Annotated in this window: 55 protein-coding genes and 9 tRNA genes (1 of these 64 running past the window's edge); 9 read left to right on the top strand and 55 right to left on the bottom strand. The window is 44.7% G+C overall.

Features of this window, described 5'->3' with window-relative positions:
• Positions 1-685, top strand: the 3' portion of a protein-coding gene (locus JNG37_RS06645; protein ID WP_158456810.1) for an MATE family efflux transporter. Its footprint begins 653 nt before the window's first position; only the last 685 of its 1,338 coding nucleotides appear in the window; its start codon lies beyond the left edge, outside the window; its stop codon occupies positions 683-685.
• A 261-nt stretch (positions 686-946) separates the two neighbouring features.
• On the opposite strand, the gene JNG37_RS06640 is transcribed toward JNG37_RS06645, so the two are convergent.
• The 13 genes from JNG37_RS06640 to JNG37_RS06580 all read right to left on the bottom strand — a co-directional run bounded on the left by JNG37_RS06640 (position 947) and on the right by JNG37_RS06580 (position 13,820).
• Positions 947-1,330, bottom strand: coding sequence for a hypothetical protein (locus JNG37_RS06640; RefSeq protein ID WP_158456814.1), 384 nt, complete (start codon positions 1,328-1,330; stop codon positions 947-949).
• An 81-nt stretch (positions 1,331-1,411) separates the two neighbouring features.
• Entirely contained in the window at positions 1,412-2,488 is a 1,077-nt protein-coding gene (locus JNG37_RS06635) for a site-2 protease family protein (RefSeq protein WP_158456816.1), read from the bottom strand.
• A gap of 80 nt (positions 2,489-2,568) precedes the next feature.
• Entirely contained in the window at positions 2,569-2,826 is a 258-nt protein-coding gene (locus JNG37_RS06630; protein WP_002942632.1) for a DUF896 family protein, read from the bottom strand.
• A gap of 9 nt (positions 2,827-2,835) precedes the next feature.
• Positions 2,836-4,872, bottom strand: coding sequence for a glycine--tRNA ligase subunit beta (glyS, locus tag JNG37_RS06625; protein WP_158456818.1), 2,037 nt, complete (start codon positions 4,870-4,872; stop codon positions 2,836-2,838).
• A complete protein-coding gene (gene glyQ / locus JNG37_RS06620) occupies positions 4,872-5,789 on the bottom strand; it encodes a glycine--tRNA ligase subunit alpha (protein ID WP_002939388.1) in 918 nt (305 codons plus the stop codon). Before glyQ ends, glyS begins: the two co-directional genes overlap by 1 nt.
• Positions 5,790-5,994: 205 nt before the next feature.
• Positions 5,995-6,390, bottom strand: coding sequence for a DUF1398 domain-containing protein (locus tag JNG37_RS06615; RefSeq protein ID WP_158456820.1), 396 nt, complete (start codon positions 6,388-6,390; stop codon positions 5,995-5,997).
• Between the two features lie 316 nt (positions 6,391-6,706).
• Complete coding sequence (locus JNG37_RS06610) at positions 6,707-7,648, bottom strand: L-lactate dehydrogenase (protein ID WP_158456822.1); 942 nt, start codon at positions 7,646-7,648, stop codon at positions 6,707-6,709.
• Complete coding sequence (locus tag JNG37_RS06605) at positions 7,641-8,726, bottom strand: iron-containing alcohol dehydrogenase family protein (RefSeq protein WP_158456824.1); 1,086 nt, start codon at positions 8,724-8,726, stop codon at positions 7,641-7,643. The genes JNG37_RS06610 and JNG37_RS06605 overlap by 8 nt, the downstream gene beginning before the upstream one ends.
• Positions 8,727-8,811: 85 nt before the next feature.
• Positions 8,812-9,504 carry a methionine ABC transporter permease gene (locus JNG37_RS06600; RefSeq protein ID WP_158456826.1) on the bottom strand — a complete coding sequence of 231 codons (693 nt, stop codon included), beginning with the start codon at positions 9,502-9,504 and terminating at the stop codon, positions 8,812-8,814.
• Positions 9,498-10,568, bottom strand: a complete 1,071-nt coding sequence (locus tag JNG37_RS06595; RefSeq protein WP_158456828.1) for a methionine ABC transporter ATP-binding protein — start codon at positions 10,566-10,568, stop codon at positions 9,498-9,500. Before JNG37_RS06595 ends, JNG37_RS06600 begins: the two co-directional genes overlap by 7 nt.
• Positions 10,561-11,937 (bottom strand): M20/M25/M40 family metallo-hydrolase, encoded by a 1,377-nt coding sequence (locus JNG37_RS06590; RefSeq protein WP_158456829.1) that lies wholly within the window; start codon positions 11,935-11,937, stop codon positions 10,561-10,563. Before JNG37_RS06590 ends, JNG37_RS06595 begins: the two co-directional genes overlap by 8 nt.
• A 78-nt stretch (positions 11,938-12,015) precedes the next feature.
• Positions 12,016-12,900 carry a MetQ/NlpA family ABC transporter substrate-binding protein gene (locus JNG37_RS06585; RefSeq protein WP_158456830.1) on the bottom strand — a complete coding sequence of 295 codons (885 nt, stop codon included), beginning with the start codon at positions 12,898-12,900 and terminating at the stop codon, positions 12,016-12,018.
• 230 nt (positions 12,901-13,130) lie between these two features.
• Positions 13,131-13,820 (bottom strand): gamma-glutamyl-gamma-aminobutyrate hydrolase family protein, encoded by a 690-nt coding sequence (locus tag JNG37_RS06580; RefSeq protein WP_158456832.1) that lies wholly within the window; start codon positions 13,818-13,820, stop codon positions 13,131-13,133.
• Positions 13,821-14,347: 527 nt separating this feature from the next.
• On the opposite strand from JNG37_RS06580, the gene metE reads away from it, so the two are divergent.
• Positions 14,348-16,597 carry a 5-methyltetrahydropteroyltriglutamate--homocysteine S-methyltransferase gene (metE, locus tag JNG37_RS06575; RefSeq protein WP_158456834.1) on the top strand — a complete coding sequence of 750 codons (2,250 nt, stop codon included), beginning with the start codon at positions 14,348-14,350 and terminating at the stop codon, positions 16,595-16,597.
• A gap of 3 nt (positions 16,598-16,600) precedes the next feature.
• On the top strand, positions 16,601-17,461 hold the full coding sequence (metF, locus tag JNG37_RS06570) for a methylenetetrahydrofolate reductase [NAD(P)H] (protein ID WP_158456836.1): 861 nt from the start codon (positions 16,601-16,603) through the stop codon (positions 17,459-17,461).
• A gap of 232 nt (positions 17,462-17,693) precedes the next feature.
• Here the strand turns inward: metF and JNG37_RS06565 are convergent, their stop codons facing one another.
• On the bottom strand, positions 17,694-18,410 hold the full coding sequence (locus tag JNG37_RS06565; RefSeq protein ID WP_004194195.1) for a YebC/PmpR family DNA-binding transcriptional regulator: 717 nt from the start codon (positions 18,408-18,410) through the stop codon (positions 17,694-17,696).
• Between the two features lie 160 nt (positions 18,411-18,570).
• Here JNG37_RS06565 and JNG37_RS06560 point away from each other — a divergent pair, with 160 nt between their 5' ends.
• Positions 18,571-18,882 carry a PadR family transcriptional regulator gene (locus JNG37_RS06560; protein WP_158456838.1) on the top strand — a complete coding sequence of 104 codons (312 nt, stop codon included), beginning with the start codon at positions 18,571-18,573 and terminating at the stop codon, positions 18,880-18,882.
• Positions 18,883-18,892: 10 nt separating this feature from the next.
• A complete protein-coding gene (locus JNG37_RS06555) occupies positions 18,893-19,519 on the top strand; it encodes a DUF2812 domain-containing protein (RefSeq protein ID WP_158456840.1) in 627 nt (208 codons plus the stop codon).
• 69 nt (positions 19,520-19,588) lie between these two features.
• Here JNG37_RS06555 and JNG37_RS06550 read toward each other — a convergent pair whose 3' ends face one another.
• Positions 19,589-21,757, bottom strand: a complete 2,169-nt coding sequence (locus JNG37_RS06550; protein WP_158456842.1) for a PTS transporter subunit IIBC — start codon at positions 21,755-21,757, stop codon at positions 19,589-19,591.
• Positions 21,758-21,795: 38 nt separating this feature from the next.
• Positions 21,796-22,587 (bottom strand): endonuclease/exonuclease/phosphatase family protein, encoded by a 792-nt coding sequence (locus tag JNG37_RS06545; RefSeq protein ID WP_158456844.1) that lies wholly within the window; start codon positions 22,585-22,587, stop codon positions 21,796-21,798.
• Positions 22,588-22,783: 196 nt separating this feature from the next.
• Here JNG37_RS06545 and JNG37_RS06540 point away from each other — a divergent pair, with 196 nt between their 5' ends.
• Positions 22,784-23,491 carry a UTRA domain-containing protein gene (locus JNG37_RS06540; protein ID WP_158456846.1) on the top strand — a complete coding sequence of 236 codons (708 nt, stop codon included), beginning with the start codon at positions 22,784-22,786 and terminating at the stop codon, positions 23,489-23,491.
• A 69-nt stretch (positions 23,492-23,560) separates the two neighbouring features.
• Here the strand turns inward: JNG37_RS06540 and glgP are convergent, their stop codons facing one another.
• The 21 genes from glgP to JNG37_RS06435 form a co-directional block, all read right to left on the bottom strand.
• A complete protein-coding gene (glgP, locus tag JNG37_RS06535) occupies positions 23,561-25,825 on the bottom strand; it encodes a glycogen/starch/alpha-glucan family phosphorylase (protein WP_158456848.1) in 2,265 nt (754 codons plus the stop codon).
• Positions 25,818-27,326 carry a 4-alpha-glucanotransferase gene (gene malQ / locus JNG37_RS06530; RefSeq protein ID WP_158456911.1) on the bottom strand — a complete coding sequence of 503 codons (1,509 nt, stop codon included), beginning with the start codon at positions 27,324-27,326 and terminating at the stop codon, positions 25,818-25,820. Before malQ ends, glgP begins: the two co-directional genes overlap by 8 nt.
• Before the next feature lie 183 nt (positions 27,327-27,509).
• Positions 27,510-29,609 (bottom strand): AAA family ATPase, encoded by a 2,100-nt coding sequence (locus JNG37_RS06525; RefSeq protein WP_158456850.1) that lies wholly within the window; start codon positions 29,607-29,609, stop codon positions 27,510-27,512.
• A gap of 577 nt (positions 29,610-30,186) precedes the next feature.
• Positions 30,187-30,597, bottom strand: a complete 411-nt coding sequence (locus JNG37_RS06520) for a peptide deformylase (protein ID WP_158456852.1) — start codon at positions 30,595-30,597, stop codon at positions 30,187-30,189.
• Between the two features lie 72 nt (positions 30,598-30,669).
• Positions 30,670-31,398 (bottom strand): MerR family transcriptional regulator, encoded by a 729-nt coding sequence (locus tag JNG37_RS06515; RefSeq protein WP_158456854.1) that lies wholly within the window; start codon positions 31,396-31,398, stop codon positions 30,670-30,672.
• Between the two features lie 78 nt (positions 31,399-31,476).
• Entirely contained in the window at positions 31,477-32,565 is a 1,089-nt protein-coding gene (locus JNG37_RS06510; protein ID WP_158456913.1) for a nucleotidyltransferase, read from the bottom strand.
• Positions 32,562-33,308: a class I SAM-dependent DNA methyltransferase gene (locus JNG37_RS06505; RefSeq protein ID WP_158456856.1), complete on the bottom strand. Its 747-nt coding sequence runs from the start codon at positions 33,306-33,308 to the stop codon at positions 32,562-32,564. The genes JNG37_RS06510 and JNG37_RS06505 overlap by 4 nt, the downstream gene beginning before the upstream one ends.
• Before the next feature lie 301 nt (positions 33,309-33,609).
• Positions 33,610-33,969 carry a ribosome silencing factor gene (rsfS, locus tag JNG37_RS06500; RefSeq protein ID WP_158456857.1) on the bottom strand — a complete coding sequence of 120 codons (360 nt, stop codon included), beginning with the start codon at positions 33,967-33,969 and terminating at the stop codon, positions 33,610-33,612.
• A gap of 1 nt (position 33,970) precedes the next feature.
• Positions 33,971-34,480, bottom strand: coding sequence for a cysteine hydrolase family protein (locus JNG37_RS06495; protein WP_158456858.1), 510 nt, complete (start codon positions 34,478-34,480; stop codon positions 33,971-33,973).
• Positions 34,477-34,794: a GNAT family N-acetyltransferase gene (locus tag JNG37_RS06490; RefSeq protein ID WP_158456859.1), complete on the bottom strand. Its 318-nt coding sequence runs from the start codon at positions 34,792-34,794 to the stop codon at positions 34,477-34,479. Before JNG37_RS06490 ends, JNG37_RS06495 begins: the two co-directional genes overlap by 4 nt.
• A gap of 132 nt (positions 34,795-34,926) precedes the next feature.
• Positions 34,927-35,088 (bottom strand): hypothetical protein, encoded by a 162-nt coding sequence (locus tag JNG37_RS09905; RefSeq protein ID WP_449276439.1) that lies wholly within the window; start codon positions 35,086-35,088, stop codon positions 34,927-34,929.
• A 2-nt stretch (positions 35,089-35,090) separates the two neighbouring features.
• Positions 35,091-35,678 carry a bis(5'-nucleosyl)-tetraphosphatase (symmetrical) YqeK gene (yqeK, locus tag JNG37_RS06480; protein ID WP_158456860.1) on the bottom strand — a complete coding sequence of 196 codons (588 nt, stop codon included), beginning with the start codon at positions 35,676-35,678 and terminating at the stop codon, positions 35,091-35,093.
• Entirely contained in the window at positions 35,675-36,307 is a 633-nt protein-coding gene (locus JNG37_RS06475; protein ID WP_014637492.1) for a nicotinate-nucleotide adenylyltransferase, read from the bottom strand. The genes yqeK and JNG37_RS06475 overlap by 4 nt, the downstream gene beginning before the upstream one ends.
• A 12-nt stretch (positions 36,308-36,319) precedes the next feature.
• A complete protein-coding gene (gene yhbY / locus JNG37_RS06470; protein ID WP_004195298.1) occupies positions 36,320-36,631 on the bottom strand; it encodes a ribosome assembly RNA-binding protein YhbY in 312 nt (103 codons plus the stop codon).
• A 57-nt stretch (positions 36,632-36,688) separates the two neighbouring features.
• Positions 36,689-37,795, bottom strand: coding sequence for a ribosome biogenesis GTPase YqeH (yqeH, locus tag JNG37_RS06465; protein WP_158456862.1), 1,107 nt, complete (start codon positions 37,793-37,795; stop codon positions 36,689-36,691).
• Positions 37,796-38,323 (bottom strand): YqeG family HAD IIIA-type phosphatase, encoded by a 528-nt coding sequence (locus JNG37_RS06460; protein WP_158456864.1) that lies wholly within the window; start codon positions 38,321-38,323, stop codon positions 37,796-37,798. It abuts the gene before it with no gap.
• A 115-nt stretch (positions 38,324-38,438) separates the two neighbouring features.
• Positions 38,439-39,143 (bottom strand): SEC10/PgrA surface exclusion domain-containing protein, encoded by a 705-nt coding sequence (locus JNG37_RS06455; RefSeq protein ID WP_158456866.1) that lies wholly within the window; start codon positions 39,141-39,143, stop codon positions 38,439-38,441.
• Positions 39,144-39,278: 135 nt separating this feature from the next.
• Entirely contained in the window at positions 39,279-39,908 is a 630-nt protein-coding gene (locus JNG37_RS06450; protein WP_158456868.1) for a copper homeostasis protein CutC, read from the bottom strand.
• Between the two features lie 63 nt (positions 39,909-39,971).
• Entirely contained in the window at positions 39,972-40,877 is a 906-nt protein-coding gene (locus JNG37_RS06445; protein WP_158456870.1) for a DMT family transporter, read from the bottom strand.
• Positions 40,878-41,218: 341 nt separating this feature from the next.
• On the bottom strand, positions 41,219-42,700 hold the full coding sequence (gene galT / locus JNG37_RS06440; RefSeq protein WP_158456872.1) for a UDP-glucose--hexose-1-phosphate uridylyltransferase: 1,482 nt from the start codon (positions 42,698-42,700) through the stop codon (positions 41,219-41,221).
• Positions 42,701-42,821: 121 nt separating this feature from the next.
• The gene (locus JNG37_RS06435; RefSeq protein ID WP_158456874.1) at positions 42,822-43,985 is read right to left on the bottom strand and encodes a galactokinase; all 1,164 of its coding nucleotides are present in this window, start codon (positions 43,983-43,985) and stop codon (positions 42,822-42,824) included.
• A 136-nt stretch (positions 43,986-44,121) separates the two neighbouring features.
• Between JNG37_RS06435 and JNG37_RS06430 the strand changes: the two genes are divergently transcribed.
• On the top strand, positions 44,122-45,120 hold the full coding sequence (locus tag JNG37_RS06430) for a LacI family DNA-binding transcriptional regulator (RefSeq protein WP_158456876.1): 999 nt from the start codon (positions 44,122-44,124) through the stop codon (positions 45,118-45,120).
• Positions 45,121-45,176: 56 nt separating this feature from the next.
• Here JNG37_RS06430 and gatB read toward each other — a convergent pair whose 3' ends face one another.
• From gatB to JNG37_RS06400, 6 genes are all read right to left on the bottom strand, one after another.
• A complete protein-coding gene (gene gatB / locus JNG37_RS06425; RefSeq protein ID WP_158456878.1) occupies positions 45,177-46,616 on the bottom strand; it encodes an Asp-tRNA(Asn)/Glu-tRNA(Gln) amidotransferase subunit GatB in 1,440 nt (479 codons plus the stop codon).
• Positions 46,616-48,082 (bottom strand): Asp-tRNA(Asn)/Glu-tRNA(Gln) amidotransferase subunit GatA, encoded by a 1,467-nt coding sequence (gene gatA, locus JNG37_RS06420; protein ID WP_158456880.1) that lies wholly within the window; start codon positions 48,080-48,082, stop codon positions 46,616-46,618. Before gatA ends, gatB begins: the two co-directional genes overlap by 1 nt.
• Positions 48,082-48,384: an Asp-tRNA(Asn)/Glu-tRNA(Gln) amidotransferase subunit GatC gene (gene gatC / locus JNG37_RS06415; RefSeq protein ID WP_011921930.1), complete on the bottom strand. Its 303-nt coding sequence runs from the start codon at positions 48,382-48,384 to the stop codon at positions 48,082-48,084. The genes gatA and gatC overlap by 1 nt, the downstream gene beginning before the upstream one ends.
• Positions 48,385-48,513: 129 nt before the next feature.
• Positions 48,514-49,065: a cysteine hydrolase family protein gene (locus JNG37_RS06410; RefSeq protein ID WP_158456916.1), complete on the bottom strand. Its 552-nt coding sequence runs from the start codon at positions 49,063-49,065 to the stop codon at positions 48,514-48,516.
• Between the two features lies 1 nt (position 49,066).
• Positions 49,067-49,855 carry a GTP-sensing pleiotropic transcriptional regulator CodY gene (codY, locus tag JNG37_RS06405; RefSeq protein ID WP_158456882.1) on the bottom strand — a complete coding sequence of 263 codons (789 nt, stop codon included), beginning with the start codon at positions 49,853-49,855 and terminating at the stop codon, positions 49,067-49,069.
• Between the two features lie 146 nt (positions 49,856-50,001).
• Positions 50,002-51,216 (bottom strand): pyridoxal phosphate-dependent aminotransferase, encoded by a 1,215-nt coding sequence (locus JNG37_RS06400; protein WP_158456884.1) that lies wholly within the window; start codon positions 51,214-51,216, stop codon positions 50,002-50,004.
• Between the two features lie 140 nt (positions 51,217-51,356).
• Here JNG37_RS06400 and JNG37_RS06395 point away from each other — a divergent pair, with 140 nt between their 5' ends.
• Complete coding sequence (locus JNG37_RS06395; RefSeq protein WP_158456886.1) at positions 51,357-51,809, top strand: universal stress protein; 453 nt, start codon at positions 51,357-51,359, stop codon at positions 51,807-51,809.
• Between the two features lie 14 nt (positions 51,810-51,823).
• On the opposite strand, the gene JNG37_RS09900 is transcribed toward JNG37_RS06395, so the two are convergent.
• Together JNG37_RS09900 and JNG37_RS09895 are read right to left on the bottom strand one after the other, a co-directional pair.
• The gene (locus JNG37_RS09900; RefSeq protein WP_238336281.1) at positions 51,824-52,339 is read right to left on the bottom strand and encodes a pyrophosphohydrolase domain-containing protein; all 516 of its coding nucleotides are present in this window, start codon (positions 52,337-52,339) and stop codon (positions 51,824-51,826) included.
• A 1-nt stretch (position 52,340) separates the two neighbouring features.
• Positions 52,341-53,192, bottom strand: coding sequence for an HAD family hydrolase (locus tag JNG37_RS09895; protein ID WP_158456889.1), 852 nt, complete (start codon positions 53,190-53,192; stop codon positions 52,341-52,343).
• A 72-nt stretch (positions 53,193-53,264) separates the two neighbouring features.
• Here JNG37_RS09895 and JNG37_RS06385 point away from each other — a divergent pair, with 72 nt between their 5' ends.
• The gene (locus JNG37_RS06385) at positions 53,265-54,224 is read left to right on the top strand and encodes an asparaginase (RefSeq protein ID WP_158456891.1); all 960 of its coding nucleotides are present in this window, start codon (positions 53,265-53,267) and stop codon (positions 54,222-54,224) included.
• A 47-nt stretch (positions 54,225-54,271) separates the two neighbouring features.
• Here JNG37_RS06385 and recG read toward each other — a convergent pair whose 3' ends face one another.
• The 10 genes from recG to JNG37_RS06335 all read right to left on the bottom strand — a co-directional run bounded on the left by recG (position 54,272) and on the right by JNG37_RS06335 (position 57,230).
• Positions 54,272-56,287: an ATP-dependent DNA helicase RecG gene (gene recG, locus JNG37_RS06380; RefSeq protein ID WP_187321632.1), complete on the bottom strand. Its 2,016-nt coding sequence runs from the start codon at positions 56,285-56,287 to the stop codon at positions 54,272-54,274.
• A gap of 83 nt (positions 56,288-56,370) precedes the next feature.
• A tRNA-Pro gene (locus JNG37_RS06375) sits at positions 56,371-56,444 on the bottom strand.
• A 48-nt stretch (positions 56,445-56,492) separates the two neighbouring features.
• Positions 56,493-56,566, bottom strand: a tRNA-Arg gene (locus JNG37_RS06370).
• A 6-nt stretch (positions 56,567-56,572) separates the two neighbouring features.
• A tRNA-Leu gene (locus JNG37_RS06365) sits at positions 56,573-56,656 on the bottom strand.
• Between the two features lie 7 nt (positions 56,657-56,663).
• Positions 56,664-56,735 (bottom strand) — tRNA-Gly (locus JNG37_RS06360).
• Between the two features lie 13 nt (positions 56,736-56,748).
• Positions 56,749-56,821: transfer RNA gene (locus tag JNG37_RS06355), tRNA-Thr, on the bottom strand.
• 16 nt (positions 56,822-56,837) lie between these two features.
• A tRNA-Leu gene (locus JNG37_RS06350) sits at positions 56,838-56,919 on the bottom strand.
• A gap of 3 nt (positions 56,920-56,922) precedes the next feature.
• Positions 56,923-56,995: transfer RNA gene (locus JNG37_RS06345), tRNA-Lys, on the bottom strand.
• Between the two features lie 87 nt (positions 56,996-57,082).
• Positions 57,083-57,155 (bottom strand) — tRNA-Asp (locus JNG37_RS06340).
• Between the two features lie 2 nt (positions 57,156-57,157).
• Positions 57,158-57,230: transfer RNA gene (locus JNG37_RS06335), tRNA-Val, on the bottom strand.
• Positions 57,231-57,311 lie beyond the last annotated feature (81 nt).

Here is a 57,311-nt window from a genome sequence, read left to right as displayed (position 1 = left end):
TCATCTAAGCAAAAGCGACTGGACCTTAGATAGGGAGAACTTGGTACACCATGCCCAGCTTGGTTTTCCCATGGGCTTTCAAGCTAGCATCATTGCTATTGGAGCAATCACCCTGCAAATTATGGTCAACCAATTAGGAACAGATGCCATTGCTGCTCAGGCCATTGCCCTGCGCACCGACCAATTAGCCATGTTACCAATGGTCAATCTTGGCCTTGCCATTTCCACCTTTACAGCCCAGAACTATGGCGCCAAACTCTATGACAGGATTCGAGAAGGCGTCCGAAAAACGCTAGTCCTCAACATCGCCTGGTCCATCCTCTTTGCCCTCTTACTGATCCTAGGCAACCGCTTCTTCTCAGGCCTCTTTCTACCAAATGCCAGTCAAACTGTACTGGACTTGGCCCTGGTTTACTACATCATTAACGGATCTTGCTACTGGATTGTGGCTAGTCTCTTTATCCTTCGGAGTTTTATCCAAGGCCTGGGTAAAGGTTTGATTCCAACGCTGGCAGGTTTTGGGGAATTGATTTTCCGTGCTATCGTAGCCGTTCTGGGTATGCAGTATTTCGGCTTCTATGGAACCGCCGCCGCTAACCCCGCCGCCTGGATCGGAAGCATCATTGTTCTGATTCCAAGTTCCATCATCTTTATGAAAAAATTAAAAACTGGACAAAGTATATAAAGAAAACGCTGGGCTCAAGCCCAGCACACTTCTCAGAGTTCGTGTCAACATCTCAGCGCAGTGGTTGATTGGCAGATTTGTTCGTGTTTCACACTCCAAATCTGACCTTTACGACTGTTGCGAACAGAGTTCGCTTCATTTCCAACCTCCAACAGTCACTACTCTGACTGTTGGAGCTGTGCGGAGGTGGGAGTAAAATAGTCCAGTAGACTATTTTAGCCCGAACCTACTGTTTGGAAGTGAGGGGAACTCTTTTTTAGACTAGTCGAGTTCTTTCCCACTCCCAAAATAATATTTCCGTAAAAATTGGATATGAAGGAGATTCCAAAGCATAGCATAGCTGATCGCCACTACAAAAGCTATGCCATATTGCCAATTAAATTCCAGCACAAGGCTGACAAAAAGGATGATTCCAAGAAGGACCAATAACAAACTACTTGTCTTTTTCTTATCCCACTTAAAATAGGCTAACAAGGGTTGGTCAGGACAAGCTCGCACTTCCTTGAACTGTTTGAAACTAGCTCCAAGACCGGCTCCTGCCGCCCCCATAATTGCACCAGAATAATAGTGAGGAAGGACGTAGACCGACAAATAAGCAACTGTAACATAGGCAAGTACCAACAAGGTGTACATCAGTTTTTTCATGACCAACCTCCTAAAGCTTTATATATACATTTATTTATAATATATTTTAGCATATCATTGTTATCAGTCGCAAACATTTTACTATAATAGTTGACTTTCCAACTCAATCTCTGCTAAGAGTTTTCCATAATAATCCTGCTCATCAGCCAAGAGCGGGCTGTTAGGCAGCATTTTTTTAGCCTGAACCAGAGATTTTTTCAAAGCCTTGCTATCTTCCGTAATTCGCTGGTGGTAGAGAGCCGCGATGACCTGGTAATTCCCCATAGGGTACTTGAGCAGAGCCTTGACCTGCTTGTCCTGGCCTAATGTTCTAGCCTCTTCGTCTAAACCTTGCAAGAGATAGACTTCCAATAGTACAAGTTTTGCCAGCTTAACCATATAATCATTGTCCGATTTTGCTATCAACTTCTCCAATCGCTCTCGTGCTTCTTGATACTCCCCTTTGAAAATCAGCAACTCCGTCCAGTTTAGATAGTGGGTTTGTGGTAAATGCCCTGGCAAGATTGGCAGATCCAAGACAAAATCACTTAAATTCGCTGCAGTTGGGTCCACCATGACTTGAGAGGTATGTCTAAGTGCTTGATAGGCCAAGCGGCTATAGTCTGGATGAGTATACAACTCTTTTATTTTGGCACCATCCACCATTCCAGAAGGATTGGCGTTGAGGATAAACAAGGCTAGATTGAGGAGAATTTGCGATAGAGGCAGACTCCAATGCCCTGTTAAGAACCCAATCAAAACAGAAACAAGGATGAGACTGAGATGGACAATCAAGCCACCTGCAGACATCAGAATCGACCGAGGATCATCCTCATCTCTTTTGACTCCGATATACTGAGCAGCTGCCCCTTGCACAATCACGGTTTTCTTCCATTTCCAGCCTTGGTCAGTCTTGACCAACAAACGATTGCCCAAGCCAAGCGCCACCAAGTCAAAACCCGTCAGCCAACCAAAGAAGGCATGACCTAATTCGTGGAGAATGAGGGTTAGGTAAAAAGTACCTAGAAACCAGACATAACCTAGACCAAACACCCACAGTCCATAGAAGGAATCATTTTCTGGTAAAAGCTGAGCCATCCCATAAGTCGAATACATGGAACTCGCAAAACCACACAGAACAGAAACACCTATAACCAACCAATTCCATACTTTCTTCATAGCAAACCTCCTTTTTAATAGTATATCAAAAAAAGACTAGAAAACCTAGTCTTTTACTTGTTTTTTTTAGCAACGTAGATTTAGGAATTGGGATCATCCAAACTACGGCCATGCAAGCCTTTTTCACGTTGGACTTGACGGAGTTTCTCTGGCGTCACATCGTTACCGTCTTCATCAACCAGTTTAATCCCCTCAATATGATGACGGATTGCTCGACGATACCCCTCAATATATTCTTCCCTTAGCTGAGCCTGTTCAACTTTTTCCTCTGGTGTCAAGGTACCAGCTTTTTTCTTTTTAGCCAATTCATTGATACGATCGATTTTTGCTTGTTCCATGTCTGCCTCCTACTTACTATTCAAGAGATTGAAGACGGCCACTGCGGAAGCCTTATCCGCCAAGGCTTTCAAGAGGGCCAAGCGGTTGGCTTTGATTGCTGCGTCGTCTGCCATAACCATGGTATTGTCGAAAAAGGCCGCGATGACTGGGCTAAGAGCAAAGAGCTTGTCCAAGTTGCCTGCCATGTCTTCTGTCAACTCCAAGCCTGCCACTGCGTCAGCAAGGGCTTTTTCCTGGTCGTTTTCAAAGAGGGCCTCGTCAATCGCAGTCGCCTCCGCCTTTTCAGCCAAGTTGAAGACACGTGACAAGTTTTCCACGGCTTCCTTGTAGTCAGCCTCTTTTGATTTTTGGAAAATAGCAGAGCTAGCTGCCAGTTGCAGTCTGACCACGAAGGTTGAGCTAGCCAGCACAGCCTCACGGATGTCTTTCGGAATCGCCTTATCCATCATCTTCTCCACACGGGCACGGATAAAGTCCATCACAGCTGGCTGGTTGTCATAGGTCAAGCTGGCAAAGTTCAAGCTGTAGAGCTCCTCAATCAACTGATCCAATGGAATTTCCCAACCAAAGGCTTCCAAGATCCGCACGATACCCTGTGTCGCACGACGAAGAGCGTAAGGGTCGTTTGAGCCAGACGGAATCAAGCCAACTGAGAAGAAGGAGAGAAGGGTATCAAACTTGTCAGCCAGTGCCAAGACCGCACCGACCTTGCTCTCAGGTAATTCGCCTTCTGCTGAGTTTGGCAAGTAATGTTCACGGATTGCCGCTGCCACCGCAGGTTTTTCCCCTGCAAGAAGGGCATACTTCTCACCCATAATCCCTTGCAATTCGTCAAACTCCCCAACCATACCTGTCAAGAGGTCAAACTTGTAGATGTCCGCTGCACGTGCCACATCCGCTTTTTCATCCGCAGACAAGCCAGCCAAGTCAGCCAGTTTTTCTGCGATGACTTTAGTGCGTTCCATGTGCTCGTAAAGGGAGCCGATTTTCTCATGGAAGGTTACGACTTTAAGGCGTTCCACCAAATCAGCAATCTTGAGTTTTTGGTCTTCACGCCAGAAGAACTCACCGTCTTCCAAACGTGCCACCAACACTTTTTCATTTCCTTTGATGACATTATCAATATGCTGGTCGTTACCGTTTCGGACTGAGATGAAGTTTGGCAAGAGCTTGCCAGATTTATCACGCACTACGAAGTAACGTTGGTGGTTTTTCATGGAAGTCACCAAGACTTCTTCTGGCACTTCCAAATACTTGGTATCAAAGGAGCCCATAAAGGCAGTTGGATACTCGACCAGGTTGAGAACTTCATTGAGCAGGTCTTGGTCAATCTCGACTGTCACATTGTGTTTGTCCTCGATAGCCTTGATTTGCTCGACGATCATATTTTGACGCTCTGCAGGGTCTGTAATGACAAACTGTGCACGCAAGTCCGCCTCGTAAGAATCTGCACTTGCAATCTCAGTTTCATTTCCAAGGAAACGATGACCACGGCTGATGCGAGCTGACGAAATGTCCAAGAAATCCATATCCAATGCCTCATCGTCCAAGAGAACGGTCAGGGTGTGGACAGGGCGGATATAGGCGAATTTGTTGGATGCCCAGTTCATGCTGACAGGGAAGGTCATCGCCTTCAAGACCTCTGGAATGCCTGCCAAAACTGCCTTAGCTGGCTGACCAGCTTCGTGCTTGGTCACATAGACATACTCTTCACCCTTGATCTCGCGGAATTCGATGTCGGCTGTCGTCAAGCCTTTGCCACGGACAAATCCTTCTGCAGCCTTGGTGAAGTTTCCGTCGGAATCCAAGGCAATCTTCTTAGCAGGACCCTTGAAATCTTCGGTCAGGTCTGTCTGCTGGTCCGCCAAACCACGGACACGAACAGCCAAACGGCGTGGCGTTGAAAAGACATCGATGCTGTCAAAAGCCAAACGGTTGTCTGTCAAAAAGGTTGCCATGCGGTCACGCAACTGGTGCATGGCTGGGGTTACGATATAGGCAGGAATTTCTTCCAAGCCAAGTTCAACAAGTAAATTCTTTGTCATTATTCTGCGTCCTCCTTCAACAATTCTGCTCGTGTTGCTTCGTCTAAAAGTGGGAAGCCTAATTTTTTACGCTCCGCCACAAAGGTTTTGGCAACGACACGGGCAAGGTTACGGATACGGGCAATGTAGCCTGCACGCTCGGTTACAGACACAGCTCCACGGGCGTCGAGCAGGTTAAAGGTATGAGAACACTTGAGCACATAGTCAAAGGCTGGGTGAACCAAGCCCTCTTCCAAAGCCCGCTCTGCTTCTTTTTCAAACTTAGTGAAGTTTTCAAGGAGCATATCCTGGTCTGATACTTCAAAGGAGTATTTTGAATGCTCATACTCTGGCTGGATAAAGATTTCACCGTATTTAACGCCGTCTGCCCACTCGATGTCATAAACGGAGTCAACTTCTTGAATGTAAGAAGCCAAACGCTCCAAACCATAAGTTACTTCGGCTGTGACAGGACCTGTTGCCAAGCCACCGACCTGTTGGAAATAGGTAAACTGCGTGATTTCCATACCGTCCAACCAAACTTCCCAGCCCAGACCAGCTGATCCTGTTGACGGGTTTTCCCAGTTGTCCTCAACGAAACGAATATCGTGCTCCAAAGGATTGATACCCAAACGCTCCAAAGATTCCAAGTAGAGTTCTTGGATATTAGAAGGCGACGGCTTCATAACCACTTGGAATTGGTGGTGCTGATAGAGACGGTTGGGATTTTCCCCGTAACGACCGTCCGCAGGACGACGAGAAGGCTCCACATAAGCCGCATTCCAAGGCTCAGGACCGATCGCACGCAAGAAAGTGTAGGGACTCATAGTACCCGCACCCTTTTCCGTATCATAAGCCTGCATGAGCAAGCACCCCTGCTCATTCCAAAATTGTTGTAAGGTTAAGATAATCTCTTGAAATGTAAGTTTCTTTGACATAACATCCTCTTTCTATGAATAGCTGTGCGACGTTTCACTCCTTAAAACGATATTTTTTAAGGAGTGAAACTAGTACTTGGTCTAGGCAAGTCGCTATAGCGATTGCCGTTGGTTTCTTAAAGCGTCAGATTTTAGAAACCTTGACCAAGTGAAAGGTGAGTTTTTTAGACATATATTTCCTTCTTTCTATTATATTTCAAAATTGCTAGTTCTCCACACTGGGTATGGTTTCCACAAAAACAGTTTGCTCTGCCTTGTCCAGGTAGGAACAAGTCATGGCTTTTAGGTCGATGACCCACTTGTAAATACCTGCTTCTGCTGTTTCCTGGCAGAAGGTAGGGAAATCTGTTTGCCCAGCCTGATGATTGCGTAAGATAGTCACAAACTGGTCCAGATTGGCTTGGTTCGAAACAGGTATCGTCACTTGATAGCCCTGCTTTTCCAGAGTCTGCCCTGTCTGTGAGCGATAGATAACCTGGCCAGACTGGATATCCACCGTATTTTCCACCATAGCCAAGTCCATAAAATAGGCAATCAGTTTGGGAAAATCAGGCCCAGTAAACTGTTCATGACCACGATTGATGTTTTCTAAAGTAAACATTGGTCTCCTTTCTTTGTAGTAATTGCCTCACATCCTTTGATGCAAAGCAAGAAATACTCGGTCGGCAGACAAAAAGAACCACATTCTCCTCCCCTGTCAACAGACATAGGGGCGTTGAGAACGCGGTTCCACCCTAATTTATTACTTCATTTGTATGATTCTGATTGAGTCGGACGTGGTCACGACTGGGAAAGCGCCAATTATTTCAAGACTGGCTTGGCTTTCACTCTCCCAAGCTCGCTAGACAGGCTTTTGAAACAACCTTCTTTCATGCTTAGTATTGTAGCAGAAAAATCAAGGTTTGTCTACTATCGCCTTACAAAACCAAACTCTCCCAGTCCCCCCTCATCGCGATTTCAACACGCTCGCGGATAATGGCAGCTGACTGGTCTAGCAAGGCCGATTCTTCCTGGCTCAAGTCTAGGTCCACCGTGGCTTCAATCCCGCTCTGCCCGACTGTCGCTGGGTAGCCTAGGTAGGTCCCGTAGGCTGCAAGGTAGTGGGAAACTGGCAAGACTGCTCTGCTATTGGACAAAACCGCCTCGATCAAGGTCTTGGCCGCCGCTGCAATAGCAAAGTTGGTGTAGCCCTTGCCGAAGAAGACCGTGTGGCCGCCCATGCGTGCCTCCTCGGCTAGCTGGTCCAGTTCCTCTTTTGTCAACAAGGCCTGAATAGGTGTTTGACCAATCCGCACCTGGCTCCAAACGGTGAATTGGGAGTTGCCATGCTCACCCAGATTGTAGCCTGAGATGCTGGTCGGGGCAAGCCCAAACCGCTGGCTCACCGCACGCTTCATCCGAGCCGTATCCAGCAAGGTCCCCGTGCCAATCACTCGCTCTTTTGGGAAACCTGTGTAGGTCTGATAGAGCTGGGTGATGACGTCAACAGGATTGGTGATAACGATGAGAATACCTGAAAAGCCAGACGCAACCAGCTTCTCCGACACTTCCTTGACCTCTTGACTGGTAAAGGGCAACTCTGCAAAACGGCTCTTGGCTGCATTGCCCTGTAGGCTGATCTTACCAAGACTGGATACCACAATGTCCGCATCCGCCAAAGCCGCATAGTCGTTGAGAATAAAGTTGGCAAACTGACCTGTATTGGCAACGCGGTCCTGCATATCCAACACATCTGCTGCCAACTTCTTCTCGTCCTTGTCAATCACCACATAGTCATCAAAGACCTGTCCAGCAATTAGGTCATGCAAAAGGGTTGCTCCAACGTGACCCAGTCCGATGATTCCAATTTTTCTAGCCATGGGCTGCCTCCACAACTTCTTCTAGACGTAGCATAGCTGCAACCACCTCATTTGCAGTGATATCCGCTCGGATATTGACATAGCTCTCTGTTGGAACGGTGGCCTTTTCTGCCACTTTTTGCATGGCAGTCAGGCGGTCTTCTGTCACTCCCAACTGGTCCCAGCGGTAAATGTAACCATTCTTTTGATAGAAAGGCAATAGTTTACGAACCTCATCTTCATCACCTGTCAGACAGAGCTGGACCAAGATGCCGTAGGCAACCTTTAAGCCATGAGCAATCCCGTGGGTTTCATGCAAGACTGTTAAGCCATTATGGAGAGCATGGGCTCCTGACACATAGTCACTGGTTTGACAGCCGACATTGGCAGCCACCGCATAGACCGTGTCCACCATGCGCTCAAAGGCTGGCGTGACTTGCTTTCTATCTGCTGCTTCAAGAACAGCCTCCGTATCATGCAAGAGAATGTCCTGACTAACCTGAGCCGTCGCCAAGGCCAACTGGACCATGGCTGGTAATTCTTGCCGCTTCTTACCTCGATGAATGGCTTCCAACTCATACCATTTGGCCAAGGTGTCTGAAATACCGCTGATCAAATATTCTTTCGGAGCATCAATCAACAAATCATAGTCCACCAACGTCATAAAACCAGACCGCTGGCAATAATCAATGGACTTGAAACTGTGGTCCGGGTGATAAGCCACCAAGAGCGGAGTAGAGCAAGCACAGGTCGCAACCAAGGTTGGCACAAGAACAAGCTCAACATTGAGCCGATCGGCCACACCTTTACTGGTATCCATTACCTTGCCACCGCCGATACCGACAATGACATCTGCCCCTAGTTGACGGGCTCGATCTGCCAAACGGTCCATGTCCTCATGGCTGGCTGTACGGTCATAGAAGAGTACCGGCCAGTCTGCCTCCTTACCGTAATGCTTAACAAAGGCGGCATAGGCTACTTGGCCCGTCACAATCACTGGTCGCTGGAAGAGAGAAAGCCGAGCAGGCAATTCTTTCAAGGCACCTTGGGAAGCTACGTATTGACCAGGCTCACCACGTACTAATTTTTCAAACTCCATAAGCGGTCACTCCTTTTTAGTTTAGTATAGTAAAAAACAAAGACACGGTCAAACATCCACTTGTCTTTGTTTCTAACAGTATGTTCTAGCGATGGTTGATTTTTTTCGTAAGGAAATCACCAACAAACTGAATGGCGAAGATCATCACCAAGATGAGAATAGTCGCCACCAAGGTAACGTCATCTGCGAAGCGATTGTAACCATAGGAAATCGCTACGTTGCCTAAACCACCTGAACCGATCGCTCCTGCCATGGCTGTATAACCAACGAGAGAAATCAAGGTCAAGGTTGTCACACGGATGATATCTGGAAGACCTTCGCGCAAGTAAACCCCAATAATATCTGGAATGGTTGCCCCAGAAGCCTGAGCCGCCTCAATCACGCCACGGTCCAGTTCTGATAAGACAACTTGGATTTGGCGAGCATAAAACGGAAAAACTGATAAGGCCAAAGGAACCAAGGCTGCCTTGGCACCAATACCTGTCCCCACAATAGCACGTGTTACAGGGTTCAAAAAAGCCAATAAGATGATAAATGGAATCGCACGAAAGAGCGATGCAACCTTATCTAAAATCCAAAAGACATACTTGTTTTCCAAAACACCTCTTGGAGCTGTGAGGACCAACAAAAGTCCTGTAATCAAGCCCAATAGTCCACCAAATAAGAAAGACCAACCCGTCATGTAGATGGTCGCATTAATAGCTGTCAACCAACCTGTTTGCGTATCCCATCCCATTCTGTATACATTGGGCATATAAGTTTCAATCCATTCTAACATGGCTGCTCTCCTTTCAAAATCGTTACTTCAACATGGGCTTCCGTTACAGCTTCAAGTGCTCGGTGGATATTGCCAGGCTCTCCTGACAAAATCAAGACCATTTCACCAACTGGCGTGTGGTCCAAGATTTCAATATTTCCATAAAGGATATTGGAAGAGACCTGATAAAACTTATAGAGATCATTGACAATAGCCGTATCTGTGCTAGCACCTGAATACTTGAGTTGTACCAATAGGCTGTTCTCTGGCAAGTTTTGCACAATTCCCTGTTGGTAAATCTTCACCAAGGCCTCATCAATTCCTGTTGCTGTTTTGATAAAATCTTGGGTCAATTCTTCTTTTGGATGCGAGAAGATTTCAAGTACAGAGCCTTCTTCAATCAAGCGACCATCCTGCATAACAGCCACACGATTGGCAATATCCTTGACAATCTGCATTTCATGGGTAATCAAAACAATGGTCAAGTCAAGTTTTTCATTCAACTCCTGTAATAAAGCCAGAATTTGCTTGGTTGTACGAGGATCCAAGGCAGAGGTTGATTCATCTGAAATCAAGATTTTCGGATCATTTGCCAAGGCACGCGCAATGGCTACCCGTTGTTTCTGACCACCTGACAATTGGGCAGGGTAGTTTTCAGCTCTATCTGCCAGTCCCACCAATTCCAAGAGACGGTTGACTTTTTCTGCCTTCTCTTCTTTGCTCAATCCAGAATGTTTCAGGGCAAAGGCAACGTTTTCTGCTGCCGTCATTTGTGCCATCAGATTAAAATGCTGGAAAATCATACCGATATCACGGCGTTTTTCCCGTAATTGAGCAGGGCTCAAGGTTACTTTTCCTTGGTCAAAAATCACATCATCATCGATGGTAATCGTTCCAGCCGTTGGCACTTGCAAGAGATTGATGACACGAACCAGGGTTGACTTACCAGCCCCCGAATAGCCCACGATGCCATAAATATCTCCCTGATTAATATGGATACTGACATCCTTGACCGCTGTAATCTCCCGTTTTTTCTGACGGAAGGTCACATCAATATTGTCTAATTTAATGATTTCCTTACTCATACGCTTTAATCAACTCCTCAATTAATTCAACATGTGCAATGTAGTCTGCAATCTTCACATTTTCATCACCTGCATGGTCTCGACTACCCTCATGTCCCAAACCAAATCCAGCAATGGGAACACCTAAAGCACGAAAGACTGTATGCATGGGACCTGTACCAGGTGAGGTTGGCAGTACCGACACCCCTTGTGGATAAAATGATTTAGCCAAATCGATGACCTTTACAATGGCAGGTGCAGACATATCCGAACGGTAGGATTCTTCCCCTAGGGTAAATGCTACCTCAACTTGGTCAAATCCTTGATCTGCCAGATAGGTACGAATAGCACTTAAAACGCCATCAGGCGTCAAACCTGGAACCAGACGAACCTCCATCTTGGCACTAGCATTGGCAGGAATGATGGTCTTGACTCCCTGCCCCTGATAGCCTGTGGACAAACCTTCAATGGTAATAGATGGTTCAAAATACAATCGTTTCAAAAGTTCTCTGCGTTCCTGACGCAAGAGCGGTAAACTTAAACCATAAATTTCTTTCAAACTATCTGCATTGACTAAGGCATATTCCTCTACCAAGGCCATTTCACGCTCGTTAGGTTCTTGGACCTTATCATAAATCCCTGGAACCTTGATACGACCGTCTGATTCACGTAGACTAGAAATAGCTTGCAACAAGTACCAGGCTGCCGAGTCAATTACCCCACCAAAGGAGGAATGAATATCCAAATCAGCACTCTTGACAGAGACATCAAAGGTCACGATTCCCTTGTTCCCACCAGCGATTTCCAATTGGTCCTTCTTATTACGGATACCTTGTTCCCAGACCAAGAGTTCTGCCTGACTAAGCTGGTCCTTGTATTTAACCAGATACTTATCCAAATCCACCGAAGCAGACTCCTCAGCTCCTTCCATGATAAAGATAATATGGACTGGAAGGCTGCCATGCTGGGCCAAGTATTTTTTGACAGCAGATAGGCGAGCTACAATGTGTCCCTTATCATCATCCACCCCGCGACCGTACATACTGTCTTCAGTCAAGGTTAATTCAAAAGGCTGGCCTTTGAGCCAGATTTGGTCGCTGTCGGCTGGAACCGTATCGTAGTGGTTGTAGAAAATAATGGTTTTGGCTTCAGGATTATCTGCTTCAAATCTCGCCAAGACAAAGGGTGCTGCGAATGACTTATCAACTAAGACATTGGCTCCTGCTTCTTCAAATACCTCTTGAAGATAATCAGCCACCTCTTCCAGACCAATTTGTTGGGCAAAAATAGATTTTTTACCAATCAAGGCCTTCAGATGCTCCAAATCCTGCTGGACAATGGCATCCTGCCAAAATTTTTCAATCTGTTCTTTTTCTGACAAAAATGCCATGTTGACTTCCCTCTCTAAAAACAGGAATAGAAGCTGAAACACATGTATCAGCTTCCTCTACTCCCTATCTATAAACTATTATTCTGCTGAAACTTCATCCCAGATAGCGAAATCTGTTTGGTTTGAAGCACGTTCGATGATTTCTTTCACTTCATCAGTATTGTAAGATGCGATCAACACTTTGATAGCGTCTGCCTTATCTGATGATTCCCATCCATTTTGCGCTGCAATAACGTTGTACCAAACTTCAGTGTCTGCACCTTTTTGCTCGATGTAGAGGGCTTTAGAAGTATCAAGACCTGCTTCTTGTGCATAGTTGTTGTTGATAACTGCACCGTCAACTGACTCAAGTGAGCGAACTGTTTGGCTTGCATCCAATTCTGTAATAGTGATGTTCTTTGGATTTGAAGTGATGTGTGAAAGTGTTGCCAATTCGCCATCTTCAACATCCAACTCGATCAAACCTGCTGACTCAAGCAAGAAGAGGGCACGGCTTTCGTTTGTTGCATCGTTTGGAACGGCAATTTCTGCACCTTCTGGAATATCTTCAATAGAAGTGTACTTGTCTGTGCTACCTTCAACACCAGAGTAGAAGCGAATTGGGCTGTACAATGTATAACCAGCCACTTGCAAGTCACCACCGTTTTCAGTGTTCCAGTTGTTCAAGAAATAAATATGTTGGAAGGCGTTGACATCCACATCTCCTTCAGCCAAAGCCTTGTTTGGTTGTGAGTAATCTGTGAACTCTGTCAACTCAACTGTTACACCCTCAGCTGCTGCCAACTCCGTTACCTTGTCCCAAACTTCTGTTGTATAGGCATTACGTGTCATAATCCCCACTTTTACAGTTGTTGTGTCTGCAGAAGACTCCGTCGTTGTTGAAGAACTTGAACTGCAAGCCGCCAAAAGACCTAGTGAGAGAGCAGCTGTTGCTGCAAGACCAAAAATTTTCTTTAATTTCATGTTGTATATCTCCTTAATTTGAACTATCCCTATCTTACCACAGGGAAAGCAATCTGGCTATTAGACTTTTTTTATGTTCAGATATAAGAAAAAACTATAACAAACATATTATTGGTTATTAGTTTTGAAACATTTTTATATAGATAAGGACAGAATAGCCCAAGCTCCCAAACATTCTACCATATAGTCCCAAGTGAAAAATGAACAAAAAAAGCACCGAACTGGTGCTTTTATAATTGTTCAACTAAATAACGAAAGAGTTGGCGTGAGCCTTCACATTCTTGCCACAGAAATTCTGGGTGCCATTGAATCCCCAGCAATGAAGCACCTTTTCGACTTTCAAAGGCTTCAATCGTTCCATCTCTTGGATCATGGGCAGTAGCTACCAAGCCTGGTGCCAAATCCTTGATGCTCTGGCGATGGAAAGAGTTAATCTGACTGCCTTGGTCAAATAGCTGACTAACACGACTGTGAGGTTTGATACGAAGACTATGCGAAGTTCCTGCATACCCATCTTGCCAGTGGTCCTCAATAGCCTGATGGAGACTACCACCAAGGGCGACATTTAAAAGTTGCATGCCTCGGCACACTGCAAAAATCGGTTTGTTTTGCTTCAAAGCCTCTCGAATCAGAGCCAATTCAAACTCATCACGCGCCAATAAATAGTCATCACTTTCAATCGACTTTTCTTCTCCATAGAAACGAGGATCCACATGCTGACCACCCGACAGAATTAATTTATCAATCATAGTCACGTAGTCTATGGCCTGGGAAACCTCTCCCATGGGGATGACAATTGGCAGGCCACCCGCGTCGCTAACTCCTTGAGCCAATTCGCTTGCGACGGTAACATAAGTCATGCCTGTCTGACCAGGAATATGCTTTTCATTTCCAGTAATTCCTACAAGAACTTTTGCCATACAGGCACCACCTTTCGACCTACTTGAACAACATTCTACCATGTCCCTCTATTCTTGTAAAATAGAGATCTTTTATCAGGACTTTAAGAATTTTTATCAGACACATACCTAGATTGAACATGCACTGCAAGCTGATGAAATCGACTGGATACAACAAATCCAAAGAAAGAATGATTTTTAGCATTTTCATTTGGTTCTTCTTGTTAAACAGTTGAGTTCTTGCTGCATTTTTTTCATGGAACCAATCTATAAAGTTTATGACCTCTTAAAAAATTTTTTATAAGAACCTGACTCGATTCCAACCTTTCAACGTCAATAATATGACTCAAAAAACCGACAATAAAATAGTAGAAAAACTCAGATATCCAATTGTTCTTTTAGTAAAACTATAACTAAAACCGCATTGAATCACTAGATAAGAATGTTTGATATAGTTTTTGGTTATATACTTCCTTATTTATTTTCAATTATACAGACCTGAATGTTTTTGTTAGGATAAAGGGGTAGAATATTTTGGAGGATCGAACATGACAACAACTATTATCGGATTTCCACGTATCGGCGAACACCGCCAATTAAAATTTATCACTGAAAAATACTTTAGAAACGAAATTCCGCAAGAAGAGCTTTTAGCGGCAGCAAAGGACCTGCGTGCCAAGCACTGGAATATTGTTAACGAAGCTGGCATTACTGAAATCCCAAGCAATGACTTCTCACACTACGACAATGTTTTGGATGCAGCTGTTCTCTTCAATATCGTGCCAAAAGCTGTTCAGGAGCTTGACTTGACAGACCTTGAAAAATACTTCGCTTTGGCGCGTGGCTATCAAGGAGACAAGGGTGACATTCGTGCCAGACCAATGAAAAAATGGTTCAACACCAACTACCACTATATCGTTCCAACTATTGAAAAAGACACAGAAATCAAACTAGCTGGTCACAAGATTTTCGACGAATTCCAAGAAGCAAAGGATCTGGGAATTACCACTCGTCCAGTCCTTATTGGTCCATTCACTCTCTTACAATTAACTGATTTTGAAGAAGGGGTGAAAGCTGAAGATGTAGCAGATAGCTTGGTTGCTGCCTACGGACAAGTATTTGCAAAATTGGCAGAACTTGGCGCTGAAAAAATCCAGTTAGACGAACCTAGCTTGGTCAAGGATTTGACTGCTGAAGAAAGAGCCCTTTTCCTAAACATCTACCAAACACTCTTGGCAGACAAGAAAGGCTTACAAGTCCTTATCCAAACCTACTTCGGAGATGTGCGTGATATTTACACAGAATTAACAAACCTACCAGTCGATGCCATCGGTCTTGACTTTGTAGAAGGTAAGGAAACGGCTGCACTTGTAGCAACGGGCTTCCCGGCTGACAAGACCCTCTACGCTGGTATCGTCAACGGTAAAAATATCTGGCGCAACAACTATGAAAAGAGCTTGGCAGTTTTGGAGGCTATCCCAGCTGAAAATGTCGTTCTAACAACTTCTTGCTCCCTTCTTCATGTACCATTTACTACAGCTAATGAAGAATTTGAACCTGCTATCCTCAATCACTTTGCCTTTGCTGTTGAAAAATTGAGCGAATTGCGTGATTTGGATGCTATTCGTAATGGTCAAGGAGAATCTGCTCTCACAGCCAACAAGGAACTCTTTGCCCTTGAGCGTGTTGGTCGTGATGCAACCCTTGCAGACCGCTTGGCAGGTTTGACAGATGCAGACTACACTCGTCTTCCAGCCTTTTCGGAACGTGAAGCTATCCAGCGCGAAAAATTGAACTTGCCACTACTTCCAACCACTACTATCGGTTCTTTCCCTCAAACCAAGGACGTCCGCAGCACTCGCTTAGCCTTCCGCCGTGGCGAAATTACCGAAGCAGAGTACGATTCCTTTGTTGAAACTCGTACGGATGAGTGGATTAAGTGGCAGGAAGAAGTTGACTTCGATGTACTGGTTCACGGTGAATTTGAACGCAACGACATGGTAGAATACTTCGGCGAAAACCTATCTGGCTACCTCTTCAGCAAAAACGGTTGGGTTCAATCTTATGGACTTCGTGGCGTAAAACCACCAATCATCTGGGGTGATGTTACTCGCTTGAACCCAATTACTGTTAAATGGTCTAGCTATGCTCAAAGCCGTACAAATAAACCAGTTAAAGGGATGTTGACAGGACCTGTAACCATCCTCAACTGGTCCTTCCCACGTGAAGACATCTCTATCAAGGAATCAACCCTTCAAATTGCCCTTGCTATCAAGGAAGAAGTTCTTGACCTTGAAGCAGCGGGTATCAAGATTATCCAAATTGACGAAGCAGCCCTTCGTGAAAAATTACCACTCCGCCGTAGCGACTGGTACAGCGAGTATCTTGACTGGGCAATTCCTGCCTTCCGTTTGGTACACTCAACTGTTGCGCCAGATACACAAATCCACACTCACATGTGCTATAGCGAATTTACAGACATCATTCCTGCCATCGACAACATGGATGCGGATGTGATTTCCTTTGAAGCTAGCCGTTCTAATCTCGTGATTCTAGATGAACTCAAAGCTAAGAACTTCCAAACTCAGGTAGGCCCTGGTGTCTATGACATCCACTCTCCACGAGTACCTGCAGTTGAGGAGATTTCACAAACTATTCAGGCCATTCTTTCAAAAGTACCAAAAGAAAAAGTCTGGATCAACCCAGACTGCGGTCTAAAAACTCGTGGTGAATCAGAAACCAAAGCTAGCCTTATCCACTTGACCCAAGCGGCCAAGGCAGCCAGAAAGGAACTCTAATCTATGACAGGTCAAGCCCCAAGTCTCTCTTTTGAAATTTTTCCTCCAAAACCAGAAGTAGGCAATGAAAAGATTCTCCAAGCACTTAGAGAAATGCAAGGCTTGGCCCCTCATTTTATCAGCGTCACTTGTAGCAATAATAACTTAAACGTCGAAGAAACAACCGTTCGCCTATCGGACTATGTTCGTAATGACTTACAAGTACCGACCATTGCCCATCTACCGGCAGCCTATCTGACAAAAGAAAAAGTTAGCTCTGTTCTTCAGTCCTTGGACCGCATTGGTGTACAAAGGATTTTGGCACTGCGTGGTGACATTATCCAAGGTCTCCCTCCTAAGAAAGATTTTCGGTATGCGACTGATTTGATTTCCTTCATTAAGGAAGAAGCTCCGCATTTTGACATTATCGGAGCCTGCTACCCTGAAGGCCATCCAGAGTCAGGAAGTGCCGTTGCGGATATTAAAAATTTGAAAAAGAAGGTGGATGCTGGCTGTTCCAGTCTTGTAACCCAACTCTTTTTCGACAACGATGTTTTCTATGATTTTCAAGAGAAATGCTATCTAGCTGATATCGAAGTGCCGATTATCGCAGGCATCATGCCTATCATCAACAGGAATCAGGCACTTCGACTCTTGAAAACCTGTGAGAATATCCGTCTCCCACGCAAGTTCAAAGCCATTTTGGAAAAATACGAACACCAACCCGAATCCTTGCGGGCAGCAGGACTTGCCTATGCCATTGACCAAATTGTCGATTTGGTCACCAATGATGTCGCTGGTGTCCACCTCTATACCATGAACAAGGCAGAGACCGCTAGACATATCCATCAAGCAACCCACTCACTCTTTAGACACTTTAGTTAAACCATCACCGCTAATTGCGGTGATTTTTTTGCCTGCTTAAGTTTGAATTCCTACGCTTTGAGGAAAAAGAATCGGTTCCCAACCCCTCACTTTTATTTTTCTCGGTTCAGACTGAAACAGTTTGCTGAACTGTCTCACTCTCCCAGACTGTTGGTTATAAAAAACTGCCTACCGGCAGTTCCAATCTCCAACCTTCTAATAAAAATGACTGTCCCCCGGACAGTCATTTTTATTAGAAGCCATCTACATTCGTGTAGATTTTTTGGACGTCTTCGTCATCTTCGAGGGCGTCGTAGAGTTTTTCAAATGTTGCGAGGTCATCGCCTTCAAGTGATACTTCTGATTGCGGGATCATTTCAAGTTCAGTAACGTTGAACTCTTGGATTCCTGATTCTTTGAGTGCCACGATTGCCTTGTGCAAATCCGTTGGAGCTGTATAGACAGTGATTGTGCCGTCTTCTGCTTCTACATCATCGACTTCAACATCTGCTTCTAAGAGCAATTCGAAGATGGCATCTGCATCATCACCAGCAAATACAACCACACCTTTTTTATCAAACATGAATGATACGGAACCAGATGCACCCATGTTTCCACCGTTTTTACCAAAGGCAGAGCGAACATTGGCTGCGGTACGGTTTACGTTTGATGTCAAGGTATCAACGATAATCATAGAACCATTTGGTCCAAAGCCTTCGTAACGACCTTCCACGAAGGTTTCATCTGTGTTTCCTTTTGCCTTGTCAATGGCCTTGTCAATGATGTGTTTTGGAACCTGCGCTTGCTTAGCACGGTCGATAACAAATTTCAGCGCTGAGTTTGTTTCTGGATCTGGGTCACCCTTTTTCGCTGCTACATAGATTTCAACACCAAATTTGGCGTAAACTTTTGAGTTAGCACCGTCTTTTGCGGTTTTCTTGGCTACAATATTGGCCCATTTACGTCCCATGGGGAACCTCCTACATTTTATAAAATCGCTTTATTATACCATAAATGGCAAGGATTGAGAAGATTTTTAAAATCTTCTTCACTATACAGTTGACATGTATAGTTTTCCGATATATAATATATAGCACAACTGTACATTTGAACTACATAGGAGAAGCCAAATGAAAAGGAACAAGCACCTCCCCTTAACGGAGACAACTTACTATATTCTATTAGCCCTCTTGGAACCTGCCCATGGCTACCATATCATGCAAAAAGTAGAGGATATGAGTGATGGTGATGTGAAAATCGCTGCAGGAACCATGTATGGAGCGATTGAGAATCTTTTGAAACTAAAATGGATTTGTTCCATTCCAAGTACCGATAAAAGAAGAAAAGTCTATCAAGTAACAGCAACGGGACAAGAGATTATTAAACTGGAAACACAGCGTATTCAAAAACTACATCATATTGCCAAAGAATTAGGTTTTTAAGGAGGAAGCCATGATAAGACACAAATTATTCACCAGTTTACAAGAGGAAGAACATTGGATTAATTCGATTCAATCCGAAGGTTATCAGCTTATCAAAGTAACTCCTTGGACAGCAGCCTATCATTTTGAAAAATGTAGTCGAACCCCTCATCCCGTACGCCTTGATTTTCACGAACATATTGCAAAAGGAGAATATTCAAATTACCTCTCTCTATTTGAAGACTGTGGTTGGCAACCTATACAAGGTAGTCGTAGATGTGGCATCCATTATTTTCAACAAACAATCGAAGCTTCAAGCACAGAAATTTTTTCTGATACCGAATCGAAAAAAGCATTCTATTCACGCTACCAAAATTATGCCTACTCCTATTTCGGATTATTTCTGGCTTTATTTTTTATCCATTACCAAGTTGGACTCCAAAATGGATACACACTTTGGAATCCTAAATCCTGGTACCTAACTCCAGGACTATGGGAACGAACTGGCATCAGTTTTTGGTTTGGTTTTCTCTTTGAGACCCCATTCGCATTGTTTAGAAGTGGCATCATTCCGTTATTTTTCCTTGCTTGGTCTATTTATTTCCTCCATATCGCTGAAAAAGGTAAAAAAGAAGCGAAGAAATTAGAAAAATACTGATGGCATACTATCCAAAAAAAAGATTGAAAAGAATTGACTGCAATCATCTTTTCAATCTTTTTTTATTTTTTACAACTCTACTTTAGCAACTTGGCTATCTTGACTGACCTGTCCAAGATTTTCAAGGCTGACAGATTTGATTTCAGTTGTGTTTGTAAAGGCAACGACGATGGTTGTTTCACGTCCTGCTGAGCGAATAGCTTCAAGGTCTGCAACAAGGAGCAAGTCTCCTGCTTCAACGCGTTGGCCATCTGTTACCTTAGCTGAGAATGGAACACCGTTTAGTGCAACCGTATCTAGGCCGACGTGCACCAAGACTTCTACACCCTTGTCAGACAAAATACCGACAGCGTGTTTAGTTGGGAAGACACTGGTTACAATACCTGAAACTGGTGCGTAAACATTACCGGAGCTAGGCTCAACTGCATAACCGTCGCCCATCATTTTTTGTGAAAAGACTGGATCTTTCACTTCTGTAATGGCAATAGCTTGCCCTTCAGCAACAGAGTAAACTGTCTCCGTCACACCCTTGAACTGAGTCTCAGGAGCAACTTCTTCTGTCGCCACAATCTCTGTATGAGGAATAGCTACGCCTGATTCTAGCAAGTCTTGAATGTCTGATTTGAGAACATCTGCTTTTGGTCCATAGACTGCTTGAACACCTGAGTCTTTGATAATCAAGCCCATAGCACCAGCCTGTTTCCAAGCATTTTCATCTCCAACCTGTGCCACATCTTTGACACTAACGCGAAGGCGAGTCATACAAGCATCCACATCTGCGATATTATCACGACCACCAAGCAAGTTGATGATTTGAACCACTTGTGAATTGGCATCTGCAGTATCTACGTTTGAGTTAGAAACTACATCTGTTGTTTCTGTATCATAGTTACCATTGCGTCCAGCTGTTGCTAGGTTGAATTTCTTAATCATAAAGTCGGCAATGAAGTACATTCCAACTGCAAAGAGGGCTGTTACCCAAATGAAGTTGATCACGTCCATACCGATACCAGCTTTGATCGCCATCGGTGTACGTGTAAGGAATTCGATATTACCAAATGAGTGCATACGCAAGTTGACAATATCTGCCATTGCAAAAGCTGCACCCTGTACCAAAGCATAGACAACATAGAGTGGCATTGCCGCAAACATGAACATGAACTCGATTGGTTCTGTTACACCTGTCAAGAAGACAGCAAGTGCAGAAGATAGGAACATCCCTTTGTATTTTTTCTTCTTATCTGGATCAACATTGCGATACATGGCATAGGACAATCCCATAAGAATACCTGAGGAACCAATCATTTGTCCCACTTTGAAACGAGCTGGAGTTACATTCGCTAAAAGATCATTGTACTGGGTCATATCCCCAGCATCCTTGAGGTTAATCAAGTCAGTAATCCAAGCCAACCAAAGCGGATCTTGGCCAAATACCTGTGTACCTGCTTGAGCCCCTGTCAAGATGTCATAGGTCCCACCAAGCGAAGTATAGTTCATCGGAATGGTCAACATGTGGTGAAGACCGAATGGAAGAAGCAAGCGTTCCAAGGTACCGTAAACAAATGGTGCCAAGATTGGAGCTGTTTCTTGCGAAGTCGCAATCCATTTACCAAAGCTGTTGATCCCTGTTTGAACAAGCGGCCAGAAAATCGCCAAACCTAACGCAACAAGTACAGAGCGATAGATAACCACAAATGGTACGAAGCGTTTGCCGTTAAAGAAAGTCAAAACATCTGGTAATTTGCGGTAATTGTAGTATTTGTTATAGGTTGTTGCTCCTACAAAACCAGCGATGATACCAACGAAGACACCCATGTTAAGGGCAGGTTGGCCCAAGATATTGACGAAGTAACCTGAAACTGGGATTTGTGTCCCGAAGACTGTGCTGACTGTCGCTTCTGCATCTGACAACATAGCTGTACTTACGCCAAAGAAATGACCAGTAATCAAGTTAATGAGAATGAAGGCAAGACCTGCTGAGAAGGCACCACCAGCCTTTTCCTTAGCCCAGCTACCACCAATTGCCAAGGCAAAGAGCAAGTGAAGGTTACCGATAATTCCCCAACCAATTTGCGCAATAATATTCCCAATACGAGCCAATAGCTCTGAATCTTGGCTAATCAGAGGAATCGAGTTCCCGATTGACACCATGAGACCCGCCGCTGGCATTACGGCAATCACAACCATTAAACACTTCCCGAACTTTTGCCAAAATTCGAAACTAAGAAATTTTTTCATGTTCTTCTCCTTAAATAGTTTTCATAGTCTTATGACCTTTAAATACTTACGTTTACTTCTACACCGAAGTGATCCGAAATAACCGGTAGATTATCTCCATTGAAAATCACTCGACTGGATTGAACTTGTCTTTCCTGATTTAAGAACACATAGTCCAGACGTTTTTCCTGACTGTGTCCAGCCCAACCATCTATAGCCTTTTCAACAGTGATACCACTATCCTTTTCCACTGCCAAATCATAACTATCATAAAGACCTAGATTCTTAATAGCTTGATAGGCTTGAGGATCCGATAGTGCATCCGTATTGAAATCACCCATAAGAATTTTCAAGCGTTCCTGGCTAGTTCGATTAACAATCTTTCGAACATTTTCCAGCTGGTCTTCCTCTGGGTGCCCCGGAAGATTGATATGGCAGGAATACAAGTCAATCAACTCATTTCCATATGCCACCGTCAAACCAATAATCTTGCGAGACAGGATTGATGTCAGATTTTGGTGCTGACTACAATAGAAAGCATCCACTTCGTAGACCGGTAATGTTGTTAGAAAGGCAATCCCTTCATCATACTTATCATAGCCAATATGAGAATTGGACCAGAAATAAGAATAAGCTACTACTCCCAGCTCTTTCAGCTTTTCAAGCAAAACCAAACCATAATTATCCTTTCGTAAGTCCTTTGTTACCAAGGGACTTGCCATCAGCTGGTTGACTTCTTGCAGGGCAATCACGTCATATTGCTTTTGAGCAATGGTCTGAGCAAGTATGTCCAACTTTTGGTCTTGATTTTCTTCTAACCAGGCATGGGCATTGACTGTTAGTAATTTCATAGGTCTCCTTTCTTCATCATATTCTGAAATAAAGCGCTTCCGTATTTGTAAGATAATTGTAACGTAAACGTTTCCATTTGTCAACTCTTTTACGGAATAATTCGTCAACTTTTACGTAATTCTTTTGAAAAAGCTATAAAACTGACGATTATTCCTAAATATGTTAAACTAGTGATAGAAGAGTTGAGGAGTCACCATGAGTAAATATAAAAAAGTCTACGCAGACATCAAGGAAAAAATTGAACAAAATATCTGGCAGGCCAATCAAGAGATGCCAACCGAAAATGAGCTAATGGACATCTACTCCTATTCCAAGGATACTATCCGCAAGGCACTTTCGCTATTAGAAATGGATGGCTATATTCAAAAGCGTCAGGGGAGAAATTCCATTATCTTAGACCACAACCTGGTCAGAAAACCGTATGTGTCTGAATTGAAGACCGTTAGCGAACTCAACCGCTTTGCTCACCATCAAGTCCAGACCCAACTGACCAATCTCTACATCGTACAAGGCCAGCCAGAAGTCATGAAGGAATTGGAAGTGGATGAAAAGACAGATCTATACCGTGTCAGCCGCGTTCGGACTATTGACGGAGAACGATTAGAGTATGAGATTTCCTACTTTGACCGCAGGATTGTTCCCTATCTCAGCAAGGAAATCGCTGAAAAATCGATTTATCAGTATCTAGAATCAGACCTGGGCTTAGGAATCTCTCATTCACGCCGGGAAATTTCCTTCCGCTTTGCTACGGAGGAAGAAAAATCCTTGCTTGATCTGGCTGGCTACGACATGGTGGTTTCCGTCACCAGTACCACCTATCTGGCAGACGGCCGTCCTTTTCAGTACGGAACCATCACCTATCGACCAGATAAGGTTACCTTTGTTTCAATGGCCAAACGGTAAAAAATGAAAAATACAAAAAAGAATGTTCCCACTCAGGAACATTCTTTTCAATTTAGGAGAGCAAAAGTATTAGTTTGAATGCCAAATATCTTGGTTGTACTGTTCAATAGTACGGTCAGATGAGAAGAATCCTGCTTTGGCGATGTTGTGAACAACTTTCTTGTTCCAAGATTCTTGATCTTCGTAGTCTGCAAAGACTTGCTCTTTGACTTCAATGTACTCCGCCAAGTCAATCAAGGTCATGAACCAGTCTTTAGAGATCAATTCATGGTGCAGGCGACCAAGACGCTCATCATTTCCAAGTGCACGGATTTCATCGCTGACGATGAAGTCAACCGCACGTTTGATATTAGCATCGCCATTGTAGTAGTCCGCAGATACGTAACCAGCCTTGTCGTACAAGTCGATAATGGTATCTGAGTCCTTACCAAATGTATAGATATTGTCCATGCCAGCCAACTCTGCAATCTCAACGTTTGCACCGTCCATAGTACCAAGCGTCAAGGCACCGTTGAGCATGAATTTCATGTTACCAGTACCTGATGCTTCTTTAGAAGCCAATGAGATTTGCTCAGAAATATCTGTCGCAGGGATGAGTTTTTCAGCAACCGTTACGTTGTAGTTTTCTACCAAGTGAACGTTGAGGTACTTGCTGACTTCTGGATCATTGTTGATCAACTCAGACAAGCAGAGGATCAAGTGAATGATGTCTTGGGCAATCACATAAGCTGGAGCTGCCTTACCACCGAAGATAACAGTGATTTTACGTTTTGGCAGGTTGCCGTTCTTGATTTCAAGATACTTGTGAATGACATACAAGGCATTCATCTGTTGGCGTTTGTACTCGTGGAAACGTTTGATTTGTGTATCGATGATAGAGTTTTCGTCCAATTCGATACCCTTGTTATCTTTGAGGTAACGTTTGAGGGCCAACTTGTTGTTGTGTTTGATTTCCGCCAACTTAGCATGAACTTCCTTGTCATCTGCAAAGGCAAGCAATTTTTCAAGCTTGGTCGCATCTGTCAAATACTCATCGCCAATCAATTCCTTGATGTAGTCTGCAAGGTCTTGGTTAGCAAATTCCAACCAACGACGGAAGGTGATACCGTTTGTCTTGTTGTTGAATTTTTCTGGGTAAAGCTCGTAGAAACCTTTCAACTCAGAGTTTTTCAAGATTTCAGTGTGGAGAGCCGCAACCCCGTTGACAGAGTTTGAGAAGTGGATATCCATGTGAGCCATGTGCACACGACCAGACTCGTCGATGATGTGAAGGGCAACATCCGCTACTTCCTTAGCCACCAAGGCATCCAATTCCTTGATGATGTCTACCAAGTGAGGCACCACTTCTTCCAAGAATGACAACGGCCATTTTTCAAGAGCTTCTGCCAAGATAGTGTGGTTGGTGTAACCAGTCATGTTCTTAACGATAGCCACTGCTTCTGCAAATTCCAAACCGTGTTTTTCAGTCAAAAGACGAATCAATTCTGGAATCACAAGTGAAGGGTGGGTATCGTTGATTTGAACATAGGCATAGTCTGCTAAGTCACGCACATTTGAGCCACGGTCAATCGCTTCGTCAATCAAGAGCTGGGCAGCGTTTGATACCATGAAGTATTGTTGGTAAATGCGGAGCAATTCACCGTTCTTGTCTGAATCATCTGGGTACAAGAAGAGGGTCAAGTTTTCTTGAATAGCCGTCTTGTCAAACGTGATACCATTGTCAATCAAGCCGTAGTTGACAGACTGGATATCAAACAAGTTGAGGTAGTTTTTAGTATCCTTCTTGTAGCCAAGGATGTCCAAACGGTCCAACTTAGAAGTCAATGTAAAGTTTTTGAATGGTACATCGTAGCTGATTGTCGTTGGAATCAACCAAGAATCATTTTCAATCCAGAAGTTTGGCTCTGCATCTTGTTGGTTGTCCTTGAAGACTTGCTTGAAGAGACCGCAGTGGTAGTTGAGACCAACACCCTCTCCGTTGATACCAAGTGTTGACATAGAGTCCACAAAGCATGATGCCAAACGGCCAAGACCACCGTTACCAAGCGATGGCTCTGGTTCAACGTCTTCAACCTGTGCCAAAGACTTGCCAGCTGCTGCCAATTCTGCCTGAATGTCCTTGTAAACACCCAAGTTAATCAAGTTGTTTGACAAGAGTTTACCGATAAGGAACTCTGCCGAGATGTAGTAAACCTTGCGTTTACCAGTGTTTTTTGGCATATCTGCCGCTGACAATTTGACATAGTTGAGCAACTGAAGATAGATTTCTTCGTTGGTCATGTCGACTAATTTCTTGTTGGCTTTGCTTTCTGCAAATGTTGTAAAGTTAATCATGGTTTTCATTTCCTCGTTGATATAATGTTGTCATTTTGACTAAGAAGTCTTTGCGTTCCTGGGTTAAATCTTCAGCTTTCATTCGCCATTCCCAGTTGCCTCCGACAGTTGAAGGCATGTTCATGCGGCTTTCTTCGCCCAAGTCAAGAACATCTTGCATGGTCGCAATAGCTGTGTCGCTGACAGTAGCAAAGAGTGTTCGAAGCATGGCTTGAGTCACTGGCTCAATCGGCTTTCTGTTGGTATAGGCATCTACAAACTCCTGTTGTTCAGGCTCTAGATTGTTATACCAACCATTGACCACCTCGTTATCGTGTGTGCCTGTGTAGGCGATAGAGTTTGGTACGCAACGGTGTGGGATGTCAATGCTCTGTCCAGTCACATCGAAGAAGCCAAATTCTAGGATTTTCATACCAGGGTAGCCGCAATCTGCAAGCAACTTACGAGCCTTGGCATCAATATTTCCTAGATCCTCTGCAATAATTGGCAAGTCGCCAAGGGTTTCTTTGACCGCCTTGAAGAGATTGTAGCCTGGACCTGGCTCCCAGGTACCAACTTTAGCTACTTCAGCATCTCCTGCTACCTGCCAGTAATCTGAGAATCCTTTGAAGTGGTCAATTCTCAAGACATCATAAAGTTTGAAGCTCTCGTGAATACGGTAAATCCACCAGTTGTAGCCAGTTTTTTCATGCTGCTCCCAATCGTAGAGTGGGTTGCCCCAAAGCTGGCCATCTGCTGAGAAGTTATCTGCTGGCACACCTGCCACATAAAGCGGCTTGCGCTCGCTATCTAATTTGAAGAGCTGTGGCTTGGTCCAAACTTCCACACTATCGGCAGAGACATAAATCGGCATGTCTCCGATAATCTTAATGTGGTTTTGATTGGCATATTCTTTTAGCTGTTTCCACTGGCTAAAGAAGAAATATTGAGTGACTTTAAAGTAATCAATTTGGTCTGCCAATTCCAAGCGGTATTTTTCAAGGGCTTCTTCATTTCGAGCAACAACTTTCTTGTCATCCCACTCTTGTAGGGCCTTGTTGCCAAAGTGTTCTTTAATAGCCATAAATTCTGCATAGTCATTTAACCATGACGAATTGGCTTTTTCAAACTCTTGAAAGGCTGCTTTACGCTTGTCATCGCTCAAGAAGTTTTTAACGGCTCTTTCCAAAATCGGACGGCGAGCCTCATAGATCAAGGCGTAGTCTACTTTTTCTGGATTGTCCCCAAATTTCACATCTTGGTAGTCAAAGTTGGCCAATAAATCTTCTTCTGCCAACAAATCAAAATCAATTAAATGGGTATTTCCTGCAATGGCAGAAAATGATTGATAAGGCGAATCTCCGTAACTTGTCGTTGTAAGTGGGAGAAGCTGCCAGTAGGTCTGCTTGGTTTCTACCAAGAAATCTACAAAGTCATAGGCAGGCTTTCCAAAAGTACCGATACCAAACTTGCCTGGAAGTGAGGTGATATGCATTAAAATTCCACTGGTACGATTTGCCATCATGAAATCTTCCTTTCTTTCGAATACATTGATAGTTTAACGCAAACGTTTGCACTTGTCAAGGATTTCGAGAAAAAAGTTTCAATCGGTACTTAAAATCCTTATATTATCGCCTTTGTTAACGCCTAACAAAAAAGAAAATCTGAAAGATTTTTCTCAGATTTTCTATATTATTCTATAATTTTAAGAAAAGGTTTGCTCGCTGATTTGAATCTCATTTTCCACCACATCAGCCAACAAGTTTGTCACATCTAGGTGGTCCAGATAGTAATCTGTTACCTTGTCTCGAATCTGATTTTCAATCACACGGCGCAGAGGACGAGCTCCCATGGCCTGGTCATAACCTTCTTCCATCAAGAAGTCTTTGGCAGCCTCGGTCACTTCCAAGTGAATACCTTTTTTAGCTAGGGTCTTATTGACCTGGGCTAACATCAAATCTACAATTGCCTTGAGGTCTGCTTTGCCCAAGTGTTTGAATTCGATAACTGCGTTGAAACGGTTAAGGAACTCCGGACGGAAGAATGGTGCGATGCGGTCCATGATGTCTTGATTTTCTTCACCTTCTGCCATTCCATAACCAAAACCAGCATTTGAAGTCGCGATGACAAGGGTATTTTTGAAGTTGACTTGGTTGCCCTGTCCGTCTGTCAAATGACCATCATCTAGCACTTGCAAAAGGAGGGTAATCACTTGTGGATCTGCTTTTTCGATCTCATCCAATAGGACAATGGAGTACGGATTGCGGCGGACACGTTCGGTAAGAGTATGGGAATTGTCATCATAACCAACATAACCAGCTGTGGTACCGATTAATTTGGAAACAGCTGTCCGATCGCTGTATTCAGACATATCCAAACGAATAATGGCATCCTTGTTACCAAACAAGTCTTGCGCTAACTGTTTTGCCAACTCTGTCTTACCCACACCTGTCGGACCGACAAAAAGGAAGGAACCAATCGGGCGGTTTCCGTCATCAAAACCTGCACGATTCCGACGAATGGCACGAGATACAGCTTCCACCGCACCGTCTTGACCGATAACGTTAGCTGCCAGACGATTTTTCAATTCCTTGAGTCGTTCAATGTCAGAAGCTCCCATTTGTGAGACTGGGATCCCTGTCATTCGCTCAACTGCCTGAGCCACATCATTAACAGTTGCTACCACTTTCTGTTGCTCTGTATGAGTGTCAATCTGTTTTTGTAGCTTATCAATACGGACTTTTTCATTCAAGGCTTTTTCATATTCCTCTTTTTCAGCCGCCTCCAACTGCAACTGTTTTGCCTCAGCCATTTCTGCTTCTAAGGTCTGAATATCTGTCACAGGATGTTGAGCAGCCAAGTGAGCAGCGGTCACATCGATCAGGTCAATAGCCTTATCAGGCAAGCTACGTTGTGGAATATATTGGACAGAATAATCAACCGCAGCTCTCAAAACCTCATCTGGCAATTCAATATTGTGGTGGGCTTCATAAAGCGGCTTAATCCCTTTCAAAATCTGGTAGGTATCTTCTGCGGACGGAGCATGGACCTTGACTTCATTGAAACGACGAGCCAAGGCAGCATTCTTGTGAATAGTATTGCGATATTCGTCCTGTGTAGTCGCACCGATAACAGTTAACTCTCCACGGGAAAGAGCTGGTTTGAGAATATCTGCTAAGCCCTTGGAACCTGAGTCTCCACCAGTGCTACCAGCTCCCAAAATCTGATGAATTTCATCAAAGAAGAGAATGATATTGCCGGCTTTTTTGACTTCATCCACAAGATTCTGCACATTTTCCTCAAAAGCTCCACGATACTGAGTCCCAGCTTCCAAGCCTGAAATGTCGATGGAGATAATTTCCTTGTTCTTAATGGCTGCTGGCACATCACCATTGACAATGGCCTGAGCCAAACCTTCTACTACCGCAGTTTTACCAACACCCGCATCACCGACCAAAACAGGATTATTTTTCGTACGGCGAGCCAAAATTTCCGCTGTTTCTTGGATTTCCTTGTTTCGTCCAATGACTGGATCCAACTTCCCTTCACGCGCATCTTGTGTCAAATTGCGACCAAGTTTTGCCAGAATTCCGTCTGACTTTATCTGACCTTTAACCTGGGTTTGAGCCACTTCTTCTGTCTGTGGCAGGCGACCAGTCTGACGGTAAATGGCAAATTCCTCCGGTGTTACTTCACGCCCATTGATAGAATAACGGCGACGTTCTGTACTGTAACCTCCCATGTTGCCCATGAGTTGATTGAAAATATCGTCCATATTGTTAAAATTATTGAAATTGTTGTTCATAGTAGTTACCTCTTTTAAGTTTTGTTTGTTTTTGACGTTTACTGACCTTTGTTTTAAAAAAATAGTTAGTAGGGTATAATCCTGTCTTTCATATTAACCTCCTTAGAAGTTTGTCTTTTACTGACCAATAGGTTCAAGAGTAAGTCAAACCCTTCTCGTTTGACCTAAACTGATCTTTTGTTCAAAGAATTCGTAAGGTCCTTTACCTTACGAATCTTATTTTACATCATTGGTCAGTAAAAGTCAATAGTTTAGTTTGACCTTTTTTGACTTTTTGATATAGTCTTTTAGTTTACTTTTAGTACTAGCTCTAAAGGTTTGGGGAACCTTTGGAGGTGGGAAATAGAGCGAACAAAGTTCGCATCAAAAGCCGCAGACATAACTCAATGCTTTCTTGTTTCTAGGCATTGACTTGAAACAGTCCCCCAGACTGTTTCAATCAGGCAAGGTGAGTTCAAATAATGATGAAATTATTTGAAGTTGGAGATAAGGAAACGAAGTTTCATCATTCGTCGACGTAATAAAAGATAAACTAAACGACGATAAAAAATCTACCTGACGGTAGATTCGGTAACTACTAGATGATAATCCCTTCCAAATGATCTAGTTCATGCTGAACAATCTGAGCTTGGAAGTCTGTCAGCTTTAGGCTCTGCCTTTTCCATGAAGCATCAAAGAACTCCACTTCAATCTCCTGATAGCGTGTCGTCGGGCGAGTACCTTCCAGCGACAGGCAGCCCTCCTCTGTCTGATAGGGCTTGGCCTTGCTGATGAGGACAGGATTGTACATGACCAGGTTGGTGAAACCCATGTTGACGATGATAATCCGCTTTTTGACGCCAATCATGTTGGCCGCCATGCCCACACAAGCGTGAGCATTGGCTACTAAAGTGTCTTGCAAATCCTGACCGACCTGCACATCTAGCTGAGTCGCAGGTTCAGATTTCTGTTGCAGGAAGAAAATATCCTTCATAATAGGTTGAATCATGGGGTGTCTCCTTATTTTCTAGCTTCATCTAGTATACCAAAAAAAGCCTAGTTCTCACTAGACTTCTTTCGTTTATTCTTTGCAATAAATCGCAATAGCTTGACTGACAAAGGCTGCTGTTCCTAGTCCACCTGCTCGGTCAATGTTGGCTGAAAATCGCTCGTCCTCAACATACATAAGACCTAGATTTTGTAAGATTTCCTTGGTACAGGTGTAGAAATTTTCCGTGATATAGACCTGCAAGTTCGCTACCTGAGCCTGCACATCTGGATGATCGGCTTCCAAGCTCTGCATTTTTCCAAAAACCTCAAAAATAGCCTGCATCTCTTGGGCAAACAAGTGGTCCTTGCTAGCATCGTAGCGCTCTTCAAATTCGGCATAGGCCGCTGTCTGTCCCCACCGCTCCTTGGCCTCCACCTTGTAGGCTTCTAGTTGACTGCTGTCAAATGCGTGAAAATCCATGACTTCTCCTCCTTTTTCTGTGAGCAATCTGGCGTGATTGATGATGCGATCCAGCCGTTCCCTTTTGAGCTCTAAAAGGGTGATATGGTCCCGCAAGACCTGCTGACGATTGACTTCCGTCACGTCCAGAAGCTGCTGAATGTCTTTGAGAGGAAAATCCAACTCACGAAATAAGAGAATTTCTTGCAGACGAGCCAAATTCTCCTGATTATAGTAGCGATAACCATTTTCAGCCACAAATGCTGGTTTGAGCAAACCAATCTGGTCATAGTGGTGCAAGGTCCTCACCGTCAATCCTGTCAACCGACTGACCTGCTTAACCGTCCAATTTTCGCTCATAGAAATCTCCTCTCTATGCCCAGTATAAGGGATAACGTAAGGTGAGAGTCAAGAATTTTATCAAAAAACTTTTACATCTCACTCCACCCTCACCGGCACGCGCCCGTAGGTCTGCTCTGCTATTGCGTTAGCGCCCAATTGATAGACTGCATCCGCCTGCTGGGTCAGGCTGTCCCAGGGCTCTTTTCCGATCCGCGTCACCAAGCCCACTCGCAACTTGACGGTCTTGAGATAGGCCTGGCCTCGAGCTGAAAAGCCTAGGACATGGACTGCTTCTGGCAAGGGAGTTTCCACCGCATTGACCAAGATGTAGGTCAGCACTCGCCGCACTCTCGCCTTGGTGTAGCGCTTGGTCGCAACGGCATCCACTAACTCCTCCACGGTCGCTACGCTCCCAATGGCAGAGCGGATACGGCTGGCTAGTTCTTCGTTGACCTGAAAGACCTGACTGAGATCTCGGTGGGTCGCAATCTGGTAGCGGAGCAGGGGAAAATAATTTCTCCAGCTTACCTTGGTCGCCTCTTCAAAGAGACTGGCAGACGGTAAAAAGTCACGTACCAAGTCCAACTGGTCAGCACCCTTTCGGATAGCCGTCGCCGAGGCGTAGGTCGTTTCCACCTCTTCCGAGTGAAAACCAGCCCCCTGCCGCTGAACTGGACCGAGCTGAATACCTGTCCCAGCCACCGCCTTAGCGTAAGCCAAGCCCAGAATATGATTGGGCGTATCACCTGTGAAGGTCAGCCCAGCAAACTCCTGCCACATGGCCTGGGTCTTCTGTGGATAAGAGAGACTATCTGGCAAGTTTTTCACAAAATTTTCCATCTCTTCCGACTTATCCACATAAATATCCGCAATTTTCTGGTAATCCAGTATTTCTTCCGTACCGAAAACCAGTTTTTCCACACCCAGTTTGTGTAAAATACTGATTGCTCCCTTGGCAAAATGGTCAGCCGACTGGACCGACACTAAAAAGGGCATCTCAACAACAAGATCTGCCCCGTGTTCCAAAGCCATCTGAGCCCGTGTCCACTTATCAACAATGGCTGGCTCACCCCGTTGCATAAAATTGCCAGACATAACCACGATTTTCAATCCTTCCGCCTGGTCCAGCAGGTATTTATGCCCCGTGTGAAAGGGATTGTATTCTGCAATAATCCCTGAAATCATGCCTTGACCGCCTTGAAAAACCACCGCTGGCTGGTTTCTGTCGGAGCTTGATCTTCAAAGTCCGCAAAGACTTCCACAGATGTAAAACCAGCTTGTTTCAAACATTCCACATAGGTTTCAATCGGATAGGTCCGCTCTTCATGAACTTCATCCCGACGAATAAACCGCTCCTCTTGGCTGTCCTCATCTTTGACAAAGAAGGTCAATTCGTGAACAATGGAATGCTCATGCTCACCTTCATAGGTGTCCCAGACAAAGGCAAAATCCTCGTAGTTTTCATGGTAGCTATAGCCTGCAAATACTTCTTCCATTTGATAGATGGAGTGAACGTCAAAAAGGAAAGTACCACCTTGATTGAGAACAGAGTGAACTCCTTCAAAGACCCGCAAAACAGCTTCTTGGTCCGACATATAGCACAGACTGTCCGAGTAACAGGTTACCGCATCGAAATCTCCAACACCTTCCAGAGCCATCATATCTGCTTGGGCCAACTCCATCATGACACCAGCAGCCTCTGCTTTCTTCTGAGCCAATTCCAACATTTCATAGGACAGGTCAAGCCCTGTCACCTCATAACCCTTTTGAGCAAAACGCACAGCCTGAATCCCTGTCCCACAGGCCAATTCTAAAATTGTCTTGGTGTCTTGTGGCAAGTTCCGCAAGCTAAAATCTGTCCATTTATCATACAAGCTGTCATCCATGATTTCATCATAGACCGCCGCAAAGGTTTCATAAGTCGCCATATTTTCCCATTTTTCCTTTCATAAAAAGGGAGCAGGAAAGAACTCCTCAAATCAAAAGAGTTCGTATTCCTGCCCCCGCACAGTTGATTAGGTCAGATTTGGAGTGGGAAGCACGAACAAAGCTGCCAATCAACCACTGCGCTGAGATGTTGACTCAAGTTTCGAATAGTGCACCCAAATCAAAATCTGTTTTCATATTTATTCAAGAAGTCTATAACTTCTAATCACATAATAGTGAACTCATTTTGGTCACTTTCGAGTTTTAGGGTGACCAGCTGAAACAGTTCCCCGAACTGTTTCACTATTCCACTTCTAAAAGTTCTACGACTTCCAGAAAGCTGCCTTCGTGCCATAATTTTTCGAGGTTGTAGAGGTCACGCATTTCTTCTGAGAAGATATGAACGACTACGCCTCCAAGGTCCAATAGGACCCAGCCACCGTTACTATCGCCTTCTACACGGCTACCCTTGATCCCAACTTCCGCTACCTTTTCACGGATGTTTTCCGCAATAGCCTCCAACTGGCGACTGTTCATGGAACTTGCAATCACAAAGTAGTCTGTCAGGCTGGTCACACCTTGAACATCAATTACAACAAGGTCCTCAGCTCGCTTGTCATCAGCAGCCTGGACCACAACTTTTACTAAATCTAGTTCTTTCATCTTATCCTCTAATTATATTTTCTAATTTATCCACCTGGCCAAAATTCCAAGACCAGATGTTTTGGTAGTGGTCAATCAAGTCCTTGGCATCCAATTTTCCTGAATAACCTGTCGTCGTTCCGTCCTGAATCACAGCTACCTTGTAACCTAGTTCAAAGGCTACTTTAATCGTCGTGTCAATGCAAAAATTTGTCGCCATTCCCATGATGATGAGCTGCTCAATTCCCTTTTCCTGCAAATAAGCATGAAGCCCCGCTTCCTTGAAGGCGCTATTGAAGGTCTTATCGAAAATCTTCTCACTAGCTAAGGGGGCAACAGTTGAGTGAATCTCCCAGCCAGCAGTCCCCTTGACCAATTCCTCGTCATTTTGAAGGACATAGATAATCTCTATACCCGCTTGACGAGCTTTTGTGATGCTATCTTGCCAGAGGGCTAATCGCTCTTCAATGGCATAAGGTTTTTCCTCCACTAGGAGGTTTTGAATGTCAATGACTAACAATGCAGATTTCAAAACTTGACCCCAGGCGTTTCCAAACGGAACACCAATTCCCTTTCTTCTTCAAGATCTAAGACAAATCCATTTTTCTCCAAGAGTCTTGCCATCTTTTGGTTGCCCTTGACATAGGCGACAATCAAATGATTGCAGACAGGGTGAGCTCTTGCTTGATCAATCACGACTTCCAAAGCAGCCTGACCATAGCCTTTCCTCTGAAATTCTTGACCAATCATAAACCGCCAGAGCATATATTGCTGGATGTCCTCATCAATGTCAATCAGGGCGAAGCCAACAACCTGCTCATCTGCCCAGATGGCATAGGGAGGCAAGGTTCTAGTGCAAGTACACTTCTCAAAGTTTGAGTCAACATCTCAGCGCAGTGGTTGATTGGCAGCTTTGTTCGTGCTACACACTCCAAATCTGACCTAATCAACTGTGCGGGGGTGGGAAAACGAACTCTTTTAGAACCCGTCGAGTTCTTTCCCACTCCCATTCTCTCTGTATAGCCAGGCATCCGCCAAGGAACGCACGTTGGGAGCCACGAAGCCCTTATCTGCCTCGGCTACTGTCAAGTCCAAGACAGCTTGATAGGAGCTTTCATCCACAGGTTTTAATGCAATCATTCCTACTCCTTCAACAAAGCAACATATCCATTATAAGTTTCCAAGGTTTGTGGATAAATGGGAACCCCCTTCTTGGCCAAGTAGGAAATGGTTTGGGCAGTTTCAAAGGCTACTGCCTTGTCCAAAGACTCTTTTGCAATTCGTCGCGCCTCGTCCACCCCAGGAAAATCCCGATTGGGTTCGATGTAGTCCGCCACATAGAGCACCTTGTCCAGCAAGGTCATCTGCCCCGCACCAATGGTGTGTCGTTGAATGGCTTGGAAAATTTCCTCATCTTTCAAGCCAAAATCTTCTGCGATTTTATGGGCCCCAACCACACCGTGCCAGATGTTATTATCCCAGTTAAGCAGGTCCTTGTCCAAATCATACTTGGCAATCAAGTCCAGAAAGACTTGGTCTTCCACTTCTTTGGCATAATCATGCAAAAGCGCTGCCAGACTAGCTTTTTTCGGATCACAGCCGTATTGGTCTGCCAAGGCAAGCGCCGCCTGCTCCACCCCCAAGACATGTTGGAAACGCGCTGGCTTCATAGCTACACGGATTTTTTCCAAAAGAGCCTGACGGTCAAATGTCAAATCTGCTGCAATCATTGGTAAAGTCCCTTTTCTTCGATATAGTCCAGAACTTCATGAGGCACCATAAAATTCGGCACCCGTCCTTGCTTGATAAAGCTCCGCACCATGCTGGAGGAAATGTCCATCAAGGGCACATCTACCCAGATAACAGGATAGGAAGTCCCTGCCTTGTAACGAGGACGCTGGACACCAACAAACTGCACCAACTGGACCAATTCATCAATCCTGTGCCATTTTGGCAGGTAGTCTACCATATCTGCACCGATGATAAAATAATAATCCGTATCAGGATTTTTTTCCTTCAGCAATTTCATGGTGTCGTAGGTATAGCTGACACCTCGGCGTTCCAGTTCAATGGTTTCAATCCCCAAGCCCTCAATACCTGCAATAGCCATCTTGAGCATAGAATAGCGATGGTATTCGTCAATAGTTTCTTTCTTATCCACATGAGGCGGAATGAATTCTGGCATGAGCAAGACTTCATCTAGCTTCAACTGTTGACGGACCTGGTCTGCCACAATCAAATGAGCATTGTGGACAGGATTGAAATTCCCTCCCAGAATCCCCACTTGTTTGCGATTGGTTTCTTTCTTTTCAACCTCTAATTCAACCTTGGTAAAGGGTGTTAAGAGTTCAATAGCCATAGGCTCTCCTTCTTAGATTTCTTTGACCTGTTTGGAAATTTTACGGTTTTCTTTCTTGCTAGATTGTTTGAATAAAATCAGGATGCGACCGATTTTTTGGACCGTATCCACACCGATTTCTTCTTCCAAGATTTCAGCTACCTCGTGGATGTTTTCATCCGTATTTTGTAGCAAGGTCACCTTGATCAATTCACGCGCATCCAGCGCCTGACGAACACTGGTTTTAATCTGGTCATTGAGACCATTTTTCCCAATCTGAATGATGGGTTTGAGACTGTGTGCCTGACTGTTCAAAAAGGCACGTTGTTTTGAAGTTAATGACATCTATTTTTCCTATGTTTCTATAATTTATTGGCTAACAAATGTAACCAGTACTCACATCTAAATAATCGCCTTGCGGATCACCACATCCACACCCTTAGGCGCCCAGGCAGCAATCTTAGCCTTTTCATTGACACGAATCCAACCAAGACCTGAGAAGACCACATCCGTCTTTTCGTTGATGGTAAATTCATGACGAACCAATTCAGGAAATTCTTTCAATTCCTTGCTGGTTGGCGGCACTAAAAGTGAGCCTGCATGTTTCTGGTAAAATTCACTAGCTCCCTGCAGTTTGGTGCGGTGGAGTTGGAGCTCATTGTCAAAGAAGGCCGTAAAGCCTTGGCGTTCGCCAGACACAAAGTCAAATCGTCCTAGACCTGCCAAGAACAAGGTTTGTTCTGGATTGAGCTGGTAGGTCTTTGGCTTGATTTCTTTCCGGGGGCTGATGTACTTAAGGTTTTTAGCCGTCAAATAATGGGCCATCTGGTGACGATGGATAATTCCTGGCGTGTCATAGATGTATGAACCATCATCCAAAGGAATTTCAATCTTATCCAGCGTCGTTCCAGGGAAACGTGAAGTCGTAATGACATCCTTGTCCCCTGTGATTTCTTGGATAATAGCATTGATCAAGGTTGATTTGCCAACGTTGGTCACGCCGACCACATAGACATCCCGTCCCTTGCGGTGCTGTTCAATCTTTTCAATCAAGTCCTTAATAGCCTGCTTGTTTTGGGCTGAAGTCAAGACCACATCAACTGGTCGCATGCCGATTTCATGCGCCCGCTCGGTCAACCACTGAGTGACCTTGCCTGTCTTGACAGACTTGGGTAAAATGTCCTGCTTGTTGCCGACCAAAAGTACATCATTGCCTGAAATAAAGCGAGGCAAACCTGGAATGACTGAGCCATTGAAATCAAAAATATCAATGACATTGACCACCAAGGCATCGCTTTCTCCCACGCTATGGAGAAGTTTCAAGAAATCGTCATCCGAGATATTGACATCTGAAATCTCATTGTAATGGCGCAAACGGAAACAACGTTGGCAGTAGAGTTGCCCTGTTTCCAAGCCTTTTTCTAGGGCTGATTGAGGTGTAAAACCAGCGACTGCCTTGTCTAGCGTCTGAATCTGGGCACCACAGCCGATACAAAATAATTCTTCCACTTACATCTCCCTCTTGTAGTCTATCGCTCCATATTTAGCGATGATTTTCTTCATGGTCCGTCGCTCACGCCAACGGTTAATCTGCGTATTGATCGAATCCGACTGAATCAAGGGCTTGACCAAGACAGACTTGAGCCCTGCCCGTTTTGCCGCCCGAATGTCCGTCATCAACTGATCACCAATCATAATCACTTCATGAGGCTGAACATCGAAGCGTTTTAAGGCTCTGTTAATTCCAAAGGTGAACGGCTTAAGTGCGAAAGCTTCAAACTCAATCCCAAAAGGAGCTACTGCTCGCTTAACCCGCTCATATTTGTTGTTGGAAACCACCACAACGGGAATGCCTGCGTCCTGCAAATCATGTAACCACTGGCGCATCTCTGGCGTACCGTCTGGATTATTCCAAGCAATCAGGGTATTGTCCAAATCGACAAAGACCACCTTGATTCCATGTTTTTTTAAACTATCAACTGTTACATCATAAGCCTTTTCCAAAGCAAAATCTGGCATGTAATTTTCTAAAGTCACTTGATTCTCCACTTCGCGTTATCAGATAATTATATCATTTATTTAGTAAAAATGCGACCACTAGGCCGGTAGCCACTGTAAGAAAAAAATCGCCCCAAAGGGACGATTGTGATTCTTAGTCAGCCTGGGCAAGTACCCAATCTTTCGGAATGAAAATCATATGTGTCAGCAGCCATTCCACATGGAGACTGAGTCTTGAAAATGCAAAACCAATCGCTTCAACACCCGAATCGTCCTGTCCGATTCCAAGCAAGATAGCCGCATGCCCATAGTCTGCATGGCTATCATCAAAAAGACGCCATACCAATCCTTGGTAAATCAGCTCCTTGGCATCATAGAGACTGTAACCATCTTCCTTGTATTCCGAGAAGGCAATACAATCCTTGCCCTGTGGCTCTACTCCTTTTTGCTTGGCAATCTCAATCAGACTGTCGTAGTCATGCTTGTAAAGCCCCGCCTCAATCGATGTTGCCAGACTCTTGGCATAATCCAAAGCTAGGCTGCTCACTTCCACCGCTACACTTCCGAGCGCCTCACGAAGTGGATTGAGCAAGTCTGTAGCATACAAGGCCAACTCTTCCAAAATCTCCTGATCCACAGCTTCAATATCTGCAATCAAGCGCGATTTGTCTGCCTCATTTCCTTGAAAACGATTGGCTTCCAAGCCAAGTTCCCCCAGCTTTTCTAAAGTTGAATCCAGACCAGATTTTCCGTTTTTCAAATACTCAACCAAACCTGCTGCAAATCCTTCTGGTAACTGGATTCCAGTCGATACCACCTCATCTGCTTCGCGGTGATTCAAAACTGTCTGTTTCGTCATATAATCCTCCCCGATAATTACTGACTTTATTGTAACAATTTTCTATCTTTTTGTAAACCCTTTCATATTTTGTCAGAAAATTAAAACAGTTTGACAATCTTATCTAGCCATCAATGGAGAGAATAGAGACAAACATTACCAGAACAAGCGAGTCCCATGGACTTGATCTGGCTCTAGCAAGTCCATTAATTGAGGGAGATTTTCTTTGGTCAAGCCTCCCCCTACTAGGATTTCAATCTTACCACGCGCATAGTCCATGATTTCCTTTAACCATTGCCAGTGCTCCAAGGCAGAGCCACTGATATGGCCTCTGGTCAGGATTCGCTGAAAACCATGGTCAGCTAGCCAATCAATGGCCTCCTTCTGGCGACTTCTAGGAATCAGGTCAAAAGCCATGTGAAAGACCAGTTCGCCCCCATCCGATGCCTCGACCAATTGTTTTAGGACTGGCTCGTCCAGCCAGTTTTCCTCTGTCAGCGCACCGAAAACCAAGCCATCTGAGCCTACTTGTCTGGCTATGCGGCAATCCACCAGCATCATGGCCACCTCCTCAGGGCTGTAATGAAAATTTCCTCCCCTCGGACGAATCATGGTCATGACCGTCGCCTCTTGTTGGTGAGCCAATTGACAGACATACTCCATCACACCATAACTCGGTGTGGTTCCTCCGACTGCCAGGTTATCACAGAGTTCGATCCGTTGACTCCCTAAAGCTAGGGCACATGCAACTTGTTCATGATTCTCAGCACAAAATTCTTTAATCATAAACCCTCCTTTTATTGAAAGCCTTTTCTTTCCATTATATCATAGCACACAAAAAAGAGCAGCCTATTTACTGCCCCTTGTAAAAAGAATATCTTTGATTGAAATCAATAGTACTGCGAAGAGAATTAAGACCATCCCAAGGAAATCAATTGGATAGAAGACCTCATTCACCAACCAAACAGCAAAAAAAACTGAAGCAATGGGCTCAATCGAAGCCAACAAGCTACCATTGACCGGTCCAACCATGCTGACACCCTTGAGAAAGGCGGTATAGGCAAAAATGGTCCCAACACCAACAATTCCCAGTAAGCCCAAGAGAATACCGCCATCCATTACTAGCGGATACTGCCAGGTTTGGAACCCAATGCTTTCAATGATTCCCCCCATCAACATGCCCAGACCAATCACCACTAAACTCCCGTATTGACGAATCAGTCGGGCTGGAAGGATAATGTAGAGCGAATAGGTAAAGGCTGAAAAAATTCCCCAGAACAAGCCAAGCGGTGTAACTGCCAGCTGATCCAGGTGACCATGTGTAGCAATCAGAAAGGTTCCTGACACAGCTAGGACAATCGATAAAACCTCCACCCAGCTTGGCAGTTGCTTCAATCGAATACAGGAATAACCCAAAACCAAAATCGGGCAAAGATATTGTAAGACCGTTGCAGTCCCTGCATTTGTATGGGAGATGGCTTGCAGATAGGCCATCTGATTGAGCACCAAGCCTAGTAAGGCAAAGACCAAGGTCATAAGTAAATCCCTTTTGTGACGGAGCAAGCGAACAAGATCATTTCGTGCCGTCCACCAGGCTATTGTCAGTAAACAAACTCCAGCTATCAGAAGTCGTAGGGAAGTCAGCAACTCAACTGCCAGCCCCCTTGTCATCAAATACTGGCCACTCACCCCCGAAAGCCCCCAAGCAATACCTGCTATAAGGGTAATCAGGGTCCCTTTTTGTTTTTCTGTCATCCTATCTCCTTTTCACAATGCGAATACTCCCATTATACCAAAAGAGTAGGCATGAAGGAAAAAGACAGGACCCCTTCCCTAAGTTCGCGTCAACATCTCAGCGCAGTGGTTGATTGGCTTTAACAGTCCAGTGGACTGTTAAAGGTTGGAGATAAGATTTGCGAAGCAAATCTCAGCAATTCGTGTTTCACACTCCAAATCTGACCTAATCAACTGTGCGGGGGTGGGAGTGAAACAGTCTGGGGATAGACTGTTTCAGCTCAACAACTGGAAATAAGGAATTGTTGACGAACTCTTTTTAGATTGGTCGAGTTCTGTCCCACTCCCACTCTTTGCTGCCATTATTGTTTGAGACCCACAAACTCAATAAATCGCATAAAGGCTGCCTGACCTTCCGGTGTTCGTTTGTAGACACCTGCATCTTCCAAGACGCGGGCAAAAATGTGGCCAACAGAATCTCGAATGACCTCTTCAGCTGTCTCTTCTGTCACAACTGGATATTCTGCTTTTAACCTGTCCGCCCAAGGCTGATGATAAGCTGCCACCTGATTAGCTTGACCGAGTAAGTATTTCTTGACTTCAGCCAATTCTGCTTTCAAGCGTGGAGGCAGAATCGCCAAGCCCATGACCTCAATCAAGCCGATATTTTCTTTCTTGATATGTTGCACATCTGGATGTGGATGATAGATGCCATCTGGAAATTCTTCCGAGGTTTGATTGTCGCGGAGAACCAAATCCAGCTCGTACAAGTCCCCTCGTTTCCGGGCAATCGGGGTGATGGTATGATGGGGAGTTCCATCCGTCTCAGCCTTAATCTGAACGCTAGCATCTGAGTAGCTCCGCCATTTTTCCAAGATCTTAGTCGCTAAACCAAGAAGCGATGGCTTATCTGCGGAGGTCAAGCGGATGACCGACATGGGCCACTTGACAATACCTGCCGAAACGGACTCAAAGCCCTCAAAGACCAGTTGGTGCTCAATTGGAGCCTTTTCCATGGCAAAACTGTGCCGCCCACCCTGATAGTGATTGTGGGTCAAGATGGAGCCACCCGAGATTGGTAAGTCTGAGTTGGAACCGACAAAATAATTTGGAAAGATGTCTAGCAAGTTTAAGAGCTGCTCAAATGTTCGCGAACTAATAACCATCGGCACATGTTCCTGATTTAGGAAAATAGCATGTTCATTGTAGTAAGCATAAGGCGAATACTGGAAGCCCCACTGTTCCTGACCAAGATCCAAGCGGATAATGCGGTGATTGGCGCGTGCAGGGTGATTGATGCGGCCCTGGTAGCCCTCATTTTCCATACAGAGTAGGCACTGAGGGTAATTAGAAGCCTCTGCTAAGCGAGCTGCCGCAATAGCTTTGGGATCCTTCTCAGGTTTAGACAGATTGATGGTAATCTCTAGGTTTCCATAGTCTGTCGGTGTTTGATAATAGATATTTTTGGCAACAGCAGCCACCTTGATGTAGTCATTGCGCTTACTCAAGGCATAAAACTCTGCCACAGCTTGTTCAGGATTTTCCTGATAGGTCTGCCAAAAATCACGATTGACCTGACTCGGACTTGGAGTCATCAAATCCATCAAACAAGCCCCAACCATGTCTTGCTCTTCCAGCAATTCTCCCACAAAACCAGTTCGAACTCCATGAGCCAATAGCTCATCTTTTAATTCAATCAAGTCCTCTAAATCTGTTTGAACTGTTAAAACCTGGTCCCCAACCAAAGCCAAGACCCTATTGCGCAGGTAAAGGGCATCCATTTCCTCAAAACTACTGTTGGCAATGATCTGCTCAACAAAACGATCCACCAATCCTGTCATCATTTCTCCAATCTATTATTAATAATAGTCTTTCAGTTTACTTTTAGTATAAGGCAACGAACTGCAGGCAGTACTGAAGTACGGCAAAGTGAGTTAACGCAGTAATAAAAGATAAAATGAAAGACTATAAGACGCGAGAGCCTCCAGCAATCTCAGCTACATAAAAGCTTGGTTCATAGCCGACCACCTCAGTATAGGTCTTACCAACATTTTCAGTAAAGGCATCAACCTTATCCTTATGGACAATGGCAATACCACAGCCACCAAAACCAGCTCCTGTCATCCGAGCACCAAGAACGCCTTCTTGCTCCCAAGCTGTGTGCGCCAAAGTATCCAATTCCAAACCTGTCACTTCATAATCATGTTCCAAGGAAACATGAGAAGCATTGACCAAACGACCAAAGGTTGCCAAATCTCCTTCTTCCAAGGCCTTACGAGCCTGCAAGGTCCGTTGGTTTTCAAGAACAGCATGGCGGGCACGCTTGATACGGTTTTCATCCTTAATCAAATAGCTATATTGATCAAAGGTCCATTCATCCAATTCTCCCAGAGTTTGAATATTCAAGACTGTATTCAATTCTTCCACCGCTTTTTCACATTCCGCACGGCGCTCATTGTACTTAGAATCTGCCAATTCACGGCGTTTGTTGGTGTTCATGATGACAATCACATGGTCACCCAAATCCAGTGGCACCAATTCATATTCTAAAGTATTGGTATCCAGATAAATGGCACGCTGGTCCGCTCCCATACCGATAGCAAACTGATCCATGATACCAGAATTGACACCGATAAAGTGATTTTCCGTTTGTTTCCCAATTTTCACCAAATCAAGACGCGTCAATTCAAGACCATACAACTCTTCTGCGATGATGCCAATCAAGAGTTCCAAGGAAGCTGATGAAGACAAACCAGAACCATTTGGAATGTTACCGTAGACAAAGACCTCCATACCTGTATCGATAGTGTGACCTGCTTCTTGCAAGAACTTAAGAACACCTTTGGCATAGTTGGTCCAGTTGTCCGCCTTATCAAAGACCAGATTGTTCAAATCCACTTCGATAATTCCAAGTTCTTCAAAGTTTGCGGAATAAAAACGTAGAAGCTGGTCGTCACGTTTGCGAGCAGCACCGTAGGTCCCCAAGGTAATGGCCGCAGGAAAAACATGTCCACCATTGTAGTCCGTATGCTCACCAATCAAATTAATCCGACCTGGTGAGAAGAAAGTCGCATCTGCCTCTTGACCAAACACATCGAGAAAGGCTTGTTTGAGTTGTTCTTTGTTCATAAGAACCTCCTTGATTTTGTAATCGTTTTCTTTTATTGTACAACTCCAATTTTAAAAAGTCAATAGTTTTACTAAATATTTACTAATCAAGCCATTTATGCTATACTAAGACTAGATTCATACGGAGGAAAAACTGATGGTTACCATTAAGGATATCGCAAACAAGGTCCAGCTTTCTGCAGCAGCCGTATCACGCGTTCTAAACGGAGACCTGACTCTCTCGGTCAGCCAAGAAACCCGCGACCGCATTTTGGCTGCTGCAAAAGAACTAGGATACACCAAGCATTTGAAAAAGCAAGCCCCACAACCCAAGGGTACCATCGGTATTGTTCAGTGGTACACCGAGAGCGAAGAGCTAGCCGACCTCTACTACTACTCTATCCGAGCTAGCATCGAGCAAGCCGCTAGCCTCTTGGGCTACCAAATCGTCCGCTCCTTCAACGACCTGGCCAATCCCCTCCTTCAAGGATTGGACGGCATCATCGCGGTTGGTAAATTTTCTTCCGGGCAAATAGCAGAGCTGACCAACTTGTCTCCCAAGCTGATCTTTGTAGATTCTGATACACTGACCGAAGGATTCTCCTGCGTCACAACTGACTTTGAACACTCTGTTCAGACAGTTATCGACCACTTCCGTTCACAAGGTCTGACAGATATTGGACTCCTAGTCGGACAGGAAGAAACCACAGACGGACACCAACTGCCAACAGACCCCCGCCTAACTGCCTTTCGGACCTATCTAGACTCCTTGGGCATGCTCCAAGAAGACTACATCTACCAAGGAAAGTTCTCCACCCAGTCGGGCTATGAGCTGATGAGCCAGGCTATTACCAACCTGGGTGACCAGCTGCCCCCAGCCTTCTTCATGGCAAACGACACTCTAGCTGTCGGTGCCCTTAGAGCCCTTCAAGAGCACCAAATCGCTGTGCCAGAGCGGGTCCAACTCATCACCTTTAACGATACAGCCATCACGCGCCAAGTCTACCCAGCCCTATCTTCTATCAGTGTCTATACCGAAGAAATGGGACAGGAAGCCATGCAGCTGCTGGACCGTGTGATTGCGAGTCCGCAGCTCCACCACCCCCGCAAAATCAAGCTGGGTACCCAACTGGTCATTCGGGAGAGTTCTTATTAAAAGTGCAAAAGAAAAACCGAGAGTTCACAATGAATTCTCGGTTTCTTCTATTCAATTTAATCCAACAACTTAGCTAATTCTTGTGCCAAGAGTTGCTGTGCAACTTGTGGGTTGGCTTGTCCTTTTGTTGCTTTCATCAGGTAACCTGTGAAGGCCTTGTCCGCATTGCGTTTGCCAGACTTGAAGTCAGCCACTGCCGCTTCATTATCTTCAAAGACTTGATGGATAATCGGAATCAAGACCGCAGGATCTGAAATCTGTACCAAACCAGCTTTCTCAACATAAGCCTTAGCAGAGCCACCGTTTTTAGCCAAGTGGACAACGACTTGCTTGGCAATCTTAGACGAGATGGTTCCGTCCGCAATCAAGCCAATCATTTCCACCAGACTTTCAGGTGTCAATAAGATTTGTTCAATCGTCTTCTGATCAGTATTAAGGAATTGGGCAACGTCTCCTTGCAACCAGTTAGACACCTGCTTAGCATCACCACCTGCTGCTACTGCTGCTTCAAAGAAGTCAGACAGAGCCTTGGTAGACGTCAATTGACCAGCATCGTAGGCGGTCAAGCCCAAGTTTTCCACATAGTGAGCACGGCGAGCCTTTGGAAAGACTGGCAATTCTGCACGCACTTCCTCAATCCAACTATCATCAATCTCATAGAGCGGTAGGTCTGGCTCTGGGAAGTAACGGTAGTCAGCTGACCCTTCTTTGACACGCATGAGAATGGTTTCACCAGTAGACTCATCGTAACGACGTGTTTCCTGCTGGATTTGACCACCTGAACGCAAGATTTTTGCCTGACGTTCTACTTCATGCTGCAAGCCCTTACGAACATAGTTGAAGGAGTTGAGATTTTTCAACTCAGTCTTGGTACCAAATTTTTCTTGACCATAGGGACGAAGGGAAATGTTGGCATCCACGCGCATAGAACCCTCTTCCATCTTCACATCTGAAATACCAGTGTATTGGATGATTTCCTTGAGGGCTGTCAAGTAGGCATAGGCCTCTTCAGGAGAACGCATATCTGCTTCTGATACAATCTCAATCAAAGGAACACCCTGACGGTTGAGGTCCACATAAGAATAACCATCTGTCCCGTGAGTATTCTTACCTGCATCCTCTTCCAAATGCGCACGCTCGATACGAATTTTCTTAGTCGTACCGTCTTCTAGCTCAATCTCAATCCAACCATTGTAGCCAATCGGCTCGTCAAACTGGGAAATCTGATAGGCCTTAGGGTTATCAGGATAGAAATAGTTCTTACGGTCAAAGTGCATGTCCTTGTGAATGTCCATGTTCAAGGCCAAGGCAGCCTTGATACCAGCATCCACAACACCCTTATTAAGGACAGGAAGGACACCTGGGAAAGACCAGTCAATCACGTTGGTATTAGCATTTGGATCCTCACCAAAATGAGCAGATGAAGGTGAGAAAATTTTCGAGTTGGTATTCAACTCCACATGGACTTCTAGACCAATAATCGTTTCAAAGTTCATTAGTTAGCACCTCCAAAAATCACTGGTTGTTGCTTGTGGTAGTCTGTTGTCGCTTCAAAGGCAGCAGCCACTTGGTAAATGGTCTCTTCTGAGTATTTTGGACCAATCAACTGCAAACCGACTGGCAAACCTTCCACAAAACCAGCAGGAATAGAAATACCAGGGAGACCTGCCAAGTTTACAGGAATTGTTAACAAATCCGCCAAGTACATAGCGACAGGATCATGGTTGAGCGTATCCAAACCAAAGGCAACTGTCGGAGCTGTCGGCCCCAAAATCAAATCATAGTCCGCAAAGACTTTTTCAAAATCCTGGATAATCAAGGTCCGCACCTGACCAGCCTTCTTGAAGTAGGCATCGTAGTAACCAGATGACAGGCTGAAGGTTCCAAGCATGATACGGCGTTTGACTTCCTCGCCAAAACCTTGGCTACGGGTCTTCACGTAAATCTCATCCAAATTGGTCGCATCTTCTGCCCGGAAACCATAACGGATACCGTCAAAACGTTGCAAGTTAGAAGAAGCTTCTGACGAAGCGATGATGTAGTAAACAGCAACCCCATACTTAGAATGTGGCAGGCTAACTTCCTCGATAATCGCTCCCAGGCTTTCCAAGTGCTTAGCTGCCTTGAGAATGGTTTCCTTGACCTGCGGATCGATCCCTTCTCCCATGTATTCTTTTGGCAGAGCAATCTTCATACCCTTGATGTCCTGACCAATCTTGCTGGTGAAGTCAGCAATTTCATTGATCGTTGATGTAGCGTCCTTGACATCATGACCAGAGATGACATTGAGCAACTGGGCATTTTCCTTAACCGTCTGTGAAAATGGACCAATCTGGTCAAGAGATGAACCAAAGGCAATCAAACCAAAACGTGACACCGTTCCATAGGTCGGCTTCATACCGACGATACCATTAAAGGCTGCTGGTTGGCGAATAGAACCACCTGTATCAGAACCAAGTGACAAACGGACCTGACCTGCAGCAACAGCCGAAGCCGAACCACCTGATGAACCACCAGGAACTTTGGTCTGATCCCAAGCATTTTTGGTTGGTTTGAAGGCCGAATTTTCATTGGAGCCCCCCATGGCAAACTCGTCCATGTTGGTCTTACCAACAATAATCATATCCTTTGCATAGGCCTGAGCAATCGATGTCGCATCGAAAATCGGCTCGTAGTTATAGAGCATTTTTGAAGCTGCCGTGGTCAAAATCCCCTTGGTTGAGATATTGTCCTTAACTGCCAAAGGAATCCCTGCCATAACATTGTCCGCATCAATCCCTTTTTCATCAAGGGCCGCAGCCTGCGCCAAGGCCGCATCTTCTGTGATAGTCAAGAAAGCATCCACAGCTCCCTCACGGCTCTTAATGTCTTCCAAAGTTGCCTTGGTCAACTCCACCGCAGAAATCTCCTTTTTGACAAGGAGATCATGCAATTCATCAATAGTTTTATTGTTAAACGTCATTAGGCATCTCCTCCCCCGTCTAGAATAGCAGGTACCTTGATAAAGTTATCTTGTGATTCAGGCACATTTTTGAAAAGTTCCTCACGGCTCTCACCTTTTTGGGCAATATCTGCTCGCAAGACATTCTTACGGTCAGCCATAGTGGTCGTTACCGCAACACCTGTCGTATCTACTTCATTGAGCAATTCAACCATATCGACAATCTTGCTCAAACTTGTCGCAAATTCCGCTGTTTCTTGATCCGAAAATTCCAGCTTAGACAGCTTGGCAACGTGACGGACTTCAGCTTCAGAAATCTTCATTCTTACTTTCCTCCTAATGGAAATCTATCTTCTCATTATACCATATTTCCAGCCCCAGACAAAGGTAGAAATAACCTTAGATGGAAGCTTTTCCAGCAAAAAACCAGTCTAACGACTGGTTCCTAAACCCTAATCTACAATCGTCGCACCTAGCACATGTCGCAGATGGTTGAGAGCAAACTGATGACTCTCCTCCGTCAATGCGGCAATGGCAGAGACAACAACCTCAATCCGATAACCCTTATTATAGGCATCAATTGCTGTATGCAGGACACAGATATCAGACAGGACACCTGTCAAGACTACAGTATCCACCCGGCGTTCTCTCAAGCGAACATCCAAGTCCGTTCCAGAAAAGGCCGAATAGTGTCGCTTGTCCATCCAACGCACTCGCGCATGGTCCTTGTTTGCTTGATAAAAATCCGCCAAGGGACCATACAAATCTCGTCCCTGCGTTCCCATGATATTGTGAGGCGGAAAGAGCTTGCTTTCAGGATGCAGGTCATCCCCCTCTTCATGGCCATCAATGGCAAAGACGATATAGTCCCCATTTTCAAAGGCTTCTTTGGTCACTTGAGCAATCCGCTCAGCAATAGCCTGAGCAGGTTTTCCAGCGGTTAATCTGCCCTGGTCAGCCACAAAATCCACCGTATAATCAATCGAAATCAGCGCTTTTGTCATCTTAGTAATCGCGTTTCTTAATCTCATCAAAAATTGCTGGAATAAGGACCTTCAAATAAGTTCCTTTCATACCAAGCGAACGACTTTCAATAATCCCCGCACTTTCTAACTTACGGAGGGCATTAACAATGACCGATCGAGTAATACCGATACGGTCTGCAATAACAGAAGCCGTCAATTGCCCTTCATTACCGTTCAACTCGCCCAAGATAGCAGCAACAGCCTTCATTTCAGAATAAGAAAGGGTGTTAACCGCCATATTGACCGCTGCACGGCGACGAATATTTTTCTCATCTTCTTCTCTTTGGAAGTTGAGCAACTGGATGCCTACAACTGTCGAGGCAATTTCAACCAGAATCAAGTCATCTTCGTGGAATTGCTCCTCATTACGCCAGATAATCAAACTACCAAAGCGAATCCCTGTCACATGGATTGGAGCAATGGTCGTCAACCCCTTAGGATAAGTGCCACGTGACTCAACCGGAATGGCTGTCAATTCGCTTTCAACAGGCAGGTTGACCTGGGTATCATAAACCTGAGCTACTGCCTTAACATAGTCCTCAGGAAATTGTTTGTTTTGGAAAAACTCCTCAACCCGATCATTATTGGTCTTGTAGTTCATGTGATAGCCCAAGACCTCTCCTTCACTATTGATAATGCAAGCATTGCAGTCAATAATGTCCGATAAATGCTCAGCAATGGCATTGTAAGGTAGTTCCTCTGCCAATTGCTCCTCCGAACGCTTCAAAATCGAAGTAATGTCGCGCGTTTTTTCTAATAAAGTTGTCATAGTTTCCTCTTCTGTCTGTACTTGTTATCAGTATAACAAATTATAGGATATATTTCAATAATTATCAGAAAATTTGCTATTGTTGGAAAAGTAAGTACAATTTTTCATATCCTTTTCAAAGTCAAAAAAAAGGCGTTTTCGCCTTTTTATCGTTTGTATTGTGCTAAAAATCGTGTCATTTTTTCCTGAATTTCTGCTAACTCATCCACACGTGGTAGATAGACAATTCGGAAATGATCCGGATCTTTCCAGTTGAAACCACGACCATGAACCAGCAAAACTTTCTCCTGCTTCAAGAAATCCAAGACAAACTGCTCATCATCATCCACTCGGTACATGTCTCGGTCAATCTTTGGAAAGACATAGAGACCTGCCTTGGGTTTGACAGCTGACAAGCCTGGAATTTCATTGATAGCCTTGGTGATAAACTCTCTTTGTTCATAGAGACGACCACCCGGCATGAGTAATTTATCAACCGATTGAACCCCACCCAAAGAGGTCTGGACAACTTGCTGGGCCAAAACGTTTGAACACAGACGCATATTGGACAACATATTTAGTCCCTCAATGTAGCCTTTAACATGCTTTTTAGGACCTGACAGCACCATCCACCCCACACGGAAGCCACAGATTCGGTGGGATTTGGATAAACCGTTCATGGTCACGACAAATAAGTCAGGTGCCAGAGTTGCAATCGGAATATGAACTGCACCGTCAAAAACCATACGGTCATAAATTTCATCAGAGAAGATGATTAATTCATGCTGACGTGCCAGTTCAACAATCCCTTCCAAGACTTCTTTTGGATAGAGGGCACCAGTTGGGTTATTAGGATTGATCAAAACAATAGCCTTGGTACGCGAAGAAATCTTGGACTTCATGTCCTCCAAATCCGGATACCAGTCTGCCTCTTCATCACAAATATAGTGAATCGCATTGCCACCTGCCAAGCTGACAGCAGCTGTCCAAAGCGGATAGTCTGGCATAGGAACCAAGACCTCATCACCATTATCCAACAATCCTTGCATGGACATGGTAATCAATTCACTCACACCATTTCCAATATAGATATCTTCAATATCCACATTTGGGAAATTCTTAACCTGACAGTATTGCATAACAGCCTTACGGGCAGAAAAAATTCCCTTGCTATCGGAGTAGCCTTCTGACTTACGGGCATTGTGGATTAAATCACGAATCACCTCATCAGGAGCTGTAAAGCCAAACTCAGCTGGGTTTCCTGTATTCAAGCGCAGGATTTGCTCACCATTAGCACGCATGCGCATTGCTTCTTCTAGAACTGGGCCACGAATATCGTAAGCCACATGCTCTAATTTCATGGACTTTTCAAAATTTCTCATCTGCCACCTCGTCTTTCTATTGATAATATTTTAGCCTAAAACAAAAAAAATCACAAGAAAACTTTACTTTTTCCAGGAAAAGGCTTACAATAAAAGTGTAGCATATACTTCAATTTTTCGGTAGGAAAGGAGTGTTCCCTATGTCACAATCCTATCAAACCATTATGGTTGCTGTTGATGGCTCTACTGGTGCTGAACTAGCTCTACATAAGGCCATCCATGTTGCAAAGCGAAACAAGGCGCGTCTTTACATCATTCACGTGATTGATACAAGAGCCTTGCACAATGTTGTGGCTTTCGATGCCAGTGTCTATGAATCACTGGAAAGAGAGGCCAAAGAACTACTCATCACTTATAAACGAACGGCTGAAGAACAAGGACTCGAACAAGTGGATATCCTTATCGAGTTTGGAAATCCCAAAACCATGTTAGCAACGGATATCCCACAGCAAATCGAAGCCGATTTAATCTTACTCGGAGCAACCGGTCTCAACGCCTTTGAAAGACTACTCATCGGTTCTTCCTCTGAGTATATCATGCGGCATGCCTGCGTGGACCTCTTAATCGTTCGGGATAGCACCAAAACATTTTAAAAAGGACTAGCTGACTAGTCCTTTTTACTTGTCTGACATTGTGCTTCCAAAGCCATTTTTAATCGGCCTTCTGGTGCAAAATCCTTCTCCCAGTTGGCTGGTTTAAGAATTTTATGAGTCTTAGGATCGTAGTGAGCCTTACCATCTGGAAAAAATTTTCCCATATTGGCTTCGTGGACAATTTGGAAAAAAGGTGCTGGATCTAAGCCCATCAAAGCAAAGGTGCCGTATGTAAAATAGAGCAAATCAACAAGAGCATCAATTTGACCAACCCAGTCTCTTTTGACCGGTCCTTTTTTCATCACTTTTTGCTCTGCAAGATGCAAGCTAGCGCGTAATTCCTCTAGTCCAGCTTGAAAATCCTCTTCCGAGTCAAAACTCGCATGCAGGTACTCCACCATCTCTTCTAACTTGAATACCATACGAAATAGAGACTGGTCTGGACTCAACTCAGTTGGATGACCAGGTAGGGAACCATCCATTTTCAAATGAAAAGCCTGTGCCGATTCAAATGCAGATTGTTCTCTCATCCTAGCCCCTTTCCTTGACCAAGCCAAAACGCTCAAGAGCCTTGAAAATACCATCTTTGTTGTTGGAGTCTGTCACAAAAGATGCAGCTTTTTTAGCCTTCCGTGTCGCATTTTTCATCGCAACAGAATGCTCAACTCCTTCTAACATTTCCAAATCATTATTGGAATCTCCAAATACAATAACCTGGTCCAAACCAAATTGAAATTGATTGGCAAGACGCTGGATTCCTTGCAATTTAGAGCCACCTTTATTGATAATATCTGCTGCATAGGGACTAGACCGTGTAAATTCTAAACCAGGATACCGAGCTTGAAGTTTCGTCGTTTCCTTCTCTGTAGCTAGCAACAAGAGTTGGTAAATGGGCTGCTGTAGAATTTCTTCCACATTTGCCTCCTTCTGAGGACGCAGGCGTCTAATCAGACGATTAAAAATAAAATTCACCAATCCTGCCCACGATTCCGGAATCATACGGGAAATCCGATAAGCAAGGTGACCACCACCAAATGACATGATGCCACTTCCTGCCACCCCAGAAGCTGTTCCAAAGGACAGATCCTTGTTTTCTTGTCTGGCATACTGGATTAAAGAACGGACATCATCAACCTGAAGTGGATCAGCATAGAGGACTTTTTCCCGTGAAAAAATATACTGACCATTATAGGCAATCGCCAAGTCTAAACTAAGGGCAGCCATGTATTGAAGGATAAAACGTGGATCGCGACCAGTGGCAAGACCGACTAAAATGCCAGCTTCCTTTAACTGATTGATGGCAAAAATGGTGGACTGACTGACCGAACGATTATCCGTCAATAAGGTCCCGTCAATATCAAAAAAAACTGCCCGAATCTCCAAACCGTCTCACCTTCTTTCATGACATTTATGTTACAATTAGTATATCACAATCTTGAAAGAATATGAAAGAATATGAAAAATATCCTCGTCCTCCATACAGGAGGTACCATTTCCATGCAGGCCGATGAGAAAGGACAAGTTTCTTCTAGTCAAATCAATCCTATGACCCAAGTGACTTCACCACTAGACAATATCCAAGTGACTTCTGTTGATTTTCTCAATCTTCCAAGTCCACACATGACTCTTGAAGCCATGATGGCCCTTTACCAAAAAATCAAACTGGAAGCCGAGCAATTTGACGGCTTCGTCATTACACATGGTACCGATACCCTTGAAGAAACCGCCTATTTCCTCGATACAATGGCCATTCCTCAAAAGCCAATCGTCTTGACAGGAGCCATGCGGTCTTCCAACGAATTGGGCAGCGACGGAGTTTATAACTACCTCACTGCCCTTCGTGTCGCAGCAGATGACAAGTCCGCTGACAAGGGTGTTCTAGTTGTCATGAATGATGAAATCCATGCCGCAAAATACGTCACTAAAACTCATACGACCAACGTTTCCACCTTTCAAACTCCGACCCATGGCCCACTAGGTCTTGTCACCAAGAGGGAAATTCTCTTCTTCAAAACCGCAGAACCTCGCGTTCGTTTTGACTTAAACCACGTAGCTGGCCTAGTCCCAATCATCAAGAGCTATGCCGATATGGACCCCCTTCTTCTAGAATCCCTGGCCCATACAAACATTGACGGTGTTGTGATTGAAGCCTTAGGAGCCGGCAACCTGCCTCCAGCAGTCCTACCTGCCCTGGACAACCTGCTTGATAAGGGAATTCCAGTTGTCCTCGTTTCCCGCTGTTTTAACGGCATTGCAGAACCTGTGTATTCCTATCAAGGAGGCGGAGTGGATTTGGAAAACAAGGGTATCCTCTTCGTCAAAGAGTTAAATGCCCAAAAAGCACGAATTAAATTGCTCATTGCCCTAGAAGCCGGCCTAACTGGAAAAGAACTTGCCGACTATATTCAGGGCTAATAAAACATACCTAACAAATAAGCTGGTCCATCACGACCAGCTTTTTCTTAATCCAAATTCTCTTTCTCACGCAAATGCTTGGCTAAAATAGCCCATTCTGGCTTATTTTTCCAATCCTTCTCCGACACAATCTGGCTGGCTACCCGCCTTGCTTCCTCCAAAATAGCGTAATCTTCAACAATATTGGCCACTTGAAATTCAGGCAAACCAGATTGACGGGTTCCGAAAATCTCACCTGCCCCCCGCATTTTCAAGTCCTCCTCAGCCAGCACAAAACCGTCCGTCGTTTCCGTCATAATCTTCATCCGGTCCTTCCCAGAATCCGTCTTAGGATTGGCAACCAAGACCGCGTAGGATTGCTTACTACCACGACCAACACGACCACGAAGCTGGTGTAGCTGACTGAGCCCAAACCGATCCGCATCCATGATGATCATGACCGTCGCATTTGGAACATTGACTCCCACCTCGATAACCGTCGTAGAAACCAAGACATCCGTCTTCCCAGCCTTAAACTCCTGCATAATGGCTTCTTTCTCATCATTCTTCATCCGACCATGCAAGAGGGCGACACTGGCTCTCTCACCAAAGTAGGCAACCAATTCCTCCTTCAAATCCACCGCATTTTTCAAATCCAAAGCTTCAGACTCCTCAATCAAGGGCGAAATGACATAAACCTGAGCCCCTTTGGCCACTTCCTTGTCCAGCCATTCTAAAACGACTGGCAGCTGCTCGTGCTTGACCCAACGCGTGACAATAGGCTTTCTACCAGCTGGCAACTGATTGATAATGGATACATCCATTTCCCCAAAAGCCGTAATAGCCAAAGTCCGCGGAATCGGCGTCGCCGTCATCATCAAGACATCAGGATTGGCTCCCTTCTCCCTCAAAAGCCGCCGCTGCTTGACACCGAAACGATGCTGCTCATCCGTCACCACTAAGCCCAACTGATGATAGACCACTCCCTCCTGGATTAAGGCGTGCGTACCCACGATCAAATCGACCTCACCCGACTCAATTGCCGCCAAGGCAGCCCGACGCGATGCCGCCTTCATTCCTCCCGTCAGTAAGGCAATCGATAGGTCAGGAAAAAGCTGACGCAAACTCTCGAAGTGTTGTTCTGCCAGAATCTCCGTAGGAACCATGATGGCCGATTGCATACCAGCCGTATAGGCGGCATACATGGCCAAACCTGCAACAACAGTCTTCCCAGACCCCACATCTCCCTGTAACAGACGATTCATGTGGCCGCCTGAGGACATGTCGCACAAGATTTCATCCAAAGCAGACTGCTGTGCTTCCGTCAATGCGAAAGGAAGACCAGCAATTTTCTCCTCCATCAAACTTCTCTGGTAGGAAATGACCAGGCCGTTGGATTCCGCCTTATTTTCAACCTTTAGAACTTGCAAGTTCAACTGAAAATAAAACAATTCCTCAAATTTTACTCGCCTTAAAGCCTGCTTATATTCCTCCAAATCTCTAGGAAAATGCATAGCAAAGGCTGCCTGTTTCCGAGGTAACAAGCGATATTTCTCCAACAAGATAGCCGGCAAATTTTCCTCAATTAAATCAAAATATCCCCTATCGACCGCGGCTTGGACTAATTTCACAAGATTAGCCTGAGATATCCCTTGTGCCACATGGTAAATCGGCTGTAAATCCTCCGAAGATTGGGCAACAATTTTCATCCCAGTCAAACTAGCTTTCGCCTTATCCCATTTTCCCCAAATAGCAATTTCCTGTCCAACCTCAACTTTATCTGCTAAATATGGCTGATTAAAAAAAGAAACTGCAATAATTGCTTCACCTTGCTTGATCGAAAAACGCAGACGATTGCGCTTGAACCCATAATACTGTACATTAGCAGGGGTCGAAACAGTTCCAACAACAACTGCCTTCTCACCATCTACCAAATCCAAAAAAGACTTAGAAGCAAAATCTTCGTACCGAAATGGATAATAAACAACAAGGTCTTCCACCGTATACAAATCTAACTTCTGAAATTTTTCAACTGCCTTTGGTCCAACACCAGGCAAGACCAAAAGACTATCTTTCAAACTTATCATAACACTATTATATCAAATAATATGAAAAAAGAAGGCCAAGCCTCCAGAAAACAAAAAAAAGCAACTCACAGTTGCTTCCATCGGGAAGACAGGATTCGAACCTGCGACACCTTGGTCCCAAACCAAGTACTCTACCAAGCTGAGCTACTTCCCGATATCATTAAAAATAAACCTCCCCTAATGTTCTACATTAAGCGAGTGATGCACCCTAGAGGAGTCGAACCTCTAACCGCCTGATTCGTAGTCAGGTACTCTATCCAATTGAGCTAAGGGTGCTCGTCATGCCGAGGACCGGAATCGAACCGGTACGATGTTGCCATCGCAGGATTTTAAGTCCTGTGCGTCTGCCTGTTCCGCCACCCCGGCCTCTCAAAGCGAACGACGGGATTCGAACCCGCGACCCCCACCTTGGCAAGGTGGTGTTCTACCACTGAACTACGTTCGCAATCTTTTCTTAATGCCGGCTACATGACTTGAACACGCGACCCTCTGATTACAAATCAGATGCTCTACCAACTGAGCTAAGCCGGCCTATTATTATTATCTATGCGGGTTAAGGGACTTGAACCCCCACGCCCGAAAGCGCCAGATCCTAAATCTGGTGCGTCTGCCAATTCCGCCAAACCCGCATATGACTCGTGCTGGGCTCGAACCAGCGACCCATTGATTAAAAGTCAATTGCTCTACCAACTGAGCTAACGAGTCTTTAAATTATAGAATTAACTATTATGTAGAAAGACTCCCGTCTTTCCTTATCTATCTTACTTGAAACATCACACTGTGATGTTTCAACGGTCCCGACGGGAATCGAACCCGCGATCTTCGCCGTGACAGGGCGACGTGATAACCGCTACACTACGGGACCTATGGGAGTTAACGGGATCGAACCGCTGACCCTCTGCTTGTAAGGCAGATGCTCTCCCAGCTGAGCTAAACTCCCTTGCGCTAAGCGACTACCGTATCTCACAGGGGGCAACCCCCAACTACTTCAGGCGTTCTAGGGCTTAACTGCTGTGTTCGG

This window comes from Streptococcus suis, assembly GCF_016775005.1.
GTDB lineage: Bacteria > Bacillota > Bacilli > Lactobacillales > Streptococcaceae > Streptococcus > Streptococcus suivaginalis.
Note: the sequence above shows the minus strand (reverse complement) of the source record. Positions and strands in the feature narration are given on the sequence as shown.

What these genes read in the sequence shown, in the direction of transcription:
- JNG37_RS06640 (WP_158456814.1), bottom strand. Translation starts at nt 1,330, where the DNA reads ATGAAAAAACTGATGTACACCTTGTTGGTACTTGCCTATGTTACAGTT.
- JNG37_RS06635 (WP_158456816.1), bottom strand. Translation starts at nt 2,488, where the DNA reads ATGAAGAAAGTATGGAATTGGTTGGTTATAGGTGTTTCTGTTCTGTGT.
- JNG37_RS06630 (WP_002942632.1), bottom strand. Translation starts at nt 2,826, where the DNA reads ATGGAACAAGCAAAAATCGATCGTATCAATGAATTGGCTAAAAAGAAA.
- glyS (WP_158456818.1), bottom strand. Translation starts at nt 4,872, where the DNA reads ATGACAAAGAATTTACTTGTTGAACTTGGCTTGGAAGAAATTCCTGCC.
- glyQ (WP_002939388.1), bottom strand. Translation starts at nt 5,789, where the DNA reads ATGTCAAAGAAACTTACATTTCAAGAGATTATCTTAACCTTACAACAA.
- JNG37_RS06615 (WP_158456820.1), bottom strand. Translation starts at nt 6,390, where the DNA reads ATGTTTACTTTAGAAAACATCAATCGTGGTCATGAACAGTTTACTGGG.
- JNG37_RS06610 (WP_158456822.1), bottom strand. Translation starts at nt 7,648, where the DNA reads ATGGCTAGAAAAATTGGAATCATCGGACTGGGTCACGTTGGAGCAACC.
- JNG37_RS06605 (WP_158456824.1), bottom strand. Translation starts at nt 8,726, where the DNA reads ATGGAGTTTGAAAAATTAGTACGTGGTGAGCCTGGTCAATACGTAGCT.
- JNG37_RS06600 (WP_158456826.1), bottom strand. Translation starts at nt 9,504, where the DNA reads ATGTTAGAATGGATTGAAACTTATATGCCCAATGTATACAGAATGGGA.
- JNG37_RS06595 (WP_158456828.1), bottom strand. Translation starts at nt 10,568, where the DNA reads ATGAGTAAGGAAATCATTAAATTAGACAATATTGATGTGACCTTCCGT.
- JNG37_RS06590 (WP_158456829.1), bottom strand. Translation starts at nt 11,937, where the DNA reads ATGGCATTTTTGTCAGAAAAAGAACAGATTGAAAAATTTTGGCAGGAT.
- JNG37_RS06585 (WP_158456830.1), bottom strand. Translation starts at nt 12,900, where the DNA reads ATGAAATTAAAGAAAATTTTTGGTCTTGCAGCAACAGCTGCTCTCTCA.
- JNG37_RS06580 (WP_158456832.1), bottom strand. Translation starts at nt 13,820, where the DNA reads ATGGCAAAAGTTCTTGTAGGAATTACTGGAAATGAAAAGCATATTCCT.
- metE (WP_158456834.1), top strand. Translation starts at nt 14,348, where the DNA reads ATGACAACAACTATTATCGGATTTCCACGTATCGGCGAACACCGCCAA.
- metF (WP_158456836.1), top strand. Translation starts at nt 16,601, where the DNA reads ATGACAGGTCAAGCCCCAAGTCTCTCTTTTGAAATTTTTCCTCCAAAA.
- JNG37_RS06565 (WP_004194195.1), bottom strand. Translation starts at nt 18,410, where the DNA reads ATGGGACGTAAATGGGCCAATATTGTAGCCAAGAAAACCGCAAAAGAC.
- JNG37_RS06560 (WP_158456838.1), top strand. Translation starts at nt 18,571, where the DNA reads ATGAAAAGGAACAAGCACCTCCCCTTAACGGAGACAACTTACTATATT.
- JNG37_RS06555 (WP_158456840.1), top strand. Translation starts at nt 18,893, where the DNA reads ATGATAAGACACAAATTATTCACCAGTTTACAAGAGGAAGAACATTGG.
- JNG37_RS06550 (WP_158456842.1), bottom strand. Translation starts at nt 21,757, where the DNA reads ATGAAAAAATTTCTTAGTTTCGAATTTTGGCAAAAGTTCGGGAAGTGT.
- JNG37_RS06545 (WP_158456844.1), bottom strand. Translation starts at nt 22,587, where the DNA reads ATGAAATTACTAACAGTCAATGCCCATGCCTGGTTAGAAGAAAATCAA.
- JNG37_RS06540 (WP_158456846.1), top strand. Translation starts at nt 22,784, where the DNA reads ATGAGTAAATATAAAAAAGTCTACGCAGACATCAAGGAAAAAATTGAA.
- glgP (WP_158456848.1), bottom strand. Translation starts at nt 25,825, where the DNA reads ATGATTAACTTTACAACATTTGCAGAAAGCAAAGCCAACAAGAAATTA.
- malQ (WP_158456911.1), bottom strand. Translation starts at nt 27,326, where the DNA reads ATGGCAAATCGTACCAGTGGAATTTTAATGCATATCACCTCACTTCCA.
- JNG37_RS06525 (WP_158456850.1), bottom strand. Translation starts at nt 29,609, where the DNA reads ATGAACAACAATTTCAATAATTTTAACAATATGGACGATATTTTCAAT.
- JNG37_RS06520 (WP_158456852.1), bottom strand. Translation starts at nt 30,597, where the DNA reads ATGATTCAACCTATTATGAAGGATATTTTCTTCCTGCAACAGAAATCT.
- JNG37_RS06515 (WP_158456854.1), bottom strand. Translation starts at nt 31,398, where the DNA reads ATGAGCGAAAATTGGACGGTTAAGCAGGTCAGTCGGTTGACAGGATTG.
- JNG37_RS06510 (WP_158456913.1), bottom strand. Translation starts at nt 32,565, where the DNA reads ATGATTTCAGGGATTATTGCAGAATACAATCCCTTTCACACGGGGCAT.
- JNG37_RS06505 (WP_158456856.1), bottom strand. Translation starts at nt 33,308, where the DNA reads ATGGCGACTTATGAAACCTTTGCGGCGGTCTATGATGAAATCATGGAT.
- rsfS (WP_158456857.1), bottom strand. Translation starts at nt 33,969, where the DNA reads ATGAAAGAACTAGATTTAGTAAAAGTTGTGGTCCAGGCTGCTGATGAC.
- JNG37_RS09905 (WP_449276439.1), bottom strand. Translation starts at nt 35,088, where the DNA reads ATGATTGCATTAAAACCTGTGGATGAAAGCTCCTATCAAGCTGTCTTG.
- yqeK (WP_158456860.1), bottom strand. Translation starts at nt 35,678, where the DNA reads ATGATTGCAGCAGATTTGACATTTGACCGTCAGGCTCTTTTGGAAAAA.
- JNG37_RS06475 (WP_014637492.1), bottom strand. Translation starts at nt 36,307, where the DNA reads ATGGCTATTGAACTCTTAACACCCTTTACCAAGGTTGAATTAGAGGTT.
- yhbY (WP_004195298.1), bottom strand. Translation starts at nt 36,631, where the DNA reads ATGTCATTAACTTCAAAACAACGTGCCTTTTTGAACAGTCAGGCACAC.
- JNG37_RS06455 (WP_158456866.1), bottom strand. Translation starts at nt 39,143, where the DNA reads ATGACGAAACAGACAGTTTTGAATCACCGCGAAGCAGATGAGGTGGTA.
- JNG37_RS06450 (WP_158456868.1), bottom strand. Translation starts at nt 39,908, where the DNA reads ATGATTAAAGAATTTTGTGCTGAGAATCATGAACAAGTTGCATGTGCC.
- JNG37_RS06445 (WP_158456870.1), bottom strand. Translation starts at nt 40,877, where the DNA reads ATGACAGAAAAACAAAAAGGGACCCTGATTACCCTTATAGCAGGTATT.
- galT (WP_158456872.1), bottom strand. Translation starts at nt 42,700, where the DNA reads ATGATGACAGGATTGGTGGATCGTTTTGTTGAGCAGATCATTGCCAAC.
- JNG37_RS06435 (WP_158456874.1), bottom strand. Translation starts at nt 43,985, where the DNA reads ATGAACAAAGAACAACTCAAACAAGCCTTTCTCGATGTGTTTGGTCAA.
- JNG37_RS06430 (WP_158456876.1), top strand. Translation starts at nt 44,122, where the DNA reads ATGGTTACCATTAAGGATATCGCAAACAAGGTCCAGCTTTCTGCAGCA.
- gatB (WP_158456878.1), bottom strand. Translation starts at nt 46,616, where the DNA reads ATGAACTTTGAAACGATTATTGGTCTAGAAGTCCATGTGGAGTTGAAT.
- gatA (WP_158456880.1), bottom strand. Translation starts at nt 48,082, where the DNA reads ATGACGTTTAACAATAAAACTATTGATGAATTGCATGATCTCCTTGTC.
- gatC (WP_011921930.1), bottom strand. Translation starts at nt 48,384, where the DNA reads ATGAAGATTTCTGAAGCTGAAGTCCGTCACGTTGCCAAGCTGTCTAAG.
- JNG37_RS06410 (WP_158456916.1), bottom strand. Translation starts at nt 49,065, where the DNA reads ATGACAAAAGCGCTGATTTCGATTGATTATACGGTGGATTTTGTGGCT.
- codY (WP_158456882.1), bottom strand. Translation starts at nt 49,855, where the DNA reads ATGACAACTTTATTAGAAAAAACGCGCGACATTACTTCGATTTTGAAG.
- JNG37_RS06400 (WP_158456884.1), bottom strand. Translation starts at nt 51,216, where the DNA reads ATGAGAAATTTTGAAAAGTCCATGAAATTAGAGCATGTGGCTTACGAT.
- JNG37_RS06395 (WP_158456886.1), top strand. Translation starts at nt 51,357, where the DNA reads ATGTCACAATCCTATCAAACCATTATGGTTGCTGTTGATGGCTCTACT.
- JNG37_RS09900 (WP_238336281.1), bottom strand. Translation starts at nt 52,339, where the DNA reads ATGAGAGAACAATCTGCATTTGAATCGGCACAGGCTTTTCATTTGAAA.
- JNG37_RS06385 (WP_158456891.1), top strand. Translation starts at nt 53,265, where the DNA reads ATGAAAAATATCCTCGTCCTCCATACAGGAGGTACCATTTCCATGCAG.